The organism is Acidovorax carolinensis (assembly GCF_002157145.1).
GTDB classification, from domain to species: domain Bacteria; phylum Pseudomonadota; class Gammaproteobacteria; order Burkholderiales; family Burkholderiaceae_C; genus Acidovorax; species Acidovorax carolinensis.
Window position 1 is genome coordinate 3472108 of sequence record NZ_CP021361.1, and the last position, 56283, is coordinate 3528390.

The window sequence follows — 56283 nt, forward strand, 5'->3', positions numbered from 1 at the left end:
CGACACCGTGGTGCTGTCCACCCAGCACCACCCAGACCAGAGCGAAACGCAAACCAAGATGAAGGCCAGCTTCACCGAAGCCATCATCGAAGAGATCATCAAGCCCGTGCTGCCCAAGGAGTGGCTGCAGAACACGCGCTACCTGATCAACCCCACCGGCCGATTCGTCATTGGCGGCCCCCAGGGCGACTGCGGCCTGACCGGCCGCAAGATCATCGTGGACACCTACGGCGGTGCCTGCCCCCACGGCGGCGGCGCCTTCAGTGGCAAGGACCCAACGAAGGTGGACCGCTCGGCCGCCTACGCCGCACGCTACGTGGCCAAGAACATCGTGGCGGCGGGCCTGGCCAAGCAGTGCCAGATTCAGGTGGCCTACGCCATTGGCGTGGCCGAACCCATGAACATCACCGTGTACACCGAGGGCACGGGCGTGATTTCGGACGAGCGCATCGCCGCGCTGGTCAAGGAACACTTCGACCTGCGCCCCAAAGGCATCATCCAGATGCTGGACCTGCTGCGCCCCATTTACGAAAAGACGGCCGCCTATGGCCACTTCGGCCGTGAAGAACCCGAGTTCAGCTGGGAACGGACGGACAAGGCTGCTGCACTGCGTGCGGCAGCGGGCCTGTAAAGGCCCCGAGCGCAGCGAGTTTGACGCTGCGTCAACGCAGGCTCATATCGGCAACACCGGTGTGAGGGGCCGAAAGGCCCGTGCCGCAGCCAACAGACGGACAAGGCAGCAGCACTGCGTGCTGCTGCACGCTCTCAGCGCAGTACACCCCTCAGAGTCATGGCAGCGCCCCGCAGCGCTCCAACGCCCTCACCCGAGCAGCGCTATTACAACAGGAGCAGCCTGCGCCTGTATATTGGTCCCCTGGAGCCAAAAGTGACAGGCAACCCAGAAAAATCCAGCGCAAGGCGCTATTGTTTTTGATACAAGCGAATCCCCACTTGCGCCCCAGGAGACCGGAGACCCATGTACGACATCGCCATCTACATCGGGCGTTTTGAACCCGTCCACAACGGCCACATGGCCTTGCTGCAGCGTGCGCTCGCCAGCGCCCGCCGCGTGATCGTGGTGATGGGGTCGGCCTGGCAGGCACGCTCGCCCAAGAACCCGTTCACCTGCCATGAGCGCGCCGACATGATGCTGGGTGCCCTGACCGGGCCCGACCGGGCCCGCGTGCAGATGCTGCCGATGCGCGACTACTACGACGAGGCCGTGTGGGTGCGGGCCGTGCGCAAGGGCGTGGCCCAGATGGCACCGGAAGCAGCCCGTATCGGCCTCGTGGGCCACTTCAAGGATGCCACCAGCAGCTACCTGAGCGCCTTCCCAGGCTGGGAGCTGATCAACGTGGACCGCCAGGGCCGCATCGATGCCACGGCCATCCGCGATGCCTACTTTGGTGCCACGCCGGGCACCGTGCGGGCAGGTCTGGACGACCTCGCCACCCAGATGCCCGACAGCACCCTGGGCTTTCTGGAGCGCTTTGCACAAACCGCCCATTACCCTGCGCTGCAGGAAGAGTGGCGCATGCTGCGCGGCTACCGCGAGGCCTGGTCTGCTGCCCCCTACCCGCCGGTGTTCGTCACGGTGGATGCCGTGGTTCGCTGCCAGAACCAGGTGCTGCTGATTCGCCGCGCCCACGCACCCGGCAAGGGCCAGCGGGCAGTGCCGGGGGGCTTCATCGAGCAGCGCGAAACGGTGTGGCAGTCATGCCTGCGCGAGTTGGCCGAAGAGACCCATTGCACGCTTGCCGAAGCCCGCATGCGCGCGGCCCTGCAGTCGGTGGCGGTATTTGACCACCCGGACCGCAGCCAGCGCGGACGCACGATCACGCATGCACACTACTTCGACCTGGGCGATGCGCCGTTTCCGGCCGTGCGGGCCGATGACGATGCCATGCAGGTGGAATGGGTTCCCGTGGAAAAGCTGGCCGCACTGGAAGAAGAGTTCTTTGAAGACCATTTCCACATGCTGGACCACTTTCTGGGCATTACGGGTTCTGTGTAAAAGCGGTTCACCGCGAGCGGGGACCTTGCAGTCATGCGGCGCAAGGCCGGCCCGCTGGAACGATTCACCCGTGCAATGGCCCGCACCACCGCGTCAGACATCAGACCGGAACGAGCCCAGCGGAGTGGCACCAGGAACTGAAGGCAGGTACTCACTCAAGACTGGAGCACCTGCGCTTGTCCCACCCTTCAGCGCCGCTGGACCGCCAGCCTGCGTACCACGGTCGTGAGGCAGTCGATTTCGTCGAACGTGTTGTAGAACGCCAGCGATGGCCGCACCGTGGTTTCCACGCCAAGCGGCGCAGGATTCCCAACGCATTGGACACCTGCGTGACGACCACGATCTTGGTGCGATCGTTCAGCAGTTTGCTGTATTCATCCAGCAGCACCTGCCCGGAGGCGCCCACAGGAATCACGCGCAGCTTCGCGCCCTTGCGACAGCGAGCTGCTGCCAGGGCGCGATGTTGGCGTGATGTTCCATGTGGCTGACGATGATCTGGTCGCCCTCGCCAATGTGCTGTGCACCCAGCTATTCCAGTCAGTGGCGTGCCGCGCTATGCCAGCCGATAACTCCCTTTTCCCCGCTCTCGCACAGCGTCAGCAGCAACCAGCCTCCTCATCGCCAAGCCGACGGATCCCAGTGGTATTCCCGCACCGTGGGCAATAGTCCCTTGGGTCAAAGCCACCCAACTGCGACGGTCCAATACCTTTTTCAGGTGCGCCAGGACCTTTTCGTCGTTTGAACTCAGGCGTTGAGGCTGGCTCGCCGCTTCCTTCGTGCGCTTTCGCAGTGGTTTGGCCTTGGACGACTGCCGGTGCGGCGCGGGCTTGACGACCACATCTTGCGCGTCGTCAAAGTTTTCCGCACCGTGATGGACACGAGAGCGGCTTGCCTGGTCTGGCAACGCAACAATGACTGGCGTCTCGGGCTGCATCATTTCCGCCGCTGCCCCGTACATTGTTTTGAGTTGTTCTTCGATGCTTTGCAGCTCATGCGCCATGCGAGCCGCAGCGCGCAGTTGGGTAAAGGCGCGATCGGCCTCGGCACTGAAAGGTTCGCTGGCAACGATGCCAACCACACGACCGGCATTTGACTGGACTTCGTGCGCGAATGCCTGTCGGGCCGCGTGCAAGCCCTCCCCGGCTTTTTGCAGGGCCAACAGGGTCGAGGGAGAAATGGACATCGGAGCTCCTGAAAAAAGTCATGCCGGCGCAGCATGCTGCGCGATGCCATCGCCGTGAAAGATTCGAGTTTAGGGGAGTCCCGACAAGTACGCGGCACGGGAACTGCCACAACACTGCTCCTAGAATCCGCATCGCGTGCCTGAATTCGTCAGGCAGCGCATATCAACTCCCAAACCCAAAAAGATTCACCATGGCAACTGCAAAGAAGACATCCACGCCCGTCAAGAAGACTACGAAAGCGGCTCCCGCCGCCAAGAAGGTTGCACCTGTTGCCACCAAACCGGTAGCGATCGCCGTCAAGCCCATCAAGACGGTTTTCAACAAGACCACGCTGATCGCCCATCTGGTCGAGCAGTCTGGTGTGGAGCCCAAGGCAGCCAAGGCAGTTTTCGCCGCACTGGAAACCGCCATCCTCGGTTCGGTGCACAAGAAGGGATCGGGCGAGTTCACCCTGCCCGGCCTGATGAAGATCGGCTTGCAGCAGGTGCCCGCCAAGAAGAAGCGTTTTGGCAAGGATCCCTTCACGGGCGAAGAGCGCTGGTTCCCCGCCAAGCCGGCATCGGTGAAGATCAAGACGCGCGCGTTGAAGAAGCTCAAGGACGCAACGCTCTGATCCAGCGTTCGATCTGGGCGCTGCTCATCTGCGGCGCCCTTCGAGAAAAACTGCGGCTTGAATCTGGCCGGGTTTATGGAGGCTCGACACGCTGAGGGGCTTGAGCCAGGATCAAGTCCAACAAGCTTTTCCACTCGGTCCGCAACGCGCATTGCGGCTGGTGCAGAAACACAGATGCAGATTGAAGCTGAGACACGGGACGCGCAGCTTCTGGTGACCCAATCGGCGTCAGCGCTACACGCGCTCAAATCACTGAACGGCAGCGCCGCTGCAGACGCTCTGGACACCGCACAGGATTTTGATGGATCATGTGCATTCGCAAGAGCCAAGGCAGGTTTCGAGTCCGCTTTGGCTTGCGTCATCCTGAAGCCACCTTGTCCGAGGAGGTCAGTCATGAGTTTCCATCTCTTTGAGCACCGCCGCGACGCCCACATCCGCCGGTCCCGCGAGTATCTGGAAGAAGCGAATGTGGCGCGGGTTGAACACCAGGCTGCTGCGGAGCACCATTCGGCCCTGGCAAAGATGTACGGCGAGCGGATCGCCAGAATCGAAGCGGAAATCAACAATGCGTTGCAGCCCCCTTCATTGGTTGCGCGGCCTTTGGTTGATGAATCAGGCAACGATGACGAGCGGCCCAAGATGGAGTCCGTCGTGACTTATCCGGCGCGATCAGTGCGCTCCTGAGTACCGCTGGAAGCGGCAGACACTGGCCGCTGTGACGACTGGTATGCAGGGTTCGCAGGATCAATCGACCGTGATCTACGGTGAAGCCATCCGTTTGTTGACTTCGCACGGCTATCTCGACATGGGCGCGCGTGTGGGTGAGCGTATGGGCCGTTCGGCGCACGACAGGATCGGTCCGTCAAGTAGCGTTATGCGAACGAGAGTGCTGCCCCTGTGCCAATTGCCGCAATTCCTTTTGCTTGATCTCCGCGCACTGCGTGCGGCACGGCCCTTCGCCATCGGCGACTGCTTCTTGGTCGGCTCTATTTCGAGATATCCATCGACTGACGCCCCCACCGGGCGCGACTGCCCATGGCTGAGACCTATACACCGGGATCGAATGTGGCCATACTTTGTTTGCCCTTCGCCCTCGCCCCAAGGCCGGGCGACCCAATTGGCCGACTATCAGGAGATGTCATGTCCAAGCACGTCTACAAGACCCTGGAGCTCACCGGCTCCTCGCCCTCTGGCATTGAAGATGCGGTCAGCACGGCCATCGCCAAGGCCAGCGAGACCGTCCGCAATATGCAGTGGTTTGAAGTGGTGGAAACGCGTGGCCACATCCATGAGGGCAAGGTCGCCCACTGGCAAGTCACCATAAAAGTCGGATTCACCCTCGAATAAGAGGGGATGAGGAGCGCCGCCCCCAGCGCGCTCCGGTCACTCGACCGTCACGCTCTTGGCCAGGTTGCGTGGTTTGTCCACGTCGGTTCCCCGCGCACAGGCCGTGTGATACGCCAGCAGCTGCAGCGGCACCACATGCAGCAGCGGGCTGAGGTGGCCGTAGTGTTCGGGCATACGGATGACGTGGATGCCCTCACTGCTTTCGATGTGGGTGTCGGCGTCGGCCAGCACATACAGCACGCCGCCGCGCGCGCGCACTTCCTGCATGTTGCTCTTGAGCTTTTCCAGCAGCGCGTCGTTGGGCGCCACGGTCACCACCGGCATGGCGCTGGTCACCAGGGCCAGGGGGCCGTGCTTGAGCTCGCCCGCAGGGTAGGCCTCAGCGTGGATGTAGCTGATTTCCTTGAGCTTGAGGGCGCCTTCGAGCGCGATGGGGTAATGCAACCCACGGCCCAGGAACAAAGCGTTTTCCATGCGCGCAAAGTCTTCGGCCCAGCTGATAACTTGGGGTTCCAGCGCCAGCACGGCCTGCAGGGCCACGGGCAGGTGGCGCATAGCCTTGAGGTGGGCGGCTTCCTGCTCTTCGCCCAGGCGGCCTTTGGATTGGGCCAGCGCGAGCGTCAGCAAAAACAGGCCTGCCAGTTGCGTGGTGAAGGCCTTGGTGCTGGCCACGCCGATCTCGACACCCGCGCGGGTGATATAGGCCAGCTTGCATTCGCGCACCATGGCGCTGGTGGCCACGTTGCAGATGGTCAGCGTGTGTTGCATGCCCAGGCTTTGCGCGTGGCGCAGTGCAGCAAGGGTGTCGGCGGTTTCGCCCGACTGGCTGATGGTGACCACCAGGGTGCGCGGGTTGGGCACGCTGGTGCGGTAGCGGTATTCGCTGGCCACTTCCACCTGGGTGGGAATGCCGGCGATTTCCTCCAGCCAGTATTTGGCCGCGCAACCGCTGTAGTAACTGGTGCCGCAGGCCAGGATGAGCACGCTGTCAATTTCCTTGAAAACGCGCCAGGCGGCGGAGCCCGGCTCACCATGCAGGCCAGCGCCGTCAAACAGCTCGGGCACGATGCCCGCGACGCCTTCGAGCGTGTCGGCAATGGCGCGCGGCTGCTCGAAGATTTCCTTTTGCATGTAGTGGCGATAGGGCCCCAGCTCGGCCGCGCCGCTGTGCGCCTGCACGGTGCGCACGGGGCGTTGCGCCGGCGTCAACGCCGTGCCGTCTTTGCCCACGATCCAGTAGCGGCCCAGTTGCAGGTCCACCAGGTCGCCCTCTTCCAGGTACACGATCTGGTCGGTGACGCCGGCCAGGGCCATCGCGTCGCTGGCCAGGAAATGCTCGCGGGACGCCAAAGCCCCTTCGCTCGCATCCTGGCCCACACCCAGGATCAGCGGCGAGCCCGCACGCGCGCCCACCACGCGATGGGGTTCGTCCTTGTGGATCACGGCAATGGCGTAGGCGCCATGCAGCTCGGCGATGGCGGCCCGCACGGCGTCGAACAGGTCGCCGCTGTAATGGCTGTCCACCAGGTGCGCAATGACTTCGGTGTCGGTCTGGCTCACAAACACATAGCCGCGCGCCTGCAGGGTGGCACGCAGCTCTTCGTGGTTTTCGATGATGCCGTTGTGCACCAGGGCGACGCGGCCCGGCCGCGCCGGGTCGCTTTCGGCTTGCTGGCCTGTAGCGGCGTCGCTGCCCGTGCCGTGGCTGAAATGGGGGTGGGCGTTGTGCACCGCCGGCGCACCGTGCGTAGCCCAGCGGGTGTGGGCAATGCCGGTGGCGCCTTCCAGGTGGTCGGCCTGCACCTGCGCCAGCAACTCGGCCACGCGCGCCGTGCTGCGGGCGCGCCGCAGTCCAGCGTCCGGCGTGCCATGGGGCGCCGCGTTCGGGCTGGATGTGTGCACGGCCACGCCGCACGAGTCATAGCCCCGGTATTCGAGCCGCTGCAGGCCCTGGACGAGGATGGGAACGATGTTGCGTGTGGAGACTGCGCCGACGATGCCGCACATGGTGGTTGCCTCAGTTGGAAAGAGATGGGCCGATGGTAGACAGCATCGAGAAAAATATTCGATTGATATTTGGCTGTATTTGAACTTTAATTTCATGCATCGCAGCGAATGAAATTTACGTTCATTTTTAATTGAGATATGGAACAAATATCACTCGACGCCACCGACCTGCAACTGCTCAACATCCTGCAAACCGACGCCGCGCAGAGCAACCAGTCTTTGGCGCAGCAGGTGCATGTGTCGCCGCCCACCTGCCTGCGGCGGGTCAAGCGCCTGCACGATTCCGGGCTGATCGAGCGCCAGGTTGCCCTGCTGCAACCCGACCGGCTGGCGGCGCTGCAGGGCCACGGGCTGTCGGCCATTGTGGAGGTGACGCTGGACCGCCAGGGTGCTGAATGGCTGGATGCGTTCGAGGCCCGCGCCGTGGCCGACGACTGCGTGCAGCAGTGCTGGCGCGTGTCGCCGGGGCCGGATTTCATGCTGGTGGTGCACACGCGCGACATGCCGGGCTACCTGGCGCTATCGCAGCGCCTGTTCACGGCCGATGCCAATGTGCGCAACGTCAAAGCCTTTTTTGCCACCCGTCGTGCAAAATTTGAAACAAAAATACCGCTAACCATTACCTGACAAGCGGTTGCAGCTATCTTTTTTGAATTTCCAAGGGTGCATGGCGCCTGCGGCTAGCGCCCCGGATTGCCATGGCGCTGGCCCGGGGCATACAGTAGCCCCAGCAACTGCCCCGCGCAGCCCCACCGCGAAGGAAACGCCGCATGGAATTCAAGGACTATTACCAGGTACTGGGTGTCAGCAAGACGGCCACTGCCGATGACATCAAGAAGGCCTACCGCAAGCTGGCGCGCAAATACCACCCCGACGTGAGCAAGGAAGCCGACGCCGCAGCCCGCATGGCCGAGGTGAACGAGGCCAACGCCGTGCTCTCCGATCCCGAAAAGCGCGAAGCCTACGACGCGCTGGGCCGCCAGGCGCCACACCGCCCGGGGCAGGATTTCCGCCCGCCACCCAACTGGGACGCCGGCTTCGAGTTCTCCGACGGGGCCGGCACAGCCGGTGGGCCCGACGGCGAATTCAGTGACTTCTTCGAGCAGCTGTTTGGCCGCCATGCGCGCGCCCAGCGTGCCCAAAGCCATTACCGTGAAGCGCCAAGGGATGCCGAATGGGGTGGCACACCACAGCCATCGCGCGGCAACGACCACCACGCCAGGATCGAGCTCGATCTGCTGGACGCCTACCAGGGCGCCGAGCGCAGCCTGACGCTGCGTGGTGCCCGGCTCGACGACGCGGGCCGCATGGTGCACGAACAACGCAACCTGCAGGTCAAGATACCCAAGGGTGTGCGCGAAGGGCAGCTCATCCGCCTGACGGGCCAGGGCAGCCCCGGCACGGGCGGCGCCCCTGCGGGCGACCTGTTCCTGGAGGTGCAATTCAAACCCGACCCCCGCTGGCGCGCCATCGACCGCGATGTCTACCAACCCGTGGCCGTGGCCCCCTGGGAGGCCGAACTGGGCGCCGTCATCGAGGTGCACACCCCCGCCGGCGCCCTGGAGGTGACCGTGCCAGCACACTGGAAATCCGCGCGCAAGCTGCGCCTGAAGGGCCGGGGCATTCCGGCCGCCACGCCAGGAGACCTGTACTTGGAACTGAGCGTCGCCCTGCCGCCGGCCCACAGCGACGCCGAGCGCGCCGCCTACACCGCGATGGCCAAGGCCTTTCCCCGCTTCGACCCGCGCGCCACCCCGGGAGCCTGACCATGACAACTGCCCACAACACCCCCAACGTGCAGCCGGGCGAACTGCTGGACGACACCGCCCTGTTTTCCCTGGAGGACCTGGCGCGCATCTGCCACGTGGCGCCGGGCTGGGTCAGCGAACGGCTGGAGGCCGGCCTGCTGCAGGCCGACAGCCTGGGCGGCCACTGGCGCTTTGCCAGCGCCACCGTGGTGCGCGCGCGCCGGCTGGCCCAGCTGGAAACCACCTTCGACGCCGACCCCCAGCTCGCCGCCCTCACGGCCGACCTGATCGAAGAAGTGGCACACCTGCGCCAGCGCCTGCAACACCTGGAAGCCGCCATGGGCCACGGACCACGGCCTGGGTGACATTCCCGATGAAATCCCCCGGTGACATTTTTTGCTGGCGCTGGCGGGGCGCCACCTGTAGGATTTGGTAACAACCAACCCTTTGCACGCTCCCAGCACATCGCGTCCCTGCGGCGTCTGCCTGACTGATCCACCATGCCCGATCCCAAGCGCCAACTCCCCCGTCGGGTCTATCCCTTGCGTGTGCTGGGCATGGGTCTGGGCGCAGTGGTGGTGAGCGTGGTGCTGTGGGAGCGCAACGCCAGCGTGGTGGCCTGGCTGTACATGGCGCTGATCACCTTGGCCTGGCCCCATGTGGCCTACCAGTTGAGCCGCCGCAGCGCCGACCCTTACCGTGCAGAAATACGCAATCTGCTGGTCGATTCGGCGCTGGTGGCGGCCCTGGTGCCACTGATGCACTTCAATTTGCTGCCCAGCGTATTGCTGCTCACGCTGACCATGGTGGACAAGATCACTACCGGCATTCACGGCCTGTGGGCCCGCTCGCTGCCCGGCATGGCGGGCGCGGCGGCGGCCAGTGCGGCCTTGACCGGCTTTCACTGGGCACCAGTGACATCCATGCTGGTGATCATTGCGTGCCTGCCCGTGATGGTGCTGCACACCCTGTCGGTCAGCGTGGTGAGCTACCGCCTGATCCGCAAGGTGTCGCAGCAAAACCAGTTGCTCGACGAATTGCGGCGCATCGACGCCCTCACCGGCCTGTATGGCCGCGGCCACTGGCAGGAGCAGGCCGAAGCCACGCTGCGCCGCCACCATGCCACTGACGAACCCGCCTGCCTGGTGATGCTGGACATTGACCATTTCAAGCAGATCAACGACCGGCATGGCCACACGGTGGGCGACGAAGTGCTGCGCGCACTGGCGCGCATCGTGCTCAACAACGTACGCGCCACCGACTGCGCAGGCCGCTACGGCGGTGACGAGTTCGCCATCGTGCTGCGCGGCATGCACCTGGACAATGCCATGCTGGTGGCCCAGCGCATCCGCGAACAGGTACAAGCCCTGCAGTTGCACGAGCTGCCCTCTCTGCGCTTCACCAGCAGCCTGGGCGTGGCAGCGGCCGACCACCGCCACAACAGCCTGCGCGCCTGGACCAATGCCGCCGACGCCGAGCTTTACCAGGCCAAGGCCGCTGGGCGCAACCGCGTGTCGGCCGGTGCCATGCCGGTACTGGCGCCCGTGGTGTAGCCGCCCGCTGCGTCGTCTTGCAGCGCCTGCACCACCGCCGACAGCAGGAATTGAGCATGCCGACCCCCAGTGCCTCGGTGCGCGCGGGTAGCCGACAGCGGGCAATCATACGGATTTGCATTCAATCGGATAACCAGGCGGGGAGCCGAAGACAGTGCTGTAGCACGGCGAGGCGACCCAACGACGTTATACGGTTGAAGGCAAATCCGTATCAGTCGGCGGGCGCTGCCGGCCACTCCACCCGCACCGTGCACCCACCGCCCGGCACGGCCGTGGCGCTGATCTGCGCGCCATGGCGTTGCGCTATCGCGCGGCACAGCGCCAGCCCGGTGCCCACGCCGTCAAACTCGGTCTCGCGGTGCAGGCGCTGAAACACACCAAACAAGGTGCCCGCACGCGCCGGGTCAAACCCCACGCCGTTGTCCTGCACCGTGAAGGCCACCTGGCCTGAGGGCGCGGCATCGGCCTGCACGGAGATGCAGGGCTGAAGCACAGGGCGCGAGAACTTGAGGGCATTGCCCAGCAGTTGCACCAGCAGCGCCTGCAGCAGCGCCGGGTCGGCCTGCAGCGTGGGCAACCCTGCGGCCACGCGCCACTCCACGGCGCGGTCCGCTTCATCGGGGGACAGCGCCGCGCGCGCACTGGTGATGGCATCCGCCAGCGACACGGATTGCGGGTGCAGTGGCGCGCGGCTGGCGCGCACCAAGGCCAGCAGGCCATCGATCATCAGCCCCATGCGCCGGGCCGACTGGTCCATGGTGGCCAGAAAACCCAGCGCCTCCTGCACCTCGGGGCCTTGCAGCACCTCGGGCGGCAGATCGCCCAGCACCTCGCGCACCAGCGTGCCGTAAGAGGTGACGTGGCGCAGCGGCGCACGCAGATCGTGCGAGACGGCGCGCAAGAACTCGTCCTGCGCGGCGGCCATGTCGGCCACCTGCTGCTGGCTGCGGGCCAGCGCGGTGCGCAGTTGCTCGACCTCTGCGGAGCGGGCGGTCTGCGTCATGCCTGCATCATCCCTTGGGCAACTTGGCGGGGCGCTGCCAGTTTTCTTTGGTGATCTGCTTGCCGCGCGCCACGCTCAGCGCCCCGGGCGGCGCGCTCTTGGTGATGGTGCTGCCACCGCCCACCGTGCCACCCGCACCAATGGTGACGGGCGCCACCAGCACGCAGTTACTGCCAATGTGCACATCGGCCTCGATCACGGTACGGTGTTTATTGGCGCCGTCGTAATTGGCGGTGATGCTGCCCGCGCCGTAGTTCACGCGCTCGCCCACGGTGGCGTCGCCCAGATACGCCAGGTGGTTGGCCTTGGCGCCGTCGGCCAGGGTGGAGTTTTTCACCTCCACAAAATTGCCGATGTGCACCTCGCGGCCCAGTTGCGCGCCGGGGCGCAGGCGGGCAAAGGGGCCAATCAGCGCGCCCTCGCCCACGGTGGCGCCCAGCTTTTCGCCGTCGATGTGCGTGTAGGGGTGGATGACGGCGCCCGCCGCGATGCGCGCATTGGCGATGCAGCAGTTGGCGCCGATGCTCACGCCCTCACCCAGCTCCACGCGCCCGGTGAAAACGCAGTTCACGTCAATCTCCACATCCTGGCCACAGACCAGTTCGCCGCGCACGCCGGTGCGTGCATCGTCGCGCACATCGAAGCGCGCAGGGTCGGCCAGGCGCACGCCCTGCTCCATCAGGCCCCGCGCGGTGCGGAGCTGGTGGGCGCGTTCGAGCTCGGCCAGTTGCAGCGGGCTGTTCACGCCCGCCACCTGCAGCGCATCGGTGATGCGGTGAGCCACCACGGGCACGCCGTCGGCCACGGCCATGGCGACGATGTCGGTCAGGTAGTACTCGCCCTGGGCATTTTGGTTGGTCAGCCGCGCCAGCCAGCCGCGCAGCAGGCGCGCGGGCACGGCCATGATGCCGCTGTACACCTCGGTGATGGCGCGCTGCGCGTCCGTCGCATCCTTGTGTTCGACGATGCCCTGCACGGCGCCTTCTGCATTGCGCACGATGCGGCCATAGCCCGTGGGGTCGGGCAGGGTCACCGTGAGCAGCGCCATCTGCCCGCCGGCGCTGGCGGCGACCAGCGCGCGCAGCGTGTCGGCCTGGGTCAGCGGCACATCGCCCGACAGCACCACGACCGTGCCGTCATCGCGCAGGTGCGGCACGGCCTGCTGCACGGCATGGCCGGTGCCCAGTTGGGGCTCCTGCCGCACGAACTTCAGGTCAAAAGTGCCGCCAGCGCTTGCTGCATCTGCGGTGGCAGCTTCCACTTCTGTAGCACCGTGGCCGGTGATGACAATGGCGCTGCGCGCCTGCAGGTGCGCCGCCTGGTCCAGCACATGGTGGAGCAGCGGACGCCCGGCCAGACGCTGAAGCACTTTGGGGATACGGCTTTTCATGCGCGTGCCCTTGCCGGCCGCCATGATGAGGATGTCGAGTGAGGTCATGGAAAAGAAGTGTTTGTGTGCGCAGCGCAAGCCCGGTGCGCGGGCGTGGAGTGAATTATCGGCTGCGGAATACGGGGCATCAAACGCTATTCAAACAATAGCTGCTAGCGCTTATCCAATAAGCGCTTGATGTCATTTTGATCCAATTTTTTGGCACAGCAGGCTGCACCTACAGCAGCGGCATCAGCCGCGGCGGCGTGTCGTAGTACTCGGCAATGCGCGCCAGCGCCCGCGTGTTGAGCAGGCGCAGCCGCCCGTTCTTTAACTCATGCAGGCCCAGCAGCGACAGGCGCCGCAGCGTCTTGTTGGTGTGCACCAGCGACAGCCCCAGCGCATCGGCGATGTGCTGCTGGTTGAGCGGGAACGCCACCGTGCCGTCCTCCACCAGCCCGATGCGGTCGAGCCGCCGGTACAGGTGCATGAGCAGCATGGCCACGCGCTCGGTGGCGTTGCGGCGGCCCGCCGTGAGCAGGTTGTCGTCCACATGGCCTTCTTCGTGGGCCGACAGCCAGGTGATGTCGTAACCCAGGCGCGGGTGCTCGCGAAACAGCGCCCACAGGCTGTCGTTCTGGAACACGCACAACGAGCAATCGGTGAGTGCCTCAATGCCATGGGCGGACACATCGCCGAACTCCTGCTGCAAGCCCACCAGGTCGCCCGGCAGCAGGAAATTGAGGATCTGGCGGCGCCCGTCGCTCATGGTCTTGTAGCGAAACGCCCAGCCCGAGTACAGCGTGAACAGCTTGGCGTTGGTCTGGTTCTCGCGCACCAGCGCGCCACCCGCAGCCACCGCCACACTGTCGGTGCGAAACCCCTCAATGAAATCCAGCACCTCGGGCTTGACCGCCGTGAACGCGCCCGTCTTGCGCAAGCGGCATTGCTGGCAAGAGGGAGGGCATGCGTGGGGCGGCAGAGAGGCATTCATGGTGTGCCGATTCTAGGGATGGCCAACCCGCCATTTCCATCATGCAACAGCACCAGCCCGCTGGCGTTGTGCCTTGGTGAGATCGGACGGTGCATCGATGGTTACATCTATGTCTTTTGACATTGCGCGGTAGGCGGGCCCCGCCTACATTGGGCCGCACTTATGAAACCCTGCTCCGCCCTCTACGAGGTTCTCTATGTGAGCACCCTCGCCCCCACGCAACCGCTGAGCGTGGTGGCACAGATCGCCGGGCGCGCACGCTTGGTCAACGCGGAACTCGACATCACCGGACTGCTGATCTTTGACGGGCAGCGCTTTTGCCAGCAACTAGAAGGCCCGCAAAACGCGGTGCTCAAGCTGATCGAGCGCATCCGCAATGACCCGCGCCACATCAACGTCGAAGTGTTGCACCATGGCCCGTTGGCGGCGCGGCGGTTTCTGCAGTTCAGCCTGGCTTTCAGCACGGTCGAAGACGTAGACGCCTTGGCCCGCATGGAGACCCTGGACGGAGACGCAGCGCTGGCCGCGTTTGATACCGTGCGCGGCGAGCTGGTGCGTTAAGGGCGGCCTCACTTACGACTGCACGCAACTGGTCGCCCGCTGGCGCTGGTGCGCAATGCGATGCCCCACGAACCGGGCCAGGCCGGCCGCACACTGCCCGCCCGCGCCCGCCACATCCACCACGGCAGCGCCCAGGGCGCGCCCGCCCTGGGCCAGGGCGTGCACCAGATCGCGCAGCGGCTGCACTACGGCGCACTCCCAGTCATGGGCGATCGCGCTGGCAGTCGGCGCCGTGGCCGTGGCCGAGGGCGAATTGGACAGCCAGCGGAATGCCACGGCATCAGCGGCGCCGCCGGATGGGTTCCACGCCTCCATCACCACATGCTGGCCCGGCGCGACGGCGAGGCGCTCGCCCGCCTGGAGCACATGGTCGGCCGCGGCACCGGGCAGATGGTTGAGCGACCCGGCGAGGGTGAGCCACACACGGCCCCGGGCAATCTCCAGCACACCGGGTGCGCGCGTGTGCAGCGAAACAGCCTGGCCAGTGGCCAGCTTCCAGCTGCCGGCCACCGCGCAGCCCGTCTGGCTGGCATGAACGGATTGTTGCAATTCCAGAACGTTACGAGATGACATGACAGCCTCCTTGGACCACGCAATATGCATTGCGAAGACCAGATGGTGCGCCGCCCCATGCACACAGTCCAATGAAAACGCGCTACGCTATTCATTCCATCCACGCATGAATCGCCAAGCCCATGCCCCCTGCCGAATTCGCCCCCGCCGTGCTGCGCACCCGCCCCGTCGCCACCGGCCACTGGCGCGCCTTTCTGGCCGTGGCGCGGCACCTGAACTTCCGCGCGGCCGCCGATGAACTGGCGCTGACGCAATCCGCCGTCAGCCGCCAGATCCAGGCGCTGGAGGACGAAGTGGGCGTGGCGCTGTTCCTGCGCCACACGCGGGCCGTCGAGCTGACCAGCGCGGGCGCGCAGCTGCAGCGCGCCGTGGCCCGGCGCTGGAGCGCATGGACGCCGCCGTGCGCCTGGTGCGCCAGACGGCCGGGCGCCGCAGCGTGGCCATCACCACCTGGGCCAGCTTTGCATCGATGTGGCTGATTCCGCGCATGGAAGCGTTCCAGCGCGACAACCCGGGCATCGACATCCGCATTGATGCGAGCGACGTGCCGGTGGACCTGGAAACCTCGGACGTGGACCTGGCCCTGCGCTACAGCCTGCCGGGCCCCGGAACGCAGGGCGGGCAGCGCCTGTTCGGCGAACAGCTGGCGGTAGTGGCCAGCCCCTGGCTGCTCAAAAGCGGCAAAACCCTGCGCACGCCGGCCGACGTCGCCCAGTTCACGCTGATCGAGGCCGGCGATGCACACCGCAGCCAGCACCTCGAATGGCTGAGCTGGCGCCGGTGGTTCGATGCGCGCGACCTGACCAAGCTGCAGCCCGAGCGCTGGCTGTTTTTCAACTACGCCCACCAGATCGTGCAGGCCGCACTGGCTGGCCAGGGCCTTGCGCTGGCGCGCATGCCGCTGATTGCCGATGCGCTGGCCTCCGGGGACCTGGTGGAGGTGCTGCCCGACCACCGCATCGATTCGCCGCTGGCCTACTGGCTTCTGGTCGGGCCACGCAGCGCGCAACGGCCCGAGATCAAGGCGTTTTGCGCCTGGCTGCATATCCAGGCGCAGGCCACGCGCGAGGCAATTGGCGATGTGCCGGACCCGGACTTGAACGACAACCTGGACTGACAACAAGAAAGCGCTGACCCAGCCGGGCTCAGCGCTTTTTTTGATAGCTGCCAGCGCTTATCCATCAAGCGCTATCGGCCATTTTTATCAAAATTTCAGGCCAAAGTCACTCGTGCAAACTTGCGTTTGCCCACCTGCACCACGTAGGTGCCGGCATCGAGCTTGAGCCCCTTGTCGCTGACAACGCCGCCATCCACACGCACGCCACCACCCTCGATCAGGCGATTCGCCTCACTGGTCGACGGCGCCAGGTTGGCCTGCTTGAGCAGCGCGCCAATGCCCAGCGGCGCGCCCGACAGGGCCACCTCGGGAATCTCGTCGGGCACACCGCCCTTGCTGCGGTGGATGAAGTCCTGCTCGGCCGCATCGGCCGCCGCCGCGCTGTGAAAACGCGCCGTGATCTCCTTGGCCAGCGCCACCTTGGCGTCCTTGGGGTTGCGCCCGCCCGCCACCTCGGCCTTGAGGGCCTCAATCTGCGCGAGCGACTGGAACGACAGCAGCGTGTACCAGCGCCACATCAGCGTGTCGGAAATGCTCAGCACCTTGGCATACATGGTGTTGGCGTCTTCACTGATGCCGATGTAGTTGTTTTTGGACTTGGACATCTTCTCGATGCCGTCCAGGCCTTCGAGCAGTGGCATGGTCAGGATGCATTGGGGCTCCTGGCCGTATTCCTGCTGCAGGTGGCGCCCCATGAGCAGGTTGAACTTCTGGTCGGTGCCGCCGAGCTCCAGGTCGCTCTTGAGGGCCACCGAGTCGTAGCCCTGCATCAGCGGATAGAGAAACTCGTGCACCGCAATGGGATTGCCCGCCTTGAAGCGGTCGTGGAAATCGTTACGCTCCATCATGCGCGCCACGGTGAACCTGGAGGCCAGCTGGATCATGCCCGTGGCGCCCAGCGGCTCGCTCCACTCGCTGTTGTAGCGGATCTCCGTGCGCGCCGGGTCCAGCACCAGGCTGGCCTGGCGGTAGTAGGTTTCGGCGTTCAGTTTGATCTGCTCGGGCGTGAGCGGGGGGCGTGTGCTGTTACGCCCCGAGGGGTCGCCGATGAGGCTGGTGAAGTCGCCGATCAGGAAGATCACCTGGTGGCCCAGATCTTGCAGCTGTCGCATCTTGTTGAGCACCACCGTGTGGCCGATGTGAATGTCTGGCGCCGTGGGATCCAGCCCCAGCTTGATGCGCAAGGGCTGACCTGTGGCTTCGGATCGGGCCAGTTTCTTGATCCACTCATCCTGCGGCAGCAGTTCTTCCACGCCGCGCAACGAGGTTTCGAGGGCCTGCCTTACACCATCGGATACCGGGTTATTTGTAACAAGAGATTGATTCATAAGGGTTTTCTGGGATGTCCGAACAGCATGCACCGCTATACTTCAGCCCACATTGCAGTGGGCGGATTCTAGTGGTCTCGCCGTTTCGACGCCCTGGTAGCCCTGTCGAATGCCTGCAAACTGACAGCTCGTGCCCCCGGTTCCCCCTCGCTTTACCATGGGAAAAACCGCCGGTCGCACCATCAACCATGGGGACAGACCTTTGATTAACGGCTTCACCACAGCCAGCAAGGCATTGCTTGCCCGGCTGACTCACAGTGTCCAGAAACACCCGAAACGTATCACCGCCGTCGTGGCCACCCTGCTGCTGACCGGTGGCGGTGGCGCCTTTGCCGTGGCATCGCTGGCACCCGATGCATCGGATCTGCCGGTGAGCGAGATCACTTACGCCGTCGAGTCGCTGGCGGCCAACCCGGTGCTGGACGCCCTGGAATCGCCCGGCTTCTCGCTGTACCGCTCGGAGCAGACGCGTAGCAGCGACACTGCGGAATCCTTGCTGCAGCGCATGGGCGTGGCCGATCCGGCCGCTGCCGCCTTCCTGCGCAGCGACGCCCCCGTTCGCCAGAATTTGCTGGGCCGCGCCGGACGCTCGGTTTCAGCCGAAACCACCGACGACCACCGCCTGCTGCGCCTGACGGCCCGCTGGGCCCAGGACGACAGCGGCAACTTCAGCCGCCTGGTGGTGGAACGTGCGGGCGAGAAGTTCACCTCGCGCATCGAGTCCGCACCCCTCACCACAGGCAGCCGCCTGGCGGGCGGGGTGATCCGCAGCTCGCTGTTTGACGCCGCCGATGCAGCCAACATCCCTGATTCCGTGGCCGTGCAGCTGGCCGAGGTGTTCTCGGGCAACATCGACTTTCACCGCTCCCTGCGCAAGGGCGACCGCTTCTCGGTGGTCTATGAAACCCTGGAAGCCGACGGCGAACCGCTGCGCAGCGGTCGCGTGCTGAGCGCCGAGTTCAACAACAACGGCAAGACCCACCAGGCCATGTGGTTCCAGGACCCCGGCGCCGCCAAGGGGCCTATTACACCCTCGACGGCGAAAGCCTGCGCCGCGCCTACCTGACCTCGCCGGTCGAGTTCTCGCGGGTGAGTAGCACGTTCAAGATGCGGTTTCACCCCGTTTTGCAAACATGGCGTGCCCACCTGGGAACCGACTTTGCTGCCCCCACGGGCACGGCCGTGCGCACGGTGGGCGACGGCGTGGTCGAGTTTGCCGGCGTGCAGAACGGCTTTGGCAACGTGGTCTTCGTGAAGCACCGCGACCAGCATGAAACCGTGTATGCGCACCTGAGCCGCGTGGATGTGAAAAAAGGCCAAACCGTCGAGCAGGGCCAGACCATCGGCGCTGTCGGCGCCACGGGCTGGGCCACGGGGCCACACCTGCATTTCGAGTTCCGCGTGAACGGACAGCAGCAGGATCCGCAGGTCATCGCCCAGCAAAGCGAATCCGCCGCCCCGGTGTCGAAGGCAGGCCGGCCCGCCTTCGACCGACTGGCCGGCAACATGCGCGTGCAACTGTCTGCTGCCGCACTGGTGCAGCAGGCCAGCGCGGAATAAGACGAAACCGGCACGCCGCTCTGGTGCAGTTGCAGGAGATGCCCGGCTTGTACATCGGCCTCATGTCGGGCACCTCGCTCGACGGCATCGATGGCGTTCTGGCCGACTTTTCACAAGACAAAATGGCCATTCTCGGCCATGCGTCAGCACCTATAGCTCCTGATTTAAGAGCAGAACTGCTCGCCCTCAATACCCCCGGCCCCAACGAACTGCACCGTGCGGCCCTCGCGGGCAATGCACTGGCGCGGGCCTATGCCGACGTAGTGCACAGCCTGCTGGAGCGCAGCGGCACCCCCGCCAGCGCCGTCCGGGCCATTGGCGCCCATGGGCAGACCGTGCGCCATCGCCCCCAGGAATTCGACGGCACGGGCTACACCCTGCAACTGAACAACCCGTCCTTGCTGGCCGAGCGCACAGGCATTGCCGTGGTGGCCGATTTCCGCAGCCGCGATGTGGCCGCTGGCGGCCAGGGCGCCCCGCTGGTACCGGCCTATCACCAGGGGGTGTTTGGCCGTCCGGACGAGACAGTGCTGGTGCTCAACATTGGTGGCATCTCCAACCTCAGCGTGCTGGGCGCCGATGGCAGCGTTGCGGGCTTTGACTGTGGCCCCGGCAATGCACTGATGGACCATTGGTGTCAGTTGCACACCGGCCAGGCGTTTGACAAAAATGGAGCCTGGGCTGCCCGGGGTCGGGTGCTGCCCGACCTTCTTGTCACACTGCTGCAGGAGCCTTTTTTGCAGCAACCCCCACCCAAAAGCACCGGGCGCGATCTGTTCAACCCGGCCTGGCTGGCGGGCAAGCTGGCTGCACACGCCAGCGCCCGGCCCGATGACGTGCAGGCCACATTGACCGAATTGACCGCCAGCGCTTGTGCAACAAGCGCATCAAGCTATGGAAAAAATAGCAAACTACTGGCAGTGTGTGGTGGCGGCGCCTTGAATACGCACCTGATGCGGCGTCTGCAGGCCTTGCTCCCGGGCGCATCGGTGGTACCGACCGATGCCTTGGGCCTGCCCGCGCTGCAGGTGGAGGCCGCCGCCTTTGCCTGGCTGGCTCGCCAGACGGTACGAGGGCAAACGGGCAGCCTCCAAAGCGTCACGGGCGCCCAAGGCGCCCGTGTTCTGGGGGCCGTCTACCCGGCCTGAGAGAGAGAAAAGAGGAAACCGGCGGGCAGATCAGGCCGAGAAGCTGGAACCACAGCCGCAGGTGCTGGTGGCGTTCGGATTCTTGATCACGAACTGTGCGCCCTGCAGGTCTTCCTTGTAGTCGATCTCTGCGCCCAACAGGTACTGGTAGCTCATGGCGTCGATCAGCAGCGAGACACCATTCTTGGTCATGGTGGTGTCGTCTTCGTTGGTGATTTCGTCAAAGGTGAAACCGTACTGAAAACCCGAGCAACCGCCACCCTGGACAAACACGCGCAGTTTCAGGTCGGGATTGCCCTCTTCGGCGATCAGGTCTGCCACCTTGGCTGCCGCGCTGTCAGTAAACAGGATGGGGGTGGGCATTTCGGTCTGGATATTTTCTGCAACGGCACTCATGGGGTACTCCAATTCAGGATTTGGCATGAATGCTACTGCAATTCAGTCGGGAATTCAGGCCAGCGGCTTTTGACGCCAATTTCAGTGGGGGCATTGCACCCGGCAACAAAAAACCGCCCGAAGGCGGTTTTTTGTTGCAGCAGCAAAGCTTAACGCTTGGAGAACTGCTTGGCGCGGCGTGCGGAGTGCAGACCGACCTTCTTACGTTCCACTTCGCGGGCGTCACGCGTCACGAAGCCGGCTTGGCTCAGGACGGGCTTGAGCGTCGCGTCGTAGTCGATCAGGGCGCGGGTGATGCCATGGCGGGCAGCGCCAGCCTGGCCGGATTCACCACCACCATGCACGTTGATCTGGATGTCGAAGGTTTCGACATGGTTGGTCAACGCGAGGGGTTGCTTGGCAATCATGATCGAGGTTTCGCGACCGAAGTAGGACTGAATGTCCTTGCCGTTCACCGTGATCTTGCCGGAGCCTTTTTTCAGAAACACGCGGGCGACGCTGGACTTGCGACGGCCGGTGCCATTGTTCCATTCACCAATCATCTCAAGGCTCCTTAGATTTCCAGCGCTTTGGGCTGCTGGGCGGTGTGGGGATGCTCAGCACCACCGTACACCTTGAGTTTCTTGATCATCGCGTAGCCAAGGGGACCCTTGGGCAGCATGCCCTTGACAGCCTTTTCCAGCGCGCGGCCGGGGTGCTTGGCTTGCATGTCGCGGAAGTTCGTGGCCGTGATACCGCCGGGGTAACCCGAGTGGCGGTAGTACACCTTGTCCAGGGACTTGGTGCCGGTAACCTTGAGCTGGGCGGCGTTGATGATGACGATGAAGTCACCGGTGTCGACGTGAGGCGTGTAAATGGCCTTGTGTTTGCCGCGCAAACGGAGAGCAACTTCGCTGGCTACTCGTCCGAGGACCTTGTCGGTCGCGTCAATCACAAACCACTCGTGCACGACCTCAGCGGGCTTAGCGCTGAAAGTAGTAGTCATGAGTTTTCTCTTGAGAAGAGGGTTTGGCGGGTCCTTTTCCACGGTCGGTGCTTCTCTTTCGGAAGCCTCTTAGGTGGGATTGAATCTTCGCCGCGGGACCACAAAAGCGCTGCGAAGCCTGCCATTATACGAAGCAGCGCTCTTTTTTGGCAAGCAGGATCGCCAGATGTGGCCTTTGCCTCAGTTTTGCATCTGCCGGCGCTGCAGGTCATCTTCCTGCCGCCGGCGGGCTTCCACGCACACCGGATGCCCTGTCAGACCCGGCTTTTTGCATTCATTGAAGATGCACAGGGGGCGGGCCAGGAAGCCTGCGTCGGCGCACGCCTCTTGCGGACCTGCTGTGCGCACAGTGGTCACTTTGGGTTTGGGTGCCACCACCGACTCGGGATGCGGCGCAGGCATGTCCTGCACCGCCACCGGAGCGGCACCGGCAGGCTCGGACAAGTTGCGGCGCTGCCCGGCAGAGCGCACGGCGGGGCGCACTGCAGGGGCTTCGACAACCGCTGGCGCGGCGCTCAAGCTGCCTGCACCTGACACGGCCTCCTTGTCGGCGATGCCCGCCAGTGGCGCGTCGCTGGCCGGGCTGGCTGGCACGGCCTGCACCGGGGCAGCTGCCACCGCAGCCGTCGCAGCGACCGGCGCGGCCGCCGGCTCCTTGAGTTCAGTGAGGATGTCATCGGCGGGCCGCGAGGCAGACCGGCCCTGAGCCCACCACAGTGCCACCGCCACGATGGCCAGCGCCAAGAAAGCCCCCAACAGCCACACCGGCGACGATTGCAGACGAGCCCGGGTGCCTGCGGCAGCGCGCTCCGGCGCCTGCGCCTGATTGCCTGGATCTTTTCGCGTTCGCCCCGGGCGCTCCGCACGCGCAGGCGGCACCACCGGGGCCTTGTCGGCAGCATGGGCATCCTCGAACACCGAGTCTCCGACATCGATGAATACCGTGTCGGCCATGTCTGCCGCCACCGTGTCAGGCCCTTCGTTGGCATGGATGTCACGCCCATCCTGCATGGGCGCGCCAGCGGAAGGCAGGACAGGCCTGGCCGAACGGTAGGTCAGGTCCTCCAGATCGGCCATTGGGCGGGGTGCTGAGGTCACGTCTACCGTGGGGGCAGGCACACCAGGGCCCGGATGGTCCGCCGGCTCCACCCAGATACTCCCCAGCTCGGCGCGGAAGTCGAAATGCTCGATCCCTTCGGGCGGCGAGGTCATGCCCATGGTTTGCAGGAAGGCGTCAATGCTCTGGGGTCGATCCTCGGGGCGCAGTGCAAGAGCCTGGGCGATGGCGGTGACGAATGGCGCCGAATACTCCACCCCGAACTGGCGCTGGACGGTCCTGGCCACGCGCGAAAACGACACCATGCGGTCGCGGATGGAGCGCAGCGTAGCCGGGAGCGGGGTGTCGTTGCACAGACAGCCGTACACCACCGCAGCCAGCGAATACAGATCGCTCCAGGGGCCTTGGCGCAACTCATCGTCGCCTTCGGAATACTGCTCGATGGGCGCGTAGTTCACCTTGAGCACGGCGGTGTGCTTGCGGCCCTGGTCGTTGATGGCATGGCGCGACGCCCCCAGGTCCAGCAGCACCGGCGGCCCGTTGTCCTGCAGGAAGATGTTGTCCGGAGAGATATCCCGGTGCAGCGTGTTGCCCTCGTGCAGTACCCGAAGCGCACCCAACACCGACCAGAGCATCTTGCGCAGCCAGGCCTCAGGGGGCGGCGTGCGCATCTGCGCGCGCGCCTGCTTGAACGTCATGCCGGTGTAGAGCGGCATGACCATGTATGCGGTGTTGTTGGCCTCCCAGAAACGGAAAACCTTCACCAGGGACGGATGGTCAAACTGCGCCAGCAGGCGCGCCTCGCCCATGAAGGACGCCAGCCCGGCCTGGAAGGTCTGCTGGTCGGACGACGATCGCACCCACAGCGATTGTCCCTGCGAGCGGCCTGCCAGCGCCGACGGCATGTATTCCTTGATGGCCACGGCGCGGTGCAACGAATGGTCGAACGCCTTGTAGACCATGCCAAAACCGCCCACCCCGAGCAACGCCAGTATTTCAAACTCGGCCAGGCGGGTGCCCGGTGGCAGCGCGTCCACATGGTTCACGCGGCTGGCAGAAGTTGGACTGGGGTTTTCAATCATCATGGACAAGGTAATGCAGGCACATGTCCTGGGCAGCTAGGGGGTGGAGTGGTGGCGCCCGGACCGTCTCGGCTGCCATCATGATGCATGCGCCGCCGATCCCGGAAACAAAAGGCATCGTGTCTGCCAAAAACATCACCCAGTGGCACGAACGCCACCGATTGTGCCGTTTTTGCCCCCTTGTCCGAGCCGCGCCGCCCCGGACCGCGCCAGCACCACACACGGCAAAGCAAGGCGAAAACGGCACACATCCCTTTTGCAGCATGCGCAAACAGCTCCTGTTTTCATAGCTTTGACGCCCGACACTCTAGCTAACGCGACGCGACGGTGTTGCGCGGTGCAGCAGCGCCCCGGGCAACCAGGGGCCGAGTCGTTACCATTGCGCCATGTTCAGTTATCGCCACGCCTTTCATGCGGGCAACCACGCCGACGTGCTCAAGCACACCGTGCTGATTGCCACCTTGCAACACCTCACCGAAAAAGACGCGGCCCTCACCGTGCTCGACACCCATGCGGGCGCGGGCCTGTACCGGCTCGATGGCGACTATGCCAGCACCAGCGGCGAGGCGGTGGACGGCATCTTGCGCCTCACGGCACCGGGCGCTGCCGCCCTCACGCCCGCGCTGCAGGCCTATGTGGACATGGTGAAAGCCTTCAACCAGGGCGCCACCACCAAGGTGTACCCCGGCTCGCCCTTCATCATCCAGCGGCTGCTGCGCGACCACGACAAGCTCAAGCTGTTTGAGCTGCACCCGACCGACCTGCGCGCGCTGGCCGGCAACGTGGCGCAACTGGAGGCCGGCCGGCAGGTGGCCGTGCTGCACGAAGACGGTTTCGAAGGTATCCGCAAATTTTTGCCCCCACCGGCCCGCCGCGCTTTGGTGTTGTGCGATCCCAGCTATGAAATGAAGAGCGACTATGCCAAGGTGCTGGACATGGCCGCCGACGCGCTCAAGCGCTTTGCCACCGGCACCTACGCCGTCTGGTACCCCATCATTCCGCGCCCCGAAGCGCACGACCTGCCGCGCCGCCTCAAAACCCTGGCCACCAAGGCAGGCAAGAGCTGGCTGCATGCCACGCTGACCGTCAAGTCCAGCAAGCTCACCGAGACTGCGGAGGGCGAAGTCAAACGCCCCGGCCTGCCCGCCAGCGGCATGTTTCTGATCAATCCACCCTTCACCCTGAAAGCCGCCTTGAAGGCGGCCCTGCCCCAGATGGCGGAACTGCTGGCGCAGGACAAGCACGCCACCCACACGCTCGAATCGGGCGGCTGACAGCGGCTTCGGACAACGCCCTGCCAGGGCCCTACGGTGCCGACACCGACAGCGATTGGGGACAGTCGCCCTCGCCGTCCTCCAGCAGCCACAGCTCCACGGGCTTGATGCCCAGGCCCTGCATGCCCAGCTCCTGGGCGGCGGCCTGGCTTACATCAATCACGCGGTTCACGGCAAAGGGGCCGCGGTCGTTGATGCGCACCACCACGGCGCGGCCGGTGAGCTGGCTGCGCACGCACACCCGGGTGCCGAAAGGCAGGGTGCGGTGCGCGGCGGTGAGGTCGCGGCGGTTGAAGATTTCGCCACTGGCCGTGCGCCGGCCATGAAAGCGCGGGCCGTACCACGAGGCCAGGCCCTGCTGGTCGCTCTCGCGCACGGACTCGGCCGGGGGCTCAGGCAACACCGTGCCGGTGGCACCGCGCCTGGCAGGCTCGCTGCGAACGGGCTCAGGCAACACGGGCTTGGGTAGCGGCTCGCCCGGCTTGCCGGCCGACGGCGCGCAAAACCGCGAGCGGGGGCGCCCGCTGCTGGGCCAGCTCGCACGCGTTGCGGGGCTCGGCCGACATTTCGGGGGCCACTTCAGGGGCTGCCTTGTCTGCCACCGGCATCGGTGCACAGGCCGCCAGAACGCAGGCAAGCGCCCCCAAGCCCAGCAGATCGCGCCAGTGCCGCATCCGGTCAGACAGTTGCATCAATCACCTCTTCCTGAAAATAAACGAATGGACGCACCGCGAGGTGACGATTCCATCCACCTTCTCCAGCGACAACGCAACCCGGCTCCAGCGCCCAAGCCACCCAACGCCCCATTACAAACCGAGGCGCCGGCACAACTCCAGCGTTGTTGCACTCTGATTCATGGTGTAGAAGTGCAGCCCCGGCACGCCGCGCTGGCGCAGCTGTTCGCACAGCGAAGTCACCACGTCCAGGCCAAAGGCCCGGATCGACGCCGTATCGTCGCCAAAGCCCTGCAGGCGCAGCCGGATCCAACGTGGAATCTCGGCGCCGCAGGCATCGGAAAACCGCATCAGCTGCGAGGACCCCATGATGGGCATGATGCCGGGCACCACGGGCACATCCAGCCCCATGCGGCGCACATCGTCCACAAAGCGCTCATACGCATCGGCATTGAAGAAGTACTGCGTGATGGCCGAATCAGCGCCCGCCCGCACCTTGGCGGCAAAGGCCTGCAGGTCGGCATCGGCCGACTTGGCCTGGGGATGCACTTCGGGATAGGCGGCCACCTCGATGTGGAAATCGCGCCCGGTCTCAGCCCGAATGAAGGCCACCAGGTCGCTGGCGTAGTGGAACTCGCCCCCGATGCCATAGCCGCTGGGCAGATCGCCACGCAGCGCCACCAGGCGCTTGACACCCATGGCCTTGAGCGTGGCCAGCTCCTCGCGCACCGACTGGCGCGTGGCACCGATGCACGAGAAGTGCGAGGCCGCGCTCACGCCCTCGGCCAGGATCTCCTGTACGGTGCCGAAGGTGCCCTCTTGCGTCGATCCGCCCGCGCCATAGGTGACCGAGCAGAACTCGGGTTGCAGCGCATACAGCTGCTGGCGCACGGCGCGCAGCTTGCCCGCGCCTTCGGGCGTCTTGGGCGGAAAGAATTCAAAGCTCACCGGCAAACCGGTGGCTGGTGCGTTGGCCGCAGTCATGCGCCCCTCCTCGCAAAAACAAAAAACTCGTGGTTGCCGTCGCCACCGCTGATGGGGCTGTCCAGCCAGGCCTGCACCGCAAGGCCCAGTTCGGCGCAGCAGTCGCGGATGCGTTGCTCCACCACCGCGTACAACGCGGCATCGCGCACGATGCCACCCTTGCCGACCTGGCCGGGCTGCAGCTCAAACTGTGGCTTGACCAGCATCAGCAGGCTACCGCCCGGTGCCAGCAGTGGCACCAGCGCGTGCAGAACCAGCGTGAGCGAGATAAATGACAGGTCGCCCGTGATCACATCAAACACTGGCGTGATGTCCACATTGGCGCATTCGGCGCGGCGGCGGCGCTCAATCGGCAGCGTGCCCTGCTCGCGCGCCTTGGCACGGGCTGCGCGCTCAGACTTGAAGGTCTCGATGTCCTTGTCCTTGGCGTCATTGCTGTCGTCGTATTCCTCGTCCACCTGCCCGCCATTGCGCATCCAGCTGTAGGGTGCCTCGGGCTGGGTCTCGTTGTCCTCTTCGGCCTCGACGACTTCGGACAGCGCCAGTTCACAGGCTTGCTGCAAGGCCTGCGCCGTCAGCGAACGCGCGTTCACGCCCTCGACGCAGACCACGCGCAGATCGCAGCGCAGCCGTTCGTGCAACTGGCCATGGCCCACGTCCACGCCAATCACCTGCGCTGCGCCGTGCTGCAGCAGGCAGTCAGTAAAGCCGCCCGTGCTCTGCCCCACATCCAGGCAGCGCAGCCCCGCCACCGACAAGCCGGTGGCGCGCAGCGCGCCTTCGAGCTTGAGCCCACCGCGCGAGATGTATTTGGCCTCGGCATCGTCGAGCAGCCGCACCTCGGCCAGGGAGGGAATCTCGTCGCCGTTCTTGGCGACCTTCTGCCAGGGCGCCAGCGGCGACAGGCGCCACTCCACGCCCGCGGCAATCAGCCGCTGCGCCTGCGAGCGCGTGGCCGCATGACCGCCATCCACCAAAAAAACATCTGCGCGCATGCGTCACTCTCTCGTCAGCAGACGATTAATTTCTATTAAAACAGGCTCTAGCGCTTGTACGGCCTGCGCTACCAGCTCCTATAACAGGAGCATGACAGCAGCAAGCGCGGTTCAATACCGGTAGGTATCGGGCTTGTAAGGGCCTTGCTTGGGCACGCCGATGTAGGCGGCCTGCTCGTCGCTCAGCTCGGTCAGCATGGCGCCCACCTTCTTGAGGTGCAGGCGCGCCACCTTTTCGTCCAGGTGCTTGGGCAGCACGTAGACCTTGCCGTTTTCGTAGAAATCACTGTGCGTGAACAGCTCGATCTGGGCGATGGTCTGGTTGGCAAACGAGCTGGACATCACGAAGCTCGGGTGGCCCGTGCCACAACCCAGGTTCACCAGGCGGCCCTTGGCCAGCAGGATGATGCGCTTGCCATCGGCAAAGATCACATGGTCCACCTGGGGCTTGATTTCTTCCCACTGGCAGTGCTCTTCGAGCTTGGCCACCTGGATTTCGTTGTCGAAATGACCAATGTTGCAGACGATGGATTGGTCCTTCATGGCCTGCATGTGCTCGAACGTGATCACGTCGCGGTTGCCGGTGGTGGTCACGAAAATTTCGGCCTTGTCGGCGGCGTATTCCATGGTCACTACACGATAGCCTTCCATCGCGGCCTGCAGGGCGTTGATGGGGTCAATCTCGGTCACCCACACCTGGGCGCTCAGGGCGCGCAGGGCCTGGGCGCTGCCCTTGCCCACGTCACCGTAGCCCGCCACCACGGCCACCTTGCCGGCGATCATCACGTCGGTGGCGCGCTTGATGCCGTCCACCAGCGATTCGCGGCAGCCATACAGGTTATCAAACTTGGACTTGGTCACCGAGTCGTTCACGTTGATGGCGCGGAACATCAGGCTGCCCTTGGCCGACATTTCCTTCAAACGGTGCACGCCGGTGGTGGTTTCTTCGGTCACGCCAATGATCTGCGCGCTCTTGCGGCTGTACCAGGTGGGGTCCACGGCCAGCTTGGCCTTGATGGAGGCGAACAGGCAGGTTTCTTCTTCGCTGGTGGGGTTGGCGATCAGCGAGGCGTCTTTTTCGGCGCGCTTGCCCAGGTGCATCAGCAGCGTGGCGTCGCCGCCATCGTCCAGGATCAGGTTGGGGCCTTCGCCTTCGCTGCCGGCGGGGCCAAAGTCAAAAATGCGGTGGGTGTAGTCCCAGTATTCGGCCAGGGTTTCGCCCTTGATCGCGAACACCGGGGTACCGGCGGCGGCAATGGCGGCGGCGGCATGGTCCTGCGTGGAGAAGATGTTGCACGATGCCCAGCGCACTTCGGCACCCAGGGCCTGCAGCGTCTCGATCAGCACGGCGGTCTGGATGGTCATGTGCAGCGAGCCGGTGATGCGCGCACCCTTGAGCGCCTGCTTGGCGGCGAATTCCTCGCGGATGGCCATCAGGCCGGGCATTTCGGTTTCGGCGATGCGGATCTCTTTGCGGCCCCATTCGGCCAAGCCGATGTCGGCAATGATGCAGTCGGTGTTGACGGGGCGTTGACGCGTGCGTTCATGGTGTGCTCCAAAGCATGTTTGAAAAGCCACTTGACGCGGGGAGACACAGGGAGCTCACCGCACGATAAGTGGATGAGCGTCGTTGCTGGATGACTCCGAGCCTCACGCCCCGCCAGTAGCTGGGGGCGCTGCAACGCTCCTCGGATGCCGGCGATTATAAAAGCAGTTGCATGGGCCCCGGGCCCGGCCGCTTGCATGCCCGGTAAAATCATGGGTTCGGCCGCCCTGTCCCACGCTGTGCAGAGGCTGGCCCACCGTTTTCCCCTGCAGGGCCCCTGCGCCCTGCCCACCTTCTGGAACCCCCGTGTCCTACGCCTCTGAAACCCGGCGCCGCCGTACCTTTGCCATCATTTCCCACCCCGACGCCGGTAAAACGACGCTGACGGAAAAGCTGCTGCTGTTCTCGGGCGCGATCCAGATCGCCGGCGCCGTCAAAGGCCGCAAGGCCAGCCGCCACGCAACATCCGACTGGATGGAAATCGAAAAGCAGCGCGGCATCTCGGTGGCCTCTTCGGTCATGCAGATGCTCTACCGCGACCACGTCATCAACCTGCTCGACACCCCCGGCCACAAGGACTTCTCGGAAGACACCTACCGCGTGCTCACCGCCGTGGACTCGGCCCTGATGGTGATTGACGCGGCCAACGGTGTGGAAGCGCAGACGCGCCGCCTGATCGAGGTCTGCCGCCAGCGCGACACGCCCATCATCACCTTCGTGAACAAGATGGACCGCGAGGTGCGCGACCCGCTGGACATTCTTGACGAGGTGGAGCGCGAGCTGGGCATGCCCTGCTGCCCCATCACCTGGCCCGTGGGCCAGGGCAAGAGCTTTGGCGGCATCATCAATCTGCGCACGCAGACCATGACCGTGTTCACCCCCGGTAGCGACCGCGGCCCGAAAGACTTCGAAGTCGTGCCGCTGGCCGAGGCCGACCGGCTGCGCCAGCGCTTTGGCCAGTCGTTTGACGATGCGCTGGAGAGCATGGAGCTGGCCCAGGGCGCCTCGGCGGCGTGGAACCATGCCGACTTTCTGGCCGGCAAGCTCACGCCCGTGTTCTTCGGTTCGGGCGTGAACAACTTCGGTGTGATGGAAGTGCTCGATGCCGTGGTCGACATGTCGCCCCCGCCCGGCCCGCGCATCAGCACCTTGCAGGTCAACAAGCAGCCTGTGGTCAAGACCATTCAGCCCGAGGACGAAGGCTTTGCCGGCGTGGTGTTCAAGGTGCAGGCCAACATGGACGCCAACCACCGCGACCGCATCGCCTTCGTGCGCGTGGCCTCGGGCAAATACACACCGGGCATGAAGCTCAAGGTGCAGCGCACGGGCAAAGAACTGCGCCCCACCAGCGTGGTGACCTTCATGAGCCAGCGCCGCGAGGCGGTGGAAGAAGCCTATGCGGGCGACATCATCGGCTTTACCACGCACGGCGGCGTGCAGCTGGGCGACACCATCACCGACGGCGCCAACCTGCAGTTCACCGGCCTGCCCTTCTTCGCGCCCGAGCTGTTCATGACGGTGATTTTGAAGAACCCGCTGCGCACCAAGCAGCTGCAGCAGGGCCTGTCGCAGCTGGGCGAGGAAGGCGCCATCCAGGTCTTTCGGCCCGACGTGGGCGGCCCCATGCTGCTGGGCGCCGTGGGCCAGCTGCAGTTTGAAGTGGTGCAGCACCGCCTGAAAGCCGAATACGACGCCGATGTGCGCCTGGAAGGCTGCCAATACACGGGCGCGCGCTGGATCACCGCCGACAGCCCGGCCGACCTGCGCGCCTTTACCGACGCCTATCCCATGCGCCTGTCCCACGACGCCGCCAATGCGCTCGCCTACCTGTGCACCAGCCCGTATGACGTGCGGCTGGCGCAGGAGCGGTTTCCGAAAATCCACTTCCACCCCCTGCGCGAGCATGCGGGCCTGGCTCTGGACAGCAACCACTGATGACGGCGCCCGTGACGGCATTCCTGCGCCCCCTGAGCGAATGGCCTGCCCCCGCGCCGGGCCAGCTGCGGGGCGTGCTCACCGACATCGACGACACGCTGACCACCGACGGCGCCATCACCCCCGATGCGCTGCAGGCGCTGGCTGCACTCAAGGCCAGCGGCCTGCAGGTGATTCCCATCACCGGCCGGCCGGTGGGCTGGAGCGAGCCGTTTGCCGCAACCTGGCCGGTGGATGCCATCGTGGCCGAAAACGGTGCCGTGGCGTTGAGGCGCATGGCTGAAAACTTGAGCCAAACTGGCCTCTCGCCCAATCAGGACAAGCGCGAGCAGCTATCAAAAATATACCAGCAGGACCCTGCCACCCGTGCCGCCAATTACGCTCGCATGCAGCAGGTTCTGGCGCAGATCGAGCGCGAGGTGCCCCGTGCGCGCCGCGCCACCGATTCGCCGGGCCGCGAAACCGACATCGCCATCGACCACAGCGAATTCACGCACCTGCCGCAAGACGCCATCGACCATGCCGTGCGCATCATGCGCAACGCAGGCATGAACGCCACGGTGAGCAGCATCCACATCAACGGCTGGTTTGGCGCGCACAACAAGCTCGAAGGCGCACGCTGGATCGTGCGTGAATTGTTCGGGCGCAACCTGGATGCCGAGATCGACCGCTGGGTGTATGTGGGCGACTCGACCAACGACCAGCTCATGTTTGAGCACTTCCCCCACAGCGTGGGCGTGGCAAACATTGCGCGTTTCGTGCCCCAGCTCACGCACCTGCCGCGTTATGTGACACAGGGCGAGCGCGGCGCGGGTTTTGCGGAGGTCGCCCGCGCGGTGCTGCTGACACTTTGATGTCATCCGGCAAGGCCAGCGGCGCCCCGGCACACCCAAGCTGCGCTAGAGTTGGGTATGGACTTGATCAACACACTCCGACACTGGCAGGCCATCGACCGGACAAGGGCGCGCCAGCCCAGTGAGAATCTCATGGTGGCCGGCCTTGGGCTGGCCCTGATCGCCGTATCCCTGCGTTCAGAGCGTCGCGGCACGGCCGCGCTGCAGGCCGCTGCGGGCGGGGCATTGCTTGTACGGGCGGCACGAGGCAGCCGCTACCTGACCCGCGACCCCGACCCGCGCCTCAACGGGGCGTGGGACGCCCACCTGGCGGACGCCCGCGAACTGGGCCTGGACTGATGTGGCGGCTGCAGCCTTGGGGCCCTTTAGCGCCATATCGCTGCACCGATAAGCAATAACCGCTACCGAAAACAGAGCATTACTGCCCCTTCGCCAGCCCCAGCTTCTCGATCAGAGCCTTTTCGCGCGTGAAGGTGTCCTGCGCAAACTTCTGGTAGGCCGCGGTGCCCATGTACATGGGCACCATATCGTAGCGCGCCAGCGCCGTTTTGTAGCTGTCTTGTTCCATGGCCTGCTTGAAGGCATCGTGCAGGCGCTTGACCACCGCGGGCGGCGTGCCCTTGGGCGCGCCGATGCCAAACGGCGAGTTCTGCACGATGTCCAGACCCAGCTCCTTGAGCGTGGGTGCATCGGGAAACTTGGCCAGGCGCTCGGCGCCCCAGGTGTTAAGCACGCGCAGCTTGCCGGCCTCGACCTGCGGGGCAAAGCCCGTGGAGTCGGCCGCCGCCATGATGTTGCCGCCCAGGATGGACTGCATCAGGTCGGCGCTGCCCTTGTAGGGCACATGCAGCAGTTCGATGCCAAGCTTTTGTGCGATCAACTCGGTGGTCAGGTGCGGGCTGGTCATGGTGCCGGTGGAGCCGTAGCTGAGCTTGCCCGGGTTGGCCTTGGCCCAGGCAACAAAGTGCGTCCAGGTTTTGAGCGGAGAATCGGCCGGCACCACGATGCCGAAGGCATAGCCAGTGACATTGATCACATAGCTGATGTCCTTGACCGGGTCCCAGTTGATCTTGGTGGTGTAGGGCAGGCGGAACACGCCCAGCGGTATCTGGGCGATGGTGTAGCCGTCGGCCGCCACAGTCTGCAAGGCTTGCGCCGGCAGCGTGCCACCGGCACCAGGCTTGTTTTCGACGATCACGGGTTGCCCCAGGATGCGGCTGGCATTGTCGGCCAGCGAGCGCATGGTGATGTCGGTGGGGCCACCCGCCGGGAAGGCGATCACCAGTTTGATGGGTTTGCTGGGGAAGCTCTGGGCCTGGGCCATGAAAGCGGGTGCGGCCAGGCTGGCAGCTCCCCATTGGATGATCTGGCGACGTTGCATGGCGGGTTCCTGAAATCAGACAAAGACACCGCCATTGGACTGCAACGGTGTGCTCTGCGGCATGCAGGAAACCCCTAGCGGCTGTCACCAACGCGCCAGCCCGGCGCGCTCAGTACCGCTGAGGCACGTACATCTCGGCGGGCACCGGCTGGCGCAGGTATTCGGGGTTGCGCACCCGCGCTGGCAACTCCACCGGGGCGTGCGCCACCTCGTGGTAGGGCAGTTGATCCAGCAGGTGCGCAATGCAGTTCAGGCGCGCCTTTTTCTTGTCCACCGCCTGCACCACCCACCAGGGCGCCTCGGGGATATGGGTGCGCTCCAGCATGGTTTCCTTGGCCTTCGTGTAGGCCTCCCAGCGCACGCGGCTTTCCAGGTCCATGGGGCTCAATTTCCACTGCTTGAGCGGGTCGTGGATGCGGCCCAGAAATCGCAGGTGCTGCTCGTCATCGGTGATGGAAAACCAGTATTTGATCAGCGTGATGCCCGAGCGCACCAGCATCTTCTCGAACTCGGGAACGGTGCGAAAGAACTCCTCGTACTCGTCGTCGGTGCAAAAGCCCATCACGCGCTCGACGCCTGCGCGGTTGTACCAGCTGCGATCGAACAACACCATCTCGCCAGCGGCAGGCAGGTGCGCGGCGTAGCGCTGGAAGTACCACTGCGTGCGCTCGCGGTCGTTGGGTGCGGGCAGCGCGGCCACGCGCACCACGCGGGGATTCAGGCGCTGGGTGATGCGCTTGATGACGCCGCCCTTTCCGGCCGCGTCACGACCCTCAAACAGGATCACCACTTTTTTGCGCGTGTGCTGCACCCAGTCCTGCAGCTTGACCAGCTCGCCCTGCAGGCGAAACAGCTCTTTGAAATAGGCCTGGCGCTCCGCCCGGTCGGTGGTGTGGCGGCCCTCCAGCTCGTCGATGCTGCGGTCTTCCAGCTCGAGCTCGATTTCTTCGTCGTAGCTGTCCACCAGATCGCTCGCGATGCGCCGCATCAGATCGTCATGGTCGTTCAGTGCACCGGGCAGCGTCATGGCAATGGACTCCTGTAAAGAGCAGGCCATGCTGCCCAGCCCATATGACATCGACAAGTCAACGGCATGACGCCGTGCGCGGCTGGCACCGACCCACTGGGCAACCTGATAACACCTATCGCAGGCTGATCCAGTAGGCCAGCACAATCAGTGCCACCACCATTGCCAGCCAGCCCACCACCAGCCAGCGCCACAGCGCTGGCGCATGGCGCAACTCCAGAAAGTCGAGGCACACCAACAAGCCCTTGGCAAACGCCAGGCCAAACAGGGCCAGCACCGGCACCATCGAGCCATGACCGGAAAGACCCGCCTCGCCAATCCAGTACGTTGTGGCGGTGATGGCCAGCAATATCAGCCAGACCTGGGTGCGTGAAAAAGCAGGCATTTGCAATGTCCTCAACGCATCACATAAACGAGTGGGAACAACACGATCCACAGCAGATCGACCATGTGCCAGAACGCAGCGCCCGTCTCCAGTGCGTGGCAATCGTGGCTGCTGTAGCGGCCCCGCCGCGTTTTCAGCCAAAGATACGTGATGGCCAGCATGCCGACCACCACATGCAGAAAATGAAAACCGGTTAACAGAACGTAAAACATGTAGAACGTGTTGGTCGAAAGATCCACCCCGGAGGCCAGCTTCTGGGCATATTCGCCCAGCTTGACCACCACGAAGCCACCGCCGCAACCCAGCGCGCCCAGGAGCCAGCGCGCACCCACCACCGAGGCATTGCGCCGCACTGCGGCCACCGCGCTGGCAACGCACCAGCTACCCGAGATCAGCAGCACGGTGTTGAGCGCACCGGCGTTTAGGTTGAGCGTGGCTTGCGAGGCATTGAAAAGCGCCACCTCGCGCGTGCGGGCAAAGGCAAAAGACACAAAGAGGATGGCAAAGGTCAGCAACTCCATCAGGATGACCAGCCACACCCCCAGGTCACCACGGAGCCGGGGGGTTGCGTCGTGAGCCTGTGCATGGAGGTGCGCACCAGTCTGCGCCCCCGTCGCCGGGTGCAGTTCATTGCTTTCAGAGGACAAAGCGGTGGGTGTAGAGCCATGCATGAAGGACATCCTGCCTGTTGATTCGCCGCCATTGCAGCGGGAGTTGTGCGCAAGCAACTATCGATTTTTTTTGACGTTTCCGGTCGCCTACTCAGTGACATGCGCAAGATTGCAACGTAAGATTCATTCCGCATGAATCTTATTGATTCTAATCAACCGTTTGAGCCGCAATGTCAATACGATGCGGATTCATCACTGCATGAGGTACACCATGAGTCAAGGCTTCACCAGCCAGATGGCACGCAATATTTTCTATGGGGGCACGGTCTTTTTCGTGCTTTTGTTTGCGGCGCTCGTCTTCCACACCGAAACCAAGATCCCCGAGCGTTCGAAATCGGGGGACATCACGCCAGCAGTTGTTCGTGGCAAGCATTTATGGGAGACGCGCAACTGCATCGGCTGCCACACGCTGCTGGGTGAAGGCGCCTACTTTGCGCCCGAGCTGGGCAACGTCTACCAACGCCGTGGCCCTGATTTCATCAAGGGCTGGATCAAGGCCATGCCCACGCACACGCCAGGGCGCCGCCAGATGCCACAGTTCAACTTCACGGAGGCGCAACTGGACGATCTGGTCGAGTTCCTGCGTTGGACCAATGGCATCAACACTGAAAAGTGGCCACCCAACATCGAAGGGTAAGCATCTCAGTGCACTGAGACCCCACATTCAAGGACACCAAAATGCAACCCGCAACCCTTAAATACCAATCACAGTCGGTCGCCAAGCTGTACTTCATCGCGGCGCTGGGACTGTTCACCGGCCAGATCCTGTTTGGTCTGACGCTGGGCCTGCAATACGTGATCGGCGACCTGATGTTCCCGGCCATTCCCTTCAACATTGCCCGCATGGTTCACACCAACCTGCTGATCGTGTGGCTGCTGTTCGGGTTCATGGGCGCGGCCTATTTCATGGTGCCCGAAGAGAGTGAAACCGAGCTCTACAGCCCGTTGCTGGCCAAGGTGCTGTTCTGGATCTTCCTGGCGGCCGGCGCCCTGACTATCCTGGGTTACCTGCTGGTGCCCTATGCCACGCTGGCCGAAATGACCGGCAACGACCTGTTGGCCACCATGGGGCGCGAGTTCCTGGAGCAACCCTTGCCCACCAAGGTCGGCATCGTGGTGGTGGCACTGGGCTTTCTCTTCAACATCAGCATGACGGTGCTCAAGGGCCGCAAGACGGCCATCTCGCTGGTGCTGCTTCTGGGCCTTTGGGGCCTGGCGCTGATGTTCCTGTTCAGCTTCGTCAACCCCAGCAACCTGGTGCGCGACAAGATGTACTGGTGGTTCGTCGTGCACCTGTGGGTGGAAGGCACCTGGGAGCTGATCATGGCCGCTTTGCTGGCGTTCGTTCTGATCAAAACCACCGGTGTGGACCGCGAAGTGATCGACAAGTGGATGTACATGATCGTCGCCTTCGCGCTGATCTCGGGCATCCTGGGCACGGGCCACCACTTCTACTTCATCGGCCTGCCAGGCTACTGGCACTGGGTGGGCGGCGTGTTCTCTGCGCTCGAACCCATTCCGTTCTTCATGATGACGCTGTTTGCCTTCAACATGGTGCAACGCCGCCGCCGCGAGCACCCCAACCAGGCTGCCGTGCTGTGGGCCGTGGGCACCGCCGTCATCGCTTTCCTGGGCGCGGGTGTCTGGGGCTTCATTCACACGCTGAGCTGGGTCAATTACTACACGCACGGCTCGCAGGTCACGGCCGCGCACGGCCACCTGGCTTTCTACGGCGCATATGTGCTGGTGGTGTTGGCCCTGATCAGCTACTCCATGCCGCTGATGCGCGGCCGCGAAGCCAACCCATGCGCGCGCAGCGTGCCGAGATGTGGAGCTTCTGGATCATGAGCATCGGCATGGCCGTGATGGTGCTGGCCCTGAGCGGCGCCGGCATCCTCCAGGTGTGGCTGCAGCGCATGCCTACCTCGGGTGCGATGTCTTTCATGGCAACGCAAGACCAGCTGGCCTTCTTCTACTGGGTGCGCGTGGCAGGCGGCGTGATGTTCCTGATCGGGCTGCTGACCTACCTGTCAAGTTTCTTCATCGGCCCTGCAAAAGATGAGCAGGAAGTGGCGGCCATTCCGGGTGGCCGCATGCAACGGGCCTGACCATGGAACACGCCCACGCAGCAATCACGCCGCCGGCTCTGGGCGCCCCCACTGGCCCGGGCCTGCGGCCTGCGGGTGGGGCACCGTTCTATGCGGAACAAGGGGGCGAATGCGCGCTCTTTGCGCATTGCTTCACCCAGCAGTTGCCGCTGCTCATCAAGGGTCCCACGGGGTGCGGCAAAACGCGCTTTGTAGAGCACATGGCGGCCCGGCTGGGGCGCCCGCTGATCACCGTGTCCTGCCATGACGACCTCAGCGCGGCGGACCTGGTGGGCCGCCACCTGATCGGCCAAGGCAACACGGTCTGGTCCGACGGGCCACTCACCCGGGCGGTCCGCAGCGGCGCCATCCTTTACCTCGACGAAGTGGTGGAAGCCCGCAAGGACACTACCGTGGTGCTGCACCCCTTGGCCGACGACCGGCGTTTGCTGCCCATCGAGCGCACGGGCGAGCTGCTCAAGGCCCCGCCCGAGTTCATGCTGGTCATCTCGTACAACCCGGGCTACCAGAACCTGCTCAAGGGACTCAAGCCCAGCACGCGGCAGCGCTTCACGGCGCTGACGCTGGACTACCCTGCACCCGCAGTGGAACGCGCCATTCTGGAGCGTGAGGGCCACGCCTCACCCGCGCTGGCCGCCCGCCTGGTGCAACTCGCCCAGGCCCTGCGCCGCCTGACTGACCACGACCTAGAAGAGACCGCCAGCACCCGCCTGCTGGTCATGGCCGCGCGGCTGGTGGCCTCGGGCCTGCCGCTGCGCGACGCCTGCCGCGCTGCCGTGGTGGACGCGCTGACCGACGACACCGAGACCGTGCGTGCGCTCGACGAGGTCGTGCGCGCCGTGGTGGGCGATGATGACTGATTGCTCTGGCTGTGCGTCGGCCTCTGGCTGCTCCAGCGCAGCCACCCCGGCCAGCACACAAACAATACAAGGCAGCGGCGCCCCGGCGGCACTGCCGGCCACCGCCCAACTGCAGCGGCGCCGGCGCTGGTTCCAGGCTGTCTTTTTTGCCGTTTTCTTGTTGGCCCCCGCGCTCAATCTGCTGCGTTTTGACCTGACCGAAACCCAGCTTTGGGTGCTCGGCTTTCGCTGGTCACTGGGCATTGACGCCTTCCTGCGCGGCGACGCCACTGCGGTGCAAACCGCCTGGTCCATTGTGTGGCGCGGCATCCTGCCCGTTCTGGCACTCGTTACCGCTTTTTTGACCGTGGCCTACCACTTTGGCCGTCTCTATTGCGGTTGGTTGTGCCCCCATTTTTCGCTGGTCGAAACCCTCAACGACCTGCTGCACCGCGCCACCGGCAAGCTCAGCGTGTGGGACAAGTCGCCTACACCCCGCCCGGGCCGCACGGCTGACAAGCGCTGGTGGCCGGTGTTTTTGGTGGCCTGCATGGTCTTTGGTTTTGTCTGGGCCATCACGCTGCTGACCTACCTGCTTCCTCCCACCCTGGTCTGGGGCAACTTGGTGCATGGCACCCTCACCCCCAACCAGGCCCGCTTTCTGGTGGTGGGCACTCTGGTCTTCACGCTGGAGTTCACGCTCGCGCGGCACCTTTTTTGCCGCTACGGCTGCGCGGTGGGCCTGTTCCAGAGCCTGGCCTGGATGGCCAACCCCAAGGGCATGGTGGTCTCGTTCGCCCGCGAACGGGCGCGCGAGTGCAAAACCTGCGAGGTCATGCCCCCAAGCCGTCTTCGGCGTCTGCCCACCGAGGGGGCGCACGCGGATCTTGGAGCGGCGCGGCAATCCGCTGGCGCGCGTGGCAGCGCCTGCGACCACGCCTGCCCCATGCGCCTGAACCCGCGCAACATCAAGCGCATGATGTTTGCCTGCGTGCAGTGCGGCCAGTGCCTGACGGCCTGCGACACCACGCAAACCGCACAGGGCCGCACACCCACGCTGGAATGGAAGGTGGGCCTGGACGCCGTGCGCGAAACCCTTCGCCAGCGCCGCGAGGAGCAGCGCTGATGGAAGAGTGGATTGGCCAGTGGTGGCACCGTGCCGTCACCCGCGCCGCAGAGCCCGACCGTGCCCATGTGCAAGTCACCCTTGAAGAGATGCGCCGCAGCATCGCCCTGCTCTACCGCGCGGGCGGCGGCGACGCCGCTGTGCGCGTGGCACCGGTGGCCGACAGCCGCCATGGTGGGCCCCGTGGCTGGCTGCAACGCCTGGCCGGCAGCGGTATCCGCGTGCCCCTGCCGGTACTCGACTGGGAAACGCTGGCCATGCCCGCACAGCTGGCAGTGTTTGACCAGCGGGAACTCAACCGCGAGCTCTACCTGTGGCTGGCCGCGCTGGCCGCAGTATTTGAACCCACGGGCGACTGGATCGCCGACAACCGTGCCGCCACGGCGCGGGCGCTACAGCGCTTTGCCGGCCTGCGCAGCCCCCACGCGCGCCTGGCACAGGCGCATCTTGCGCAACGCCCTGCACTGGCCAGCCTGCGCGCCGACGCAACACCCTTTGAGGCTGCCGTGCAGGCAGCACTGCGTGGTGACGACCATGGCCCGCTGTTCGTCGAACCAGCGCAAGTCGCCCCGGTCTGGCTGTGGCTGACCGCTGGCCTGGGCAACGCACCTGCGGGCACCTCGGGCCATACAGGCGACGGTTCGGGCGAGCGCCCGGACGGCGCGCCCGACGCCGACAGCAAGCAGCGCCGCCGCTCGCGCCGCGTCGAACAGAAAGAGGCGCGCAACCCGCTGCTGGTGGCAGCCAAGACCGAGTCCATTACCACCTGGAGCGAGTTGATCCGCCTGGACCGTGGCACGGACGACGAAGTCGACCCCAACGCCACGGCGGCCGCCAACGACATGGACACCTTGTCGCTGGCGCGCGGCGAGCAGACCACGGCCTCGCGCATCAAGTTCGACCTGGACCTGCCCAGCGCCTCGGCCGATGACCTGCCGCTGGGCCCCGGCCGCAAAACGCCCGAATGGGACTGGCGCCGCCGTGTGCTGCAACCGGAGCACTGCGCGGTGCAATGCGCGGTGGCCCGGCCGGGAACGCCCTACATCCCCCCGCAGGCCTTGCGGGCCACAGCCAGGCGCGTGCGCCGGCGCCTGGAAGTGCTGCACGCCGCGCCACGCTGGCAGAACGGGCAAACGCTGGGCGACGAGTTCGACATCGATGCCTGGGTGCGCTTTCAGACCGAAGCCCGCAGCGGCGTGCAGCACAGCGACGCGCCGCCGGTCTACATCCGGCGCCAGCGCGGCGAACGCAGCCTGGCCACGCTGCTGCTGGCCGATCTGTCGCTTTCCACCGACGCCTACGCCACCGACCACGCCCGCGTGATCGACGTGATCCGCGATGCGCTGTATGTGTTTGGCGAAGCGCTCTCAGCCACCGGCGATGCCTTTGAAATGCTGGGTTTCAGCTCGGTGAGACGCCAGCATGTGCGAATCCAGCACATCAAGGGCTTTGGCGAACGCTGGAACAACACCGTGCGCTCGCGCGTCGGCGCGCTCAAGCCGGGTTTCTATACCCGCATGGGCGCCGCAGTGCGCGACGCCACCCGCCGCTTGGGTGCGCGCCCCGAGCGCCAGCGGCTGCTGCTGGTGCTGACCGACGGCAAGCCCAACGACCTCGATATCTACGAAGGACGCTACGGCCTGGAAGACACCCGCCATGCCGTGCAGGAAGCGCGCGATGCGGGCCTGATCCCGTTTTGCGTGACCATCGACCACGAAGCCCATGACTACCTGCCGATGCTGTTTGGCAGCCAGGGCTACGCGCTGGTACGACGCCCGCAAGATCTGGTGCAGCGCCTCACGCAGGCGTGGGTGACCCTGGCGCGCTGAGCGCTCCGGCGCCACTCGGGCGCCGGTTCATTGCCGAGGAACCTGTACCTGCACATCCGCATCGCAGCCCGCGCCGGCTGCAATCCAGCGCCGGGCAAGCCATGCCAGCGCGCGCAGGGCACACGGATTCGTCCAGCCCGTGACCGCCCCCGGATCGCTCACTACGCCGCACCGGTAGCGCCGATCCGCGTCGCTCCAGCGCAGCGCCGCACAGGCCCCCGTGCGGCGACGCGAAACCCACATGCCCAGCGGGCAGGGCTCCGCCAGGCAGCACAGGCCGCAGCCGTTGCACGGCGCGCCTTCTGCAGGCTTCGGCGGTGCTTCGGGGTGAAGCCAGACCACGGGGGTGACGGCGGGCTTGCGTCCGATGCGATTGGGCGTCACCACAGCGATACCGTCAACGCGCCAGCACCCCCGCCAGCGCCTTGCCCGTGTGCGTTCCAGAGGCCACCACATCCTCGGGCGTGGCGGCGGCCACGATGCGGCCACCGGCGTTGCCGCCCTCGGGCCCTAGGTCCAGGATCCAGTCGGCCTCGGCAATCACATCCAGGTCGTGCTCGATGACGATCACGCTGTGGCCGCCATCCACCAGGCGGTGCAGCACGCGGATGAGCTTGTCCACGTCGGCCATGTGAAGGCCCACGGTGGGCTCGTCCAGCACGTACAGCGTGTGTGGCGCTTTCTGACCCCGGCGGCCCACTTCGTCGCGCACCTTGGTCAGCTCGGTCACGAGCTTGATGCGCTGCGCCTCGCCACCGGACAGCGTGGGCGACGGCTGGCCCAGCGTTAGGTAACCCAGGCCCACGTCCTTCAAAAGCTGCAGCGGGTGCGCGATGCTGGGCATGGTGGCAAAGAAGCCCACGGCCTCGTCCACCTCCATCTGCAACACATCGCCAATGCTCTTGCCGCGCCAGGTCACGGCCAGCGTTTCGGGGTTGAAGCGCGCGCCGTGGCAGGTTTCGCACGGCACCTTCACATCGGGCAAAAAGCTCATCTCGATGGTGCGCACGCCCGCGCCTTCGCAGCTGGGGCAGCGGCCTTCGCCGGTGTTGAAGCTGAAGCGCCCGGCCGCGTAGCCACGCGCCTTGGCCTCCAGCGTCTCGGCAAACAGCTTGCGGATGGTGTCCCAAAAGCCGATGTAGGTGGCTGGACAGGAACGCGGCGTTTTACCGATGGGCGTCTGGTCCACTTCGAGCACGCGGTCGATGCTCTCAAAGCCCGACAGGCCCGTGCAACCGACCAGCGGCGGCGCCTTGCCTGCGTCCATCGCATCGCGCCCTGCCTTGGTACTGCGCTGCTGCACCCAGGCCTGCACATTGGCCAGCAGCACATCGCGCGCCAGCGTGGACTTGCCCGAGCCGCTCACGCCCGTCACTGCGACTAAACGATGCAACGGCACGGTGGCCGTCACGTTCTGCAGGTTGTGCAGCTGCGCGCCGTGCACCGTGAGCCAGCGCATGGCGGCGCGTTCCTTGGCCTCGGTCAGCGCGTCGGCGGCCAGCGATGCCGCCTGGGCTGCGCGCTTCTTGACGGCGGCGCTTTGTCGCCCGGTGGGCGCTGCCGCCTCGGCCTGGGCAAAGGCGGCCGTGGCTTCGGCGCTCACCTCGCCAGCCACCATGCTGCGGCGCAGTTGCAGTGGGTGCTTCATGGCGTGCAGCAGGTAGCGGCCGGTTTGCGAATCTGCGGCGCCCGTGATGTCGGCCACGCTGCCCTGCGCCACCAAATGCCCGCCGCGTTTACCGGCGCTGGGGCCAATGTCGATGATGTGGTCGGCGCGGCGGATGGTGTCTTCGTCATGCTCCACCACCACCAGCGTGTTGCCCTTGTCGCCGAGCTTGTGCAGGGCGTTGAGCAAGATCTGGTTGTCGCGCGCATGCAGGCCGATGGTGGGCTCGTCGAGCACGTAGCACACGCCCTGCAGGTTGCTGCCCAGCTGCGCGGCCAGGCGAATGCGCTGGGCCTCGCCACCGCTGAGCGTGGGCGCGCCCCGGTCTAGCGTGAGGTAGCCCAGGCCCACTTCTTCCAAGAATTCGAGGCGGCTCTGGATCTCGGGCACCAGGTCGCGGGCAATGTCCGCCTCACGCTGGGTCATGCCGCCTTCGATGCGCAGGGTCTCGATCCAGCGGCGCACGTCGGTCACGGAGAGGGCCGCAATGTCGGTGATGCCAACCCCAGCAAACCGCACGGCGCGCGCCGTGGCGTTCAGGCGTGTGCCGCTGCAGCTCGGGCAGGCGGTGTCGGCCAGGTCTTCCACCTCGGGCTCGGCAAAGGTTTGCTCGCGGCCTTTTTCCTTGTCGTCTTGTACCGAGTCGTCAAACACCTTGCGCTGGTCTTTGGTGAGCTTGACGCCGGTGCCCACGCAGTCGGGACACCAGCCGTGTTTGCTGTTGTACGAGAACAGGCGCGGGTCCAGCTCGGCATAGCTGGTGGCGCACACGGGGCAGGCGCGCTTGGTAGAGAACGCCTGCAAATGGCCGATGCCCGCAGTGGGCGCACCGCTTTGCATGGCGGCGGCCAGCGTGTCGATGCCGCTGAGCACATGCACCACGCCCTTGCCGTGCGTGAGCGCGTCGGCCAGCGCGGTGCGGAGCTGGGCTTCGTTCTCGGGCGAGACATCGAGGCTGGCCACGGGCAGCTCGATGGTGTGTTCCTTGAAGCGGTCGATGCGCGGGAAGTTGGTGGTGGGCAGGAAGTTGCCGTCCACGCGCAGGTGCGTGTAGCCGCGCGGGCGGGCCCAGTCGGCCAGCTCGGTGTACACGCCTTTGCGGTTCATCACCAGCGGCGCGAGCAAGCCGATGTGCTGGCCGCGGAACTGCGTGAGCAGCTGGGCCGCGATGCTCTCGGGCGTTTGCGGCTGCACGGCGGCACCGTCTTTGGTGCAATGCTGCGTGCCGAGCTTGACGTACAGCAGGCGCAGAAAGTGCCACACCTCGGTGGTGGTGCCTACGGTGGACTTGCGCCCTCCGCGCGACAGGCGCTGCTCAATCGCCACAGTGGGCGGGATGCCGTACACCGCGTCCACCTCGGGCCGACCTGCAGGCTGCACGATGCTCCGGGCATAGGCGTTGAGTGATTCGAGGTAGCGGCGCTGGCCCTCGTTGAACAGGATGTCAAACGCCAGCGTGGACTTGCCCGAGCCGCTCACGCCCGTCACCACATTGAACTTGCCACGCGGGATGTCCACGCTCAGGTTCTTGAGGTTGTGCTCCTTCGCATTGACGATTTCAATGGCATTTTTGGCCGCTGGCGCTTTATCCATATGCGCAAGGCGCTCTGATTTTCGTAGCGCAGCGGCTTTTTCATGCGCCGAATGCCCGCCCACGCCCAGCGTGAGTTCATAGTCGCGCAGCGCCTGGCCGGTGTGCGAGCTGGCGTGCTGGCGCACCTCCTCGGGTGTGCCCTCGGCCACGATCAGGCCGCCGGCATCGCCGCCCTCGGGGCCCAGGTCGATGAGCCAGTCGCTCGCGCGGATCACATCGAGGTTGTGCTCGATGACGATGAGCGAGTGGCCCGCGTCGATGAGCTTGCGCAGCGCGCGCATGAGCTTGGCGATGTCGTCAAAATGCAGGCCGGTGGTGGGCTCGTCGAACAAGAACAGCGTGCCCTTGCGCGCCACCGCCTGGCGTGACTTGGACGCGCTGCGCGCCGCTTCGGCCAGAAAGCCCGCGAGCTTGAGGCGCTGCGCCTCGCCACCGCTGAGCGTGGGCACGGGCTGGCCCAGCGCCACATATTCGAGCCCCACATCCACGATGGGCTGCAGGGCGCGGATCACGTCGCGGTCATTGGCAAACAGGTCGGCCGCCTCGGCCACGGTGAGGGCCAGCACATCGGCCACGTTGAGGCTGCGCCGGCTACCGCAGGGCCCTTCGCTGCCCCGCTCGATGGTGATTTCCAGAATCTCGGGCCGGTAGCGCTTGCCATCGCAGTCGGGGCAGCGCAGGTACACGTCCGAGAGGAACTGCATCTCCACATGCTCGAAGCCCGAGCCGCCGCAGGTGGGGCAGCGCCCGTCGCCGCTGTTGAAGCTGAACTTGGCCGCGGTGTAGCTGCGCTGTTGGGACAGCGGCGCGACTGCGAACAGCTCGCGGATGCTGTCCCACGCGCCCACGTAGCTCACGGGGTTGGAGCGGGCCGTCTTGCCAATGGGCGACTGGTCCACAAACACCATGTCCGACAAATGGTCCGCACCCAGCAGGCGGTCGTGCGCGCCCGGTGCATCCGTGGCCTTGCCAAAGTGGCGCAGCAGCGCGGGGGCCAGCACATCCTGGATCAGGCTGGACTTGCCAGAGCCGCTGACGCCGGTGACGGTGACCAGGCGCTGCAGCGGGAACTCCACCGTCACATCCTGCAGGTTGTGCTCGCGCGCGCCTTCCAGGATGAGGCGCGGCGTCGATTCCGTCACCATGCGCTTGAAGCCAAAGCCCACCTGCTTGCGCCCACCCAGGTAGGCACCCGTGAGCGTGTCCGCCTTGCGCAGGTCGGCCGTGGTGCCGTCGAACACAATCTGCCCGCCCAGGCGGCCGGGGCCGGGGCCCATGTCGATCATGCGGTCGGCCGCCAGCATCACGGCCGGGTCGTGCTCCACCACCACCAGCGTGTTGCCCGCATCGCGCAGGCGCAGCATGGCCTCGGTGATGCGGTGCATGTCGCGCGGGTGCAGGCCGATGCTGGGCTCGTCCAGCACAAACAGCGTGTTGACCAGGCTGGTGCCCAACGCGGTGGTGAGGTTGATGCGCTGCACCTCGCCGCCGCTGAGCGTGCGGCTTTGCCGGTCCAGCGTGAGGTAGCCAATGCCCACATCGCACAAGTACTTGAGGCGCGTGGTGATTTCGTCGTGCAGCAGCCGAAGCGCTTGTGCTTCTCCTGTTTTCGCCTGCGCGTCGCCTTTCGCGTCGTCACCCACCGGCAACTGCATGCGTGCAAAGAACGCGCGCAGGCGGTCAATGGGCAGCAGCATCAGGTCGTGCAGACACAGGCCGGGCAACGCTTCCAACTGCTCACGCGACCATTGCACCCCCTCGGGCATGAAGCGTTGGAACTGTTGGCCCCCACGCTCGGCCCTGTCGTGTCCTCCCTGCCCCTCAAGGGGGCTGCCGCTGCTTGGGGCGGCCCGGCGCAGCGGCGGCTCCAGCGCGGCATCGGCATCTTCCTTGCGGCCAATGCGCCATAAAAGGCTTTCGGTCTTGAGCCGTGCGCCCGCGCAGGTGGGGCACGGCGTGTAGCTGCGGTATTTGGACAAGAGCACGCGGATGTGCATCTTGTAGGCCTTGCTCTCCAGGTATTCAAAAAAACGCTTGATGCCGTACCACTGCTGGTTCCACTTGCCGTTCCAGTTCGGCGAGCCGTTGATCACCCACTTTTTGTGCTCGTCGGTCAGCTTGTTCCAGGGCGTGTCGCGCGGGATGCCGGCCGTCTCGGCGTGGCGCATGAGGTCGTCCTGCGCCTCTTTCCAGGCCGGGGTCTGTATGGTCTTGATGGCGCCCGCCCGCAGCGTGAGCTTGTCGTTGGGGATGACCAGGCCGTAGTCCACCCCGATCACGCGGCCAAAGCCCCGGCAGCTGTCGCACGCGCCCACGGCGGAGTTGAACGAAAAGGCCGACGGAATAGGGTCGCTGTAGCGCAGGTCGCTGTCGGGGCAGTGCAGGCCGGTGGAGAAGCGCCACAGCTCGGGTTCGCCCTCGTCAACCATCCGATACACGTTGAGCCGCCCCGTGCCGCGCTTGAGCGCAACCTCGATGGCCTCGATCACGCGCACCTTTTCAGCGTTGCCCAGGCGGAACCTATCCGCCACCACATCCAGCACCTTGCGTGGGCCAGTGGGCGTGGCCACTTCGCGCTCCGCCTGCACCTTGGTGAAGCCGCTGGCAGACAGCCATTGCTCGACCTGCTCGGCGGAGGTGTTGGCAGGCAGCTCGACCGGGAAGGTCAACACAATGCGCGGGTCGTCCGCAGCGGCGCTGCGCTGCTGCAGCTCCGCATAAATGGTCTCTGGCGTGTCGTGCCGCACGGGCTGCGCTGTCTGCTTGTCGAACAGCTGGCCTGCACGGGCGAACAGCAGCTTCAGGTGGTCGTTCAGCTCCGTCATCGTGCCCACGGTGGAGCGGCTGGAGCGCACGGGGTTGGTCTGGTCGATGGCAATGGCCGGGGGCACGCCCTCGACCTTGTCCACGGCGGGCTTGTCCATGCGGTCGAGAAACTGGCGCGCATAGGCGCTGAAGGTCTCCACATAGCGGCGCTGGCCCTCGGCATAGAGCGTGTCGAACACGAGGCTCGACTTGCCCGAGCCGCTGGGACCCGTGACCACCGTGAGTTCGCCGGTGCGGATGTCCAGATCCAGGTTCTTGAGGTTGTGCTGGCGTGCGCCGCGGATACGGATCAGTCCCTGGGTCATGGAAGCAGTCTTTCGGGGGTGAGGCGGAACATTCTAGGGACCAACCGCGGCGTGCGCGCAACACAGTGCAGTATCCCCGGCAGCCGCTGTGGTGCTAATGCTGCATTGCAGCAGTCCGCACAGCCTTGGGGTGGCCAAGAGGTGGCATTTGCGCAGGTTCACCATATAGACTGGAAAACTATTTTGCGAGGGAGACTTTAATGAATCAATGGACAAAGCTTTTCGCCAGTGTTGCACTGGCCACACTGGTGTGCACCAGCCAGGCACAGATCCTGATCGGACAGACCGCTGGCTATTCCGGCCAGGTTGCGGCAGGCGTCAAGGAAACGGCAGATGGCGCCATGCTGTACATCGACGCGGTGAACGCGAAGGGCGGCGTGAACGGCCAGAAAATTGAACTCATCTCGCTGGACGACAAGTTCGATCCCAAACTCGCCGGTGAAAATGCCCGCACGCTGATCGAGGAAAAAAATGTCCTCGCAATGTTCCTGACCCGCGGCACTCCCCATACAGAAGCCATGCTCCCGCTGCTGGAAAAGCACGGTGTGGCGCTGGTCGGCCCCTCCACGGGAGCCATGGTGCTGCACCAACCCGTGCGCAAGTACATCTTCAACGTCCGCGCCACCTACCAGCGCGAGGCCGAAAAAGCCATGACCCACCTGGCATCCATGGGCATGACGCGCATTGCGGTGGTTTACTCCGACGACAGCTTTGGCGCGGATGGCATCATCGGCGCCCAAAAAGGCCTGGTCGCCAGCAAGCTCACCCCGATCGTGCTGGAAAAATTCAACCGTGCCAAACCAGAGTTCGCCCCCATTGCGGCCAAGCTGGCTACCGCCAATGCGCAGGCAGTGCTGATGATTGCATCGGGCTCGGCGGTGGTGGATGCCGGCAATGCGTTTCGGGCCGCCGGCTCTACCGCACAGATCGTCACGCTCTCCAACAATGCCTCCACGGGGTTCATCAAGAGCCTGGGCGCCAATGCGCGCGGGATGATCGTGACCCAGGTCTATCCCAATGAGCGTGCCGTGACCTATGCCATGGTGAAGGAAGCCCAGGACCTGGCCAAAGCCAAGGGCCTCGGGGAGGTCAGCCCGGCCATGCTCGAAGGCTTTGCTGCCGCCAAAGTGCTGGTTGAAGGCCTGAAGCGCGCTGGCCCCAAGCCCACACGGGAAAAAATCCACGCCGCACTGGAGAGCCTGCGCAAGTTTGATCTGGGAGGCCTCGAAATCAGCTACGCCCCAGACGACCACAGCGGCCTGGACTTTGCCGATCTCGCCATCATTGGCACGGACGGCAAGTTCCGGCGCTGAAGCACTTTGGGCCCATCGGCCCTTGGGACGAAGTGTCAGAGGAAGGAGATGGGCCTGAATTTCTCCGATTTTCAGGTCCGTCAGGATTTCCTCAGTGCCCGATCCTGACCTCCAACCTAAACTCAGGCCGATCAGAGAAAGGCTCACGCATGAAAAATTGGAAACCCTTGTTGGCAGCTTGTGCACTCGCACCTGGTTTGGCGGGCCACAGCACGGCGCAAATCGTCGTCGGACAAACGGTGGGAGTCACCGGATCTGCCGCCATCACCGTGAAGGAGTCCATGCAGGGCGCGTCCCTGTATCTGGATTCCGTCAACGCCCAGGGCGGTGTGGGCGGCCAGAAAATCGAGCTGGTGGTGCTCGACGACAAGTTCGACCCCAAGCTCACGCTGGAAAACGCCAGGACGCTCATCGAGAAACACGGCGCCGTCGCACTCTTCATGACCCGGGGCACCCCGCACACGCAGGGCATTGTGCCGCTGCTCGACGAGGCCGGCGTAGTGCTGGTGGGGCCTTCCACCGGTGCGATGGCCTTGCACAAACCAGTGAGCCGCCATGTCTTCAATGTTCGCGCGCCCTACCAGCAAGAGGTTGAAAGGGCCATTGCCCATCTGAACACCTTGGGGGTTCAGCGCATCGGCGTCATCCACGTCGATGACAGCTTTGGCGCGGATGCCCTGGCCGGTGCCCTGAACGGGTTCAAGGCCCACGGAAGCCAGGCCCTTTTCATTGAAAAATTTGACCGCAGCAAACCCGATTTCAGCGCCATTGCGCCCCGCGCCACCAAACAGCTGCCACAGGCCGTGATCTTCATCGGCACTGGCGCAGCGGTGGTCGATGGCATCAAGGCCCTGCGCACGGCCGGCATGGCAGGCCAGATCGTGACCTTGTCCAACAACGCATCTGGCGGTTTCACCAAGGCGCTGGGAGATCAGGCACGGGGTGTGGTGGTGACCCAGGTGTTCCCGTCTGAGCGATCCATCAACTACCCGCTGATCAAGGAGGCCATGGGTCTGGCCAAGGCACGCGGCATTGAGGATCTGACGCCTGCCATGGTCGAGGGCTTCGTCAATGCCAAGGTCTTGGTTGAAGGCCTGCGCCGGGCAAGCCCCAAGCCAGACCGCGCCCGCCTGCTCACGGCGCTGGAAGGGATGCGCAAGTTCGACCTGGGCGGCCTGGAGCTGTCTTACAGTGCCACCGACCACAGCGGCCTCACGTTCACGGACCTGTCCATCATTGGATCGGATGGGCGTTTCAAGCGCTGACAGGATGCTGCCGTGAATCCCTGACCGTCGTGTCCCACCCAACGAGCCCTCCGCACGCTGCAGTTATCCATCACCGACATCGCACTCTCGCGAGCAAACCCAGACCACCATTGAAAAAGGCCTTGCATCCATCGATGCAAGGCCTTAACCAATTCCATTTCGTCAGCGGCTGGGCCAACTGACGGGTGAGAATTAGAAGTTGTGGCGGACGCCCACTGCGAAGGAGCTGAAATCAGTACCTGGAGCGCTCACGCTATAGGAGGCACCGGCGTCGTTGTTGACACGCGTGTAATAGCCATACACCTTGGTGCGCTTGCTCAGGTTGTAGTTATAGCCCACCGTGTATTGGGTAGCAGCCGAATCGTTCCGATTGCTCCAGCTGTTAGCACGGCCCACATTCAGGTGAAACTCCGATGCACCCAAGGCATACATGCCAGCCAAACGGAAGTTGTTGCGGGTACCCAGCAATGTTTCATCATTGCGCTGGTAGTAACCACCAACGGTGAATTGACCCACAGTGTAAAGAGCGCGGAGGCCCAACTGCTTATCATCGTCAACTTGGCTATAGCCAGCGCCAAGGGCCAGTGCACCCACGTTGTAATTGGCGGCCAAATCATAGCCATTCTTGTTGTTGGTACCAGCAGCCTTTTCGTGAAGGTTCACAGCAGCATCAACGGTCAGGCCGCCGAAGCTGGGGGAGCGGTAGCCAACTTTATTCTTGGTACCCAGACCGTTAAACCACACGGGATCCTGATACAGGGCGTCGGAAGACGAACCGGTGTCGTGGTTATGCATACCGACGTAATCAGCGGTGGCGTAGTACGACTCGGGCGTGAAGTTGCCCAGGCGCACCATACCAAAACCACCCGACAGATTCACTTCGCTTTGACGGCCAAAATTGATACCCGTGCCAGTGTTGGGAAGACCAGGCCAGCCAGTGCCGGCGCCGGTGTCTGACGCAAAGCCGCTTTCGAGCTGGAAGCCAGCTTTCAGGCCACCGCCCAGGTCTTCCGTGCCCTTGACGCCGAAACGCGAAGAGTTGTTGAACAGACCGGTTTTGGTCACATCGCCATCTTTCTGGCGTTCCACCGTGGTGTTCACACGGCCGTACAGCGTGACGCTGCTTTGGGCCATTGCAGCGGTGGTGCCGGCAACAGCCAGGACAGCCAGGACAACGCGGGTCATTTTTTGCATGAGATTTCCTTTGATACTAGTTGCCATCAGGAGGCGCATAGGCAGTTTCAGTTTTTGACTGGACTACCGAGAATGCTTCGGGAACTCGATCTTATGGCGCGCCTTGTTTCAGCGCACTATTTGCTGAAAGTTTGATGACACAAGTGATGCGCCGCCACAACAGTTGCATTCACTCCCGCTCCGCCGCACCGCCACGGTGCGCAACCTGCACCACTTGGGTCACTGCGATACGCTGGCAAACACCGTTACGGTGCGCTTGCTGCGGGCACGGCCGCACTGGCGGGCGCCTCAGGCGCATGGAGGGCATCGGCACCGTGTTTTTCACCAGACATGTCCACCTTGTCACCGGCCTTCATGATGACGAACAGCGAGAGGGCCGCAAACAGGACGAAACCTACGACGATCTTCCACATAACTTCTATCTCCTGGGGATGGGGGTTGCTTGTTCAACAAAAGGGCCTCGCAGCTCGGCTTGGCAGCGTGCGAGGCCCTTTTCTGGAACACAGTGCCCGCACCTCGTATGGGAGGCAGGCACTGATCGCAGTGCGGCTTGACCGTCAGTCGTTGGCGTAGATGTCCACGTCCTTGGTTTCACGGATGAACAGCGTGCCGATCACCAAGGTCATGCCCGCGATGATGATGGGGTACCACAGGCCGTTGTACATGTTGCCGGTTTGCGCAACGATGGCAAACGCCGTGGTGGGCAGCAGGCCGCCGAACCAGCCGTTACCGATGTGGTATGGCAGGCTCATCGAGGTGTAGCGGATACGGGTCGGGAACATTTCCACCAGCATGGCGGCAATCGGCCCGTACACCATGGTCACCAGCAGCACCAGCCAGAACAGCAGGGCCACCACCAGGCCCTTGTTGGTCTTGGCCGGATCGGCCTTTGCCGGGTAACCAGCCAGCTTCAGGTCCTCGGCCACTTCCTTCTTGAAAGCGGCGATGGCCTTGACGGAGGTTTCATCGAACTTGAGGTTCACCACGTTGCCCGTAGGCGCCGTCACCGTCTTGTCGCCGATCTTGAGCACCGCCGGCGAGCCCGCAGGGCCTGCCACGTTGTCATAGCTCACCGAGTTCTGCACCAGGTAGCGCTTGGCAATGTCGCACGAGCTGCGGAAGTCGATCTCGCGGGCCACCGGGTTGCCCTGGAACGAGCACGATGCCGGATCGGCCGTCACCACCACGCCAGCCGAGGCCTGGGCACGGGCCAGGTCAGGATTGGCCGCTTCGGTCAGTGCCTTGAAGACGGGGAAGTATGTCACCACGGCCAGCAGGCAGCCCGCCATGATGATGGGCTTGCGGCCGATCTTGTCCGACAGGGCACCGAACACCACGAAGAAGGGCGTGCCAAGCAGCAGCGCGGCAGCGATCAGCAGGTTGGCGGTGGTGTTGTCCACCTTCAGTTGTTGCGTCAGGAAGAACAGCGCGTAGAACTGGCCCGAGTACCAGACCACGGCCTGGCCGGCGGTCAGGCCCACCAGCGCCAGGATCACGATCTTCAGGTTTTTCCACTGACCGAACGATTCCGAGATGGGCGCCTTGGAGGTCTTGCCCTCGGCCTTCATCTTCTGGAAGGCAGGCGATTCCGACAGCGACAGGCGGATCCACACCGAGATGCCCAGCAGCAGGATGGACACCAGGAACGGAATGCGCCAGCCCCAGTCCTGGAACGCCGCTTCACCCAAGCCCAGACGCACGCCCAAGATCACCAGCAGACTCAGGAACAGGCCCAGCGTGGCCGTGGTCTGGATCCAGGACGTATAGGCGCCGCGCTTGCCGTGCGGAGCATGCTCGGCCACATAGGTGGCGGCACCGCCGTACTCACCACCCAGCGCCAGGCCCTGCAGCATGCGCAGCGCAACCAGGATGACGGGAGCGGCCACACCGATGGTGGCGTAGCTGGGCAGCAGGCCGACGATGAAGGTCGACAGGCCCATGATGAGGATCGTGACCAGGAAGGTGTACTTGCGCCCGATCATGTCGCCCAGGCGGCCGAACACGATGGCGCCGAATGGCCGAACCAGGAAACCTGCCGCAAACGCCAGCAGCGCAAAGATGAAGGCCGCGCCCGCATCCAGTCCGCTGAAGAACTGCTTGGCAATGATGGCCGCGAGCGAACCGTATAGATAAAAGTCGTACCACTCGAATACGGTACCGAGCGACGAAGCGAAGATGACCTTCTTCTCTTCGGCGGACATCGGCCGCGGTGCGGGATGTTGCGTTGCCATGATTGCCTCCTGGAATGTTTTGAATTTACAGGCACATACAAATTACCTGTGGAGGCACTATCCATGGCACTACTGACACCGCTCTGACGTATTTCTTACAGAAATTGACGCGAAACTTCCTCCAGCCTTACAGCTTTGGTAGTAACCCTCACCGCGCATTTTTCGATGCGGAAAAACACCGGGCGGCACCACATCTCCTCGGGTTTTCCCTCGGGTGACGCCACCACCTTTTCAGGCGCCCACGCGGCGACAAAACACGGCTGCGTAAGCGCTTGGTCAGTGCGCATTCACAGAATCCAGCCATGCGGTGCGACCTACCGCCCCACATTGCGTTTTCAACGCACTATCCTGAGGAGAGATACCCATGAGTGACCCAATGGTCCAGAAAATTCAGAGCCATCCAAAGTACCTGGAACTGCGCAAAAAGCGCAACCGCCTGGGTATCTTCCTGACGGTCCTGATGCTGATCGTGTACTACGGCTACATCGCGCTGATTGCGTTTGACAAGAAGTTCCTGGCGCAGCCCATCGGCAGCGGCGTGACCTCGCTGGGCATCCCCATAGGCATGGGCGTGATCATCTTCACGATCGTGATCACCGGCATCTATGTGCGCCGCGCCAATGGCGAATTCGACACCCTGACCAAAGACATCCTGAAGGACGCATCGAAATGAATGCATCAACATTACGCGGGGGCAGCCTGCTGGCACTCCTGGCGCTCCTGGCCGCTGGCAGCGCCCATGCGGCCGGCGCCGATCTGGGCCAGGCCGCCAAGCAGGCGACCAACTGGACGGCCATCATCATGTTTGGCGCCTTTGTCGCCGGCACGCTGTGGATCACGAAATGGGCTGCGGCCAAGACCAAGTCCGCCTCTGACTTCTACACCGCGGGCGGCGGCATCACCGGCTTTCAGAATGGCCTGGCGATTGCGGGCGACTACATGTCGGCCGCCTCTTTTCTGGGCATTTCGGCGGCCGTGATGGCCACCGGCTACGACGGGCTCATCTACTCCATTGGCTTTCTTGTGGGCTGGCCCATCATCACCTTCCTGATGGCCGAGCGGCTGCGCAACCTTGGCAAGTTCACCTTTGCCGACGTGGCGGGCTACCGCTTTCAGCAGGGCCCCATCCGCGCATTTGCCGCCTCGGGCACGCTGGTGGTGGTGGCGTTCTACCTGATCGCGCAAATGGTTGGCGCGGGGCAGCTCATCAAGCTGCTGTTTGGCCTGGAATACTGGATGGCCGTGGTCATCGTTGGCGCGCTGATGATGATCTATGTGCTGTTTGGCGGCATGACGGCCACCACCTGGGTGCAGATCATCAAGGCCTGCCTGCTGCTGGCGGGCGTGACCTTCATGGCCTTCATGGTGCTGGCGCAGTACGGCTTCAGCCCCGAGGCGCTGTTTGCAAAGGGCGTCGAAGTGCGCACGCAAATCGCCGCCAACACCGGCATGTCGGCCGAAGAGGCCGCCAAGAAGGGCCTGGGCATCATGGGCCCGGGCGGTTTCATCAAGGATCCGATCTCGGCCATCTCGTTCGGCATGGCGCTGATGTTCGGCACCGCTGGCCTGCCGCACATCCTGATGCGCTTCTTTACGGTGCCCGATGCCAAGCAGGCGCGCAAGTCGGTGCTGTGGGCCACGACCTGGATCGGCTACTTCTACGTGCTGATCTTCATCATCGGCTTTGGCGCGATAACCCTGGTGCTCACCAACCCCGAGTTCGCGGATGTGGTCAAGGGCGTGATCCACGGCGGTGCGGGCACGGCCAACATGGCGGCAGTGCTTGTGGCCAAGTCGGTGGGCGGCAACATCTTCTATGGCTTCATCTCGGCCGTGGCGTTTGCCACCATCCTGGCCGTGGTGGCTGGCCTGACGCTCTCGGGCGCCTCGGCCGTCTCACATGACCTGTATGCAACGGTGTTCAAGAAGGGCAAGGCCGACAGCGCTGCCGAGCTGAAGGTCTCGCGCATCACCACGCTGGCCCTGGGCCTGATCGCCGTGGTGCTGGGCATTGTCTTTGAGAAGCAGAACATCGCGTTCATGGTGTCGCTGGCCTTTGCCATCGCGGCCTCGGCCAACTTCCCGGTGCTGTTCCTGTCGGTGCTGTGGAAGGACTGCACCACGCGGGGCGCGGTGATTGGCGGCTTCCTGGGCCTGATTTCATCAGTGGGCCTGACGGTAGTCTCACCCTCGGTGTGGGAAGCCACGCTGGGCAACCCGGCCGGCTCGGCGCTGTTTCCCTACACCTCGCCGGCACTGTTCTCGATGACCATCGGCTTCGTGGGCATCTGGCTGTTCTCGATCACCGACAAAAGCGCCAACGCCGCACGCGAGCGCGCCGCGTTTCCGGCGCAGCAGGTGCGGTCGGAGACGGGCTTCGGGGCATCGGGCGCTTCGGGCCACTGACACGGCGCGGCACAGCGCCACCACCGCTGCGCCGCACCACTCAAGCCGGGCCACCCTGCCCGGCTTTTTCGCGTCTGCCGCAGGGTCCGCATCACCGCCAAAAACTATCAAAACAATAGCTGCTAGCGCTTGATGGATAAGCGCTACAGACCGTTTTGAATCAAACATCAATGCGGCAAAGGCCGCAACCCACGGTTCAACCTGCGCCGTGCAACT

General features: G+C 64.5%; 49 protein-coding genes, 4 pseudogenes and 1 riboswitch (2 of these 54 cut by a window edge). Of the genes and pseudogenes, 26 read left to right on the forward strand and 27 right to left on the reverse strand.

The window, feature by feature from the left end; genetic code table 11:
• Both metK and CBP34_RS16310 read left to right on the forward strand, forming a co-directional pair.
• A protein-coding gene (gene metK, locus CBP34_RS16305) for a methionine adenosyltransferase (protein WP_094098645.1) crosses the window boundary here: on the forward strand, positions 1 to 631 show its 3' portion. The gene continues 560 nt to the left of window position 1, outside the view; the window shows 631 of its 1191 coding nt (coding positions 561–1191); the start codon falls outside the window, past its left edge; its stop codon occupies positions 629 to 631.
• 345 nt (positions 632 to 976) lie between these two features.
• Positions 977 to 2014, forward strand: a complete 1038-nt coding sequence (locus tag CBP34_RS16310) for a bifunctional nicotinamide-nucleotide adenylyltransferase/Nudix hydroxylase (RefSeq protein ID WP_094098646.1) — start codon at positions 977 to 979, stop codon at positions 2012 to 2014.
• 307 nt (positions 2015 to 2321) lie between these two features.
• Here the strand turns inward: CBP34_RS16310 and CBP34_RS16315 are convergent.
• Positions 2322 to 2539 (reverse strand): annotated as a pseudogene (locus CBP34_RS16315) (aminotransferase class V-fold PLP-dependent enzyme); the annotation flags it as partial.
• 28 nt (positions 2540 to 2567) lie between these two features.
• Positions 2568 to 3197 carry a hypothetical protein gene (locus CBP34_RS16320; RefSeq protein WP_094098647.1) on the reverse strand — a complete coding sequence of 210 codons (630 nt, stop codon included), beginning with the start codon at positions 3195 to 3197 and terminating at the stop codon, positions 2568 to 2570.
• Positions 3198 to 3388: 191 nt separating this feature from the next.
• On the opposite strand from CBP34_RS16320, the gene CBP34_RS16325 reads away from it, so the two are divergent.
• The 3 genes from CBP34_RS16325 (at position 3389) to CBP34_RS16335 (ending at position 5158) form a co-directional block, all read left to right on the forward strand.
• Complete coding sequence (locus CBP34_RS16325; protein ID WP_094098648.1) at positions 3389 to 3811, forward strand: HU family DNA-binding protein; 423 nt, start codon at positions 3389 to 3391, stop codon at positions 3809 to 3811.
• Positions 3812 to 4204: 393 nt separating this feature from the next.
• Complete coding sequence (locus CBP34_RS16330; RefSeq protein WP_086928092.1) at positions 4205 to 4495, forward strand: hypothetical protein; 291 nt, start codon at positions 4205 to 4207, stop codon at positions 4493 to 4495.
• 456 nt (positions 4496 to 4951) lie between these two features.
• Positions 4952 to 5158 carry a dodecin gene (locus CBP34_RS16335; RefSeq protein ID WP_086913325.1) on the forward strand — a complete coding sequence of 69 codons (207 nt, stop codon included), beginning with the start codon at positions 4952 to 4954 and terminating at the stop codon, positions 5156 to 5158.
• Between the two features lie 36 nt (positions 5159 to 5194).
• On the opposite strand, the gene glmS is transcribed toward CBP34_RS16335, so the two are convergent.
• Positions 5195 to 7165, reverse strand: a complete 1971-nt coding sequence (gene glmS, locus CBP34_RS16340) for a glutamine--fructose-6-phosphate transaminase (isomerizing) (RefSeq protein ID WP_094098649.1) — start codon at positions 7163 to 7165, stop codon at positions 5195 to 5197.
• 138 nt (positions 7166 to 7303) lie between these two features.
• Here glmS and CBP34_RS16345 point away from each other — a divergent pair, with 138 nt between their 5' ends.
• From CBP34_RS16345 to CBP34_RS16360, 4 genes are all read left to right on the forward strand, one after another.
• Entirely contained in the window at positions 7304 to 7792 is a 489-nt protein-coding gene (locus CBP34_RS16345; RefSeq protein WP_086928095.1) for an Lrp/AsnC family transcriptional regulator, read from the forward strand.
• A gap of 143 nt (positions 7793 to 7935) precedes the next feature.
• The gene (locus tag CBP34_RS16350; protein WP_094098650.1) at positions 7936 to 8931 is read left to right on the forward strand and encodes a DnaJ C-terminal domain-containing protein; all 996 of its coding nucleotides are present in this window, start codon (positions 7936 to 7938) and stop codon (positions 8929 to 8931) included.
• A gap of 2 nt (positions 8932 to 8933) precedes the next feature.
• Entirely contained in the window at positions 8934 to 9278 is a 345-nt protein-coding gene (locus CBP34_RS16355; protein WP_086913329.1) for a chaperone modulator CbpM, read from the forward strand.
• Positions 9279 to 9413: 135 nt separating this feature from the next.
• On the forward strand, positions 9414 to 10466 hold the full coding sequence (locus CBP34_RS16360) for a sensor domain-containing diguanylate cyclase (protein WP_094098651.1): 1053 nt from the start codon (positions 9414 to 9416) through the stop codon (positions 10464 to 10466).
• A 211-nt stretch (positions 10467 to 10677) separates the two neighbouring features.
• On the opposite strand, the gene CBP34_RS16365 is transcribed toward CBP34_RS16360, so the two are convergent.
• The 3 genes from CBP34_RS16365 to CBP34_RS16375 form a co-directional block, all read right to left on the reverse strand.
• Entirely contained in the window at positions 10678 to 11469 is a 792-nt protein-coding gene (locus tag CBP34_RS16365; protein ID WP_094098652.1) for a sensor histidine kinase, read from the reverse strand.
• 7 nt (positions 11470 to 11476) lie between these two features.
• Positions 11477 to 12907 (reverse strand): bifunctional UDP-N-acetylglucosamine diphosphorylase/glucosamine-1-phosphate N-acetyltransferase GlmU, encoded by a 1431-nt coding sequence (gene glmU / locus CBP34_RS16370; RefSeq protein WP_094098653.1) that lies wholly within the window; start codon positions 12905 to 12907, stop codon positions 11477 to 11479.
• 169 nt (positions 12908 to 13076) lie between these two features.
• Entirely contained in the window at positions 13077 to 13832 is a 756-nt protein-coding gene (locus CBP34_RS16375) for a Crp/Fnr family transcriptional regulator (RefSeq protein WP_086913333.1), read from the reverse strand.
• A gap of 162 nt (positions 13833 to 13994) precedes the next feature.
• Here CBP34_RS16375 and CBP34_RS16380 point away from each other — a divergent pair, with 162 nt between their 5' ends.
• A complete protein-coding gene (locus tag CBP34_RS16380) occupies positions 13995 to 14393 on the forward strand; it encodes a BLUF domain-containing protein (protein ID WP_086913334.1) in 399 nt (132 codons plus the stop codon).
• A gap of 12 nt (positions 14394 to 14405) precedes the next feature.
• Here CBP34_RS16380 and CBP34_RS16385 read toward each other — a convergent pair whose 3' ends face one another.
• Entirely contained in the window at positions 14406 to 14966 is a 561-nt protein-coding gene (locus CBP34_RS16385; RefSeq protein WP_094099224.1) for a DUF2917 domain-containing protein, read from the reverse strand.
• A 122-nt stretch (positions 14967 to 15088) separates the two neighbouring features.
• Here CBP34_RS16385 and CBP34_RS16390 point away from each other — a divergent pair.
• A pseudogene (locus CBP34_RS16390) lies at positions 15089 to 16083 on the forward strand (LysR substrate-binding domain-containing protein).
• Positions 16084 to 16178: 95 nt separating this feature from the next.
• Here the strand turns inward: CBP34_RS16390 and tyrS are convergent.
• Positions 16179 to 17411, reverse strand: a complete 1233-nt coding sequence (gene tyrS / locus CBP34_RS16395; RefSeq protein WP_094098654.1) for a tyrosine--tRNA ligase — start codon at positions 17409 to 17411, stop codon at positions 16179 to 16181.
• Between the two features lie 157 nt (positions 17412 to 17568).
• Here tyrS and CBP34_RS16400 point away from each other — a divergent pair.
• Positions 17569 to 18971 (forward strand): annotated as a pseudogene (locus CBP34_RS16400) (peptidoglycan DD-metalloendopeptidase family protein).
• Between the two features lie 38 nt (positions 18972 to 19009).
• Positions 19010 to 20119, forward strand: coding sequence for an anhydro-N-acetylmuramic acid kinase (locus CBP34_RS16405; RefSeq protein WP_094098655.1), 1110 nt, complete (start codon positions 19010 to 19012; stop codon positions 20117 to 20119).
• 30 nt (positions 20120 to 20149) lie between these two features.
• Here the strand turns inward: CBP34_RS16405 and erpA are convergent, their stop codons facing one another.
• The 4 genes from erpA to CBP34_RS16425 all read right to left on the reverse strand — a co-directional run bounded on the left by erpA (position 20150) and on the right by CBP34_RS16425 (position 23639).
• A complete protein-coding gene (gene erpA / locus CBP34_RS16410; protein ID WP_086913338.1) occupies positions 20150 to 20515 on the reverse strand; it encodes an iron-sulfur cluster insertion protein ErpA in 366 nt (121 codons plus the stop codon).
• 149 nt (positions 20516 to 20664) lie between these two features.
• Positions 20665 to 21057: a 30S ribosomal protein S9 gene (gene rpsI, locus CBP34_RS16415; protein ID WP_086913339.1), complete on the reverse strand. Its 393-nt coding sequence runs from the start codon at positions 21055 to 21057 to the stop codon at positions 20665 to 20667.
• Between the two features lie 11 nt (positions 21058 to 21068).
• Entirely contained in the window at positions 21069 to 21500 is a 432-nt protein-coding gene (gene rplM / locus CBP34_RS16420) for a 50S ribosomal protein L13 (protein ID WP_056414298.1), read from the reverse strand.
• A gap of 180 nt (positions 21501 to 21680) precedes the next feature.
• A complete protein-coding gene (locus CBP34_RS16425; RefSeq protein WP_094099225.1) occupies positions 21681 to 23639 on the reverse strand; it encodes a serine/threonine protein kinase in 1959 nt (652 codons plus the stop codon).
• A gap of 386 nt (positions 23640 to 24025) precedes the next feature.
• On the opposite strand from CBP34_RS16425, the gene CBP34_RS16430 reads away from it, so the two are divergent.
• Positions 24026 to 24913, forward strand: a complete 888-nt coding sequence (locus CBP34_RS16430; RefSeq protein WP_094098656.1) for a 23S rRNA (adenine(2030)-N(6))-methyltransferase RlmJ — start codon at positions 24026 to 24028, stop codon at positions 24911 to 24913.
• Between the two features lie 31 nt (positions 24914 to 24944).
• Here the strand turns inward: CBP34_RS16430 and CBP34_RS16435 are convergent, their stop codons facing one another.
• The 5 genes from CBP34_RS16435 to ahcY form a co-directional block, all read right to left on the reverse strand.
• The gene (locus CBP34_RS16435) at positions 24945 to 25367 is read right to left on the reverse strand and encodes a septal ring lytic transglycosylase RlpA family protein (RefSeq protein ID WP_236748441.1); all 423 of its coding nucleotides are present in this window, start codon (positions 25365 to 25367) and stop codon (positions 24945 to 24947) included.
• Complete coding sequence (locus tag CBP34_RS20140) at positions 25360 to 25605, reverse strand: hypothetical protein (protein ID WP_236748442.1); 246 nt, start codon at positions 25603 to 25605, stop codon at positions 25360 to 25362. Before CBP34_RS20140 ends, CBP34_RS16435 begins: the two co-directional genes overlap by 8 nt.
• Before the next feature lie 114 nt (positions 25606 to 25719).
• Positions 25720 to 26571, reverse strand: coding sequence for a methylenetetrahydrofolate reductase [NAD(P)H] (gene metF / locus CBP34_RS16440; RefSeq protein ID WP_086913342.1), 852 nt, complete (start codon positions 26569 to 26571; stop codon positions 25720 to 25722).
• Entirely contained in the window at positions 26568 to 27566 is a 999-nt protein-coding gene (locus CBP34_RS16445) for a TlyA family RNA methyltransferase (protein ID WP_094098657.1), read from the reverse strand. Before CBP34_RS16445 ends, metF begins: the two co-directional genes overlap by 4 nt.
• Positions 27567 to 27677: 111 nt before the next feature.
• Positions 27678 to 29075 (reverse strand): adenosylhomocysteinase, encoded by a 1398-nt coding sequence (ahcY, locus tag CBP34_RS16450; protein ID WP_094099227.1) that lies wholly within the window; start codon positions 29073 to 29075, stop codon positions 27678 to 27680.
• A gap of 106 nt (positions 29076 to 29181) precedes the next feature.
• Positions 29182 to 29260, reverse strand: a riboswitch (S-adenosyl-L-homocysteine riboswitch).
• A 158-nt stretch (positions 29261 to 29418) separates the two neighbouring features.
• On the opposite strand from ahcY, the gene CBP34_RS16455 reads away from it, so the two are divergent.
• From CBP34_RS16455 to CBP34_RS16465, 3 genes are read left to right on the forward strand one after another with little or no spacing between them, the layout of a single operon-like run.
• Positions 29419 to 31047 carry a peptide chain release factor 3 gene (locus tag CBP34_RS16455; RefSeq protein WP_094098658.1) on the forward strand — a complete coding sequence of 543 codons (1629 nt, stop codon included), beginning with the start codon at positions 29419 to 29421 and terminating at the stop codon, positions 31045 to 31047.
• Positions 31047 to 31901 carry an HAD-IIB family hydrolase gene (locus CBP34_RS16460; RefSeq protein ID WP_208616345.1) on the forward strand — a complete coding sequence of 285 codons (855 nt, stop codon included), beginning with the start codon at positions 31047 to 31049 and terminating at the stop codon, positions 31899 to 31901. The genes CBP34_RS16455 and CBP34_RS16460 overlap by 1 nt, the downstream gene beginning before the upstream one ends.
• Before the next feature lie 57 nt (positions 31902 to 31958).
• Positions 31959 to 32240 carry a hypothetical protein gene (locus CBP34_RS16465; protein WP_157896500.1) on the forward strand — a complete coding sequence of 94 codons (282 nt, stop codon included), beginning with the start codon at positions 31959 to 31961 and terminating at the stop codon, positions 32238 to 32240.
• Between the two features lie 79 nt (positions 32241 to 32319).
• Here CBP34_RS16465 and CBP34_RS16470 read toward each other — a convergent pair whose 3' ends face one another.
• The 4 genes from CBP34_RS16470 to CBP34_RS16485 form a co-directional block, all read right to left on the reverse strand.
• Complete coding sequence (locus tag CBP34_RS16470; protein ID WP_086913347.1) at positions 32320 to 33282, reverse strand: Bug family tripartite tricarboxylate transporter substrate binding protein; 963 nt, start codon at positions 33280 to 33282, stop codon at positions 32320 to 32322.
• Between the two features lie 109 nt (positions 33283 to 33391).
• Positions 33392 to 34309, reverse strand: coding sequence for a polyphosphate kinase 2 (ppk2, locus tag CBP34_RS16475; RefSeq protein ID WP_086914194.1), 918 nt, complete (start codon positions 34307 to 34309; stop codon positions 33392 to 33394).
• 115 nt (positions 34310 to 34424) lie between these two features.
• Positions 34425 to 34694, reverse strand: coding sequence for a cytochrome C oxidase subunit IV family protein (locus CBP34_RS16480; protein WP_094098660.1), 270 nt, complete (start codon positions 34692 to 34694; stop codon positions 34425 to 34427).
• 11 nt (positions 34695 to 34705) lie between these two features.
• Positions 34706 to 35365 carry a cytochrome c oxidase subunit 3 family protein gene (locus CBP34_RS16485; protein WP_094099229.1) on the reverse strand — a complete coding sequence of 220 codons (660 nt, stop codon included), beginning with the start codon at positions 35363 to 35365 and terminating at the stop codon, positions 34706 to 34708.
• 211 nt (positions 35366 to 35576) lie between these two features.
• Here CBP34_RS16485 and CBP34_RS16490 point away from each other — a divergent pair, with 211 nt between their 5' ends.
• The 5 genes and pseudogenes from CBP34_RS16490 to CBP34_RS16510 all read left to right on the forward strand — a co-directional run bounded on the left by CBP34_RS16490 (position 35577) and on the right by CBP34_RS16510 (position 41267).
• Positions 35577 to 36002: a c-type cytochrome gene (locus CBP34_RS16490; RefSeq protein WP_086913349.1), complete on the forward strand. Its 426-nt coding sequence runs from the start codon at positions 35577 to 35579 to the stop codon at positions 36000 to 36002.
• A 41-nt stretch (positions 36003 to 36043) separates the two neighbouring features.
• Positions 36044 to 37473, forward strand: a pseudogene (locus tag CBP34_RS16495) (cbb3-type cytochrome c oxidase subunit I).
• Positions 37474 to 37475: 2 nt separating this feature from the next.
• The gene (locus CBP34_RS16500) at positions 37476 to 38333 is read left to right on the forward strand and encodes a CbbQ/NirQ/NorQ/GpvN family protein (RefSeq protein ID WP_094098661.1); all 858 of its coding nucleotides are present in this window, start codon (positions 37476 to 37478) and stop codon (positions 38331 to 38333) included.
• The gene (locus CBP34_RS16505) at positions 38323 to 39438 is read left to right on the forward strand and encodes a 4Fe-4S binding protein (protein ID WP_094098662.1); all 1116 of its coding nucleotides are present in this window, start codon (positions 38323 to 38325) and stop codon (positions 39436 to 39438) included. Before CBP34_RS16500 ends, CBP34_RS16505 begins: the two co-directional genes overlap by 11 nt.
• Entirely contained in the window at positions 39438 to 41267 is a 1830-nt protein-coding gene (locus CBP34_RS16510; RefSeq protein ID WP_094098663.1) for a nitric oxide reductase activation protein NorD, read from the forward strand. The genes CBP34_RS16505 and CBP34_RS16510 overlap by 1 nt, the downstream gene beginning before the upstream one ends.
• Before the next feature lie 27 nt (positions 41268 to 41294).
• Here CBP34_RS16510 and CBP34_RS16515 read toward each other — a convergent pair whose 3' ends face one another.
• Together CBP34_RS16515 and CBP34_RS16520 are read right to left on the reverse strand one after the other, a co-directional pair.
• On the reverse strand, positions 41295 to 41651 hold the full coding sequence (locus tag CBP34_RS16515) for a hypothetical protein (protein WP_236748444.1): 357 nt from the start codon (positions 41649 to 41651) through the stop codon (positions 41295 to 41297).
• A 13-nt stretch (positions 41652 to 41664) separates the two neighbouring features.
• Positions 41665 to 47658 carry an excinuclease ABC subunit UvrA gene (locus CBP34_RS16520; RefSeq protein WP_094098664.1) on the reverse strand — a complete coding sequence of 1998 codons (5994 nt, stop codon included), beginning with the start codon at positions 47656 to 47658 and terminating at the stop codon, positions 41665 to 41667.
• A gap of 200 nt (positions 47659 to 47858) precedes the next feature.
• Here CBP34_RS16520 and CBP34_RS16525 point away from each other — a divergent pair, with 200 nt between their 5' ends.
• On the forward strand, positions 47859 to 48971 hold the full coding sequence (locus CBP34_RS16525; RefSeq protein WP_094098665.1) for an ABC transporter substrate-binding protein: 1113 nt from the start codon (positions 47859 to 47861) through the stop codon (positions 48969 to 48971).
• A 149-nt stretch (positions 48972 to 49120) separates the two neighbouring features.
• Complete coding sequence (locus CBP34_RS16530; protein WP_094098666.1) at positions 49121 to 50236, forward strand: ABC transporter substrate-binding protein; 1116 nt, start codon at positions 49121 to 49123, stop codon at positions 50234 to 50236.
• A 192-nt stretch (positions 50237 to 50428) separates the two neighbouring features.
• Here the strand turns inward: CBP34_RS16530 and CBP34_RS16535 are convergent, their stop codons facing one another.
• The 3 genes from CBP34_RS16535 to CBP34_RS16540 form a co-directional block, all read right to left on the reverse strand.
• Positions 50429 to 51430 carry a porin gene (locus CBP34_RS16535; protein ID WP_086928121.1) on the reverse strand — a complete coding sequence of 334 codons (1002 nt, stop codon included), beginning with the start codon at positions 51428 to 51430 and terminating at the stop codon, positions 50429 to 50431.
• Positions 51431 to 51675: 245 nt separating this feature from the next.
• Positions 51676 to 51843 (reverse strand): hypothetical protein, encoded by a 168-nt coding sequence (locus CBP34_RS19695; protein WP_167372738.1) that lies wholly within the window; start codon positions 51841 to 51843, stop codon positions 51676 to 51678.
• Positions 51844 to 51987: 144 nt separating this feature from the next.
• Complete coding sequence (locus CBP34_RS16540) at positions 51988 to 53661, reverse strand: MFS transporter (RefSeq protein ID WP_086928122.1); 1674 nt, start codon at positions 53659 to 53661, stop codon at positions 51988 to 51990.
• Positions 53662 to 54025: 364 nt separating this feature from the next.
• Between CBP34_RS16540 and CBP34_RS16545 the strand changes: the two genes are divergently transcribed.
• Positions 54026 to 54334 carry a DUF485 domain-containing protein gene (locus CBP34_RS16545; protein WP_086928123.1) on the forward strand — a complete coding sequence of 103 codons (309 nt, stop codon included), beginning with the start codon at positions 54026 to 54028 and terminating at the stop codon, positions 54332 to 54334.
• A complete protein-coding gene (locus CBP34_RS16550) occupies positions 54331 to 56067 on the forward strand; it encodes a cation acetate symporter (protein ID WP_157896501.1) in 1737 nt (578 codons plus the stop codon). Before CBP34_RS16545 ends, CBP34_RS16550 begins: the two co-directional genes overlap by 4 nt.
• A gap of 196 nt (positions 56068 to 56263) precedes the next feature.
• Here CBP34_RS16550 and CBP34_RS16555 read toward each other — a convergent pair whose 3' ends face one another.
• Positions 56264 to 56283 carry the final stretch of a 3'-5' exonuclease gene (locus tag CBP34_RS16555; protein WP_094098667.1) on the reverse strand. The gene runs 619 nt beyond the window's last position, so only the last 20 of its 639 coding nucleotides appear in the window; the start codon falls outside the window, past its right edge; its stop codon occupies positions 56264 to 56266.

Coding starts and splice junctions, on each gene's coding strand:
- CBP34_RS16345 (WP_086928095.1), top strand. CDS start 7,304: ATGGAACAAATATCACTCGACGCCACCGACCTGCAACTGCTCAACATC.
- CBP34_RS16350 (WP_094098650.1), top strand. CDS start 7,936: ATGGAATTCAAGGACTATTACCAGGTACTGGGTGTCAGCAAGACGGCC.
- CBP34_RS16485 (WP_094099229.1), bottom strand. CDS start 35,365: ATGCATGGCTCTACACCCACCGCTTTGTCCTCTGAAAGCAATGAACTG.
- rplM (WP_056414298.1), bottom strand. CDS start 21,500: ATGACTACTACTTTCAGCGCTAAGCCCGCTGAGGTCGTGCACGAGTGG.
- CBP34_RS16480 (WP_094098660.1), bottom strand. CDS start 34,694: ATGCCTGCTTTTTCACGCACCCAGGTCTGGCTGATATTGCTGGCCATC.
- CBP34_RS16330 (WP_086928092.1), top strand. CDS start 4,205: ATGAGTTTCCATCTCTTTGAGCACCGCCGCGACGCCCACATCCGCCGG.
- CBP34_RS16430 (WP_094098656.1), top strand. CDS start 24,026: ATGTTCAGTTATCGCCACGCCTTTCATGCGGGCAACCACGCCGACGTG.
- CBP34_RS16465 (WP_157896500.1), top strand. CDS start 31,959: ATGGACTTGATCAACACACTCCGACACTGGCAGGCCATCGACCGGACA.
- tyrS (WP_094098654.1), bottom strand. CDS start 17,411: ATGAATCAATCTCTTGTTACAAATAACCCGGTATCCGATGGTGTAAGG.
- CBP34_RS16470 (WP_086913347.1), bottom strand. CDS start 33,282: ATGCAACGTCGCCAGATCATCCAATGGGGAGCTGCCAGCCTGGCCGCA.
- CBP34_RS16320 (WP_094098647.1), bottom strand. CDS start 3,197: ATGTCCATTTCTCCCTCGACCCTGTTGGCCCTGCAAAAAGCCGGGGAG.
- CBP34_RS16505 (WP_094098662.1), top strand. CDS start 38,323: ATGATGACTGATTGCTCTGGCTGTGCGTCGGCCTCTGGCTGCTCCAGC.
- CBP34_RS16310 (WP_094098646.1), top strand. CDS start 977: ATGTACGACATCGCCATCTACATCGGGCGTTTTGAACCCGTCCACAAC.
- CBP34_RS16325 (WP_094098648.1), top strand. CDS start 3,389: ATGGCAACTGCAAAGAAGACATCCACGCCCGTCAAGAAGACTACGAAA.
- CBP34_RS16405 (WP_094098655.1), top strand. CDS start 19,010: ATGCCCGGCTTGTACATCGGCCTCATGTCGGGCACCTCGCTCGACGGC.
- CBP34_RS16530 (WP_094098666.1), top strand. CDS start 49,121: ATGAAAAATTGGAAACCCTTGTTGGCAGCTTGTGCACTCGCACCTGGT.
- ppk2 (WP_086914194.1), bottom strand. CDS start 34,309: ATGACGCTGCCCGGTGCACTGAACGACCATGACGATCTGATGCGGCGC.
- CBP34_RS16365 (WP_094098652.1), bottom strand. CDS start 11,469: ATGACGCAGACCGCCCGCTCCGCAGAGGTCGAGCAACTGCGCACCGCG.
- CBP34_RS19695 (WP_167372738.1), bottom strand. CDS start 51,843: ATGTGGAAGATCGTCGTAGGTTTCGTCCTGTTTGCGGCCCTCTCGCTG.
- erpA (WP_086913338.1), bottom strand. CDS start 20,515: ATGAGTGCCGTTGCAGAAAATATCCAGACCGAAATGCCCACCCCCATC.
- CBP34_RS16535 (WP_086928121.1), bottom strand. CDS start 51,430: ATGCAAAAAATGACCCGCGTTGTCCTGGCTGTCCTGGCTGTTGCCGGC.
- glmU (WP_094098653.1), bottom strand. CDS start 12,907: ATGACCTCACTCGACATCCTCATCATGGCGGCCGGCAAGGGCACGCGC.
- CBP34_RS16380 (WP_086913334.1), top strand. CDS start 13,995: ATGAAACCCTGCTCCGCCCTCTACGAGGTTCTCTATGTGAGCACCCTC.
- CBP34_RS16545 (WP_086928123.1), top strand. CDS start 54,026: ATGAGTGACCCAATGGTCCAGAAAATTCAGAGCCATCCAAAGTACCTG.
- CBP34_RS16525 (WP_094098665.1), top strand. CDS start 47,859: ATGAATCAATGGACAAAGCTTTTCGCCAGTGTTGCACTGGCCACACTG.
- CBP34_RS16445 (WP_094098657.1), bottom strand. CDS start 27,566: ATGCGCGCAGATGTTTTTTTGGTGGATGGCGGTCATGCGGCCACGCGC.
- CBP34_RS16355 (WP_086913329.1), top strand. CDS start 8,934: ATGACAACTGCCCACAACACCCCCAACGTGCAGCCGGGCGAACTGCTG.
- CBP34_RS16550 (WP_157896501.1), top strand. CDS start 54,331: ATGAATGCATCAACATTACGCGGGGGCAGCCTGCTGGCACTCCTGGCG.
- CBP34_RS16375 (WP_086913333.1), bottom strand. CDS start 13,832: ATGAATGCCTCTCTGCCGCCCCACGCATGCCCTCCCTCTTGCCAGCAA.
- CBP34_RS16490 (WP_086913349.1), top strand. CDS start 35,577: ATGAGTCAAGGCTTCACCAGCCAGATGGCACGCAATATTTTCTATGGG.
- glmS (WP_094098649.1), bottom strand. CDS start 7,165: ATGTGCGGCATCGTCGGCGCAGTCTCCACACGCAACATCGTTCCCATC.
- CBP34_RS16425 (WP_094099225.1), bottom strand. CDS start 23,639: ATGATTGAAAACCCCAGTCCAACTTCTGCCAGCCGCGTGAACCATGTG.
- CBP34_RS16510 (WP_094098663.1), top strand. CDS start 39,438: ATGGAAGAGTGGATTGGCCAGTGGTGGCACCGTGCCGTCACCCGCGCC.
- CBP34_RS16540 (WP_086928122.1), bottom strand. CDS start 53,661: ATGGCAACGCAACATCCCGCACCGCGGCCGATGTCCGCCGAAGAGAAG.
- CBP34_RS16360 (WP_094098651.1), top strand. CDS start 9,414: ATGCCCGATCCCAAGCGCCAACTCCCCCGTCGGGTCTATCCCTTGCGT.
- CBP34_RS16460 (WP_208616345.1), top strand. CDS start 31,047: ATGACGGCGCCCGTGACGGCATTCCTGCGCCCCCTGAGCGAATGGCCT.
- CBP34_RS16520 (WP_094098664.1), bottom strand. CDS start 47,658: ATGACCCAGGGACTGATCCGTATCCGCGGCGCACGCCAGCACAACCTC.
- metF (WP_086913342.1), bottom strand. CDS start 26,571: ATGACTGCGGCCAACGCACCAGCCACCGGTTTGCCGGTGAGCTTTGAA.
- CBP34_RS16385 (WP_094099224.1), bottom strand. CDS start 14,966: ATGTCATCTCGTAACGTTCTGGAATTGCAACAATCCGTTCATGCCAGC.
- CBP34_RS20140 (WP_236748442.1), bottom strand. CDS start 25,605: ATGCAACTGTCTGACCGGATGCGGCACTGGCGCGATCTGCTGGGCTTG.
- CBP34_RS16500 (WP_094098661.1), top strand. CDS start 37,476: ATGGAACACGCCCACGCAGCAATCACGCCGCCGGCTCTGGGCGCCCCC.
- CBP34_RS16335 (WP_086913325.1), top strand. CDS start 4,952: ATGTCCAAGCACGTCTACAAGACCCTGGAGCTCACCGGCTCCTCGCCC.
- rpsI (WP_086913339.1), bottom strand. CDS start 21,057: ATGATTGGTGAATGGAACAATGGCACCGGCCGTCGCAAGTCCAGCGTC.